Source organism: Glaciibacter kafniensis (assembly GCF_039538945.1).
Lineage (GTDB): Bacteria > Actinomycetota > Actinomycetes > Actinomycetales > Microbacteriaceae > Cryobacterium > Cryobacterium kafniensis.
This window is the reverse complement of the sequence record NZ_BAABCN010000007.1, coordinates 1-57,671: the sequence shown is the minus strand read 5'-3', so window position 1 is coordinate 57,671 and position 57,671 is coordinate 1. Positions and strand designations below refer to the sequence as shown.

At 64.6% G+C, this 57,671-nt stretch carries 52 protein-coding genes and 1 pseudogene (1 of these 53 running past the window's edge); 22 read left to right on the top strand and 31 right to left on the bottom strand.

The annotated features are described in order from the left end of the window. The 7 genes from ABD791_RS11910 to ABD791_RS11880 all read right to left on the bottom strand — a co-directional run. On the bottom strand, positions 1 to 889 hold the 5' portion of the coding sequence (locus ABD791_RS11910; RefSeq protein WP_345066740.1) for an AraC family transcriptional regulator. 74 nt of this gene lie to the left of the window's left edge; only the first 889 of its 963 coding nucleotides appear in the window; it begins with the start codon at positions 887 to 889; its stop codon lies beyond the left edge, outside the window. Between the two features lie 110 nt (positions 890 to 999). Then, positions 1,000 to 1,410, bottom strand: a complete 411-nt coding sequence (locus tag ABD791_RS11905) for a RidA family protein (RefSeq protein WP_345066737.1) — start codon at positions 1,408 to 1,410, stop codon at positions 1,000 to 1,002. 3 nt (positions 1,411 to 1,413) lie between these two features. Then, positions 1,414 to 2,268, bottom strand: coding sequence for a fumarylacetoacetate hydrolase family protein (locus ABD791_RS11900; protein ID WP_345066734.1), 855 nt, complete (start codon positions 2,266 to 2,268; stop codon positions 1,414 to 1,416). Between the two features lie 8 nt (positions 2,269 to 2,276). Continuing rightward, a complete protein-coding gene (locus ABD791_RS11895) occupies positions 2,277 to 2,753 on the bottom strand; it encodes a YybH family protein (protein ID WP_345066731.1) in 477 nt (158 codons plus the stop codon). Next, the gene (locus ABD791_RS11890) at positions 2,750 to 3,532 is read right to left on the bottom strand and encodes an SDR family oxidoreductase (protein ID WP_345066728.1); all 783 of its coding nucleotides are present in this window, start codon (positions 3,530 to 3,532) and stop codon (positions 2,750 to 2,752) included. Before ABD791_RS11890 ends, ABD791_RS11895 begins: the two co-directional genes overlap by 4 nt. Then, a complete protein-coding gene (locus ABD791_RS11885; protein ID WP_345066724.1) occupies positions 3,532 to 4,815 on the bottom strand; it encodes an FAD-dependent monooxygenase in 1,284 nt (427 codons plus the stop codon). Before ABD791_RS11885 ends, ABD791_RS11890 begins: the two co-directional genes overlap by 1 nt. A gap of 72 nt (positions 4,816 to 4,887) precedes the next feature. Next, positions 4,888 to 5,634, bottom strand: coding sequence for a dienelactone hydrolase family protein (locus tag ABD791_RS11880; protein ID WP_345066721.1), 747 nt, complete (start codon positions 5,632 to 5,634; stop codon positions 4,888 to 4,890). A 349-nt stretch (positions 5,635 to 5,983) separates the two neighbouring features. Here ABD791_RS11880 and ABD791_RS11875 point away from each other — a divergent pair, with 349 nt between their 5' ends. From ABD791_RS11875 to ABD791_RS11835, 9 genes are all read left to right on the top strand, one after another. Next, positions 5,984 to 7,006 (top strand): ABC transporter permease, encoded by a 1,023-nt coding sequence (locus ABD791_RS11875; RefSeq protein ID WP_345066718.1) that lies wholly within the window; start codon positions 5,984 to 5,986, stop codon positions 7,004 to 7,006. Positions 7,007 to 7,059: 53 nt separating this feature from the next. Continuing rightward, positions 7,060 to 8,241, top strand: coding sequence for a sugar ABC transporter substrate-binding protein (locus ABD791_RS11870; protein WP_345066716.1), 1,182 nt, complete (start codon positions 7,060 to 7,062; stop codon positions 8,239 to 8,241). Then, positions 8,238 to 9,875: a sugar ABC transporter ATP-binding protein gene (locus ABD791_RS11865; RefSeq protein WP_345066713.1), complete on the top strand. Its 1,638-nt coding sequence runs from the start codon at positions 8,238 to 8,240 to the stop codon at positions 9,873 to 9,875. Before ABD791_RS11870 ends, ABD791_RS11865 begins: the two co-directional genes overlap by 4 nt. Beyond that, positions 9,872 to 10,921: an amidohydrolase family protein gene (locus tag ABD791_RS11860; RefSeq protein WP_345066710.1), complete on the top strand. Its 1,050-nt coding sequence runs from the start codon at positions 9,872 to 9,874 to the stop codon at positions 10,919 to 10,921. The genes ABD791_RS11865 and ABD791_RS11860 overlap by 4 nt, the downstream gene beginning before the upstream one ends. Before the next feature lie 47 nt (positions 10,922 to 10,968). Next, entirely contained in the window at positions 10,969 to 12,300 is a 1,332-nt protein-coding gene (locus ABD791_RS11855; protein ID WP_345066708.1) for a DUF3500 domain-containing protein, read from the top strand. Between the two features lie 9 nt (positions 12,301 to 12,309). Beyond that, positions 12,310 to 14,067, top strand: a complete 1,758-nt coding sequence (locus tag ABD791_RS11850) for an FAD-dependent monooxygenase (protein ID WP_345066706.1) — start codon at positions 12,310 to 12,312, stop codon at positions 14,065 to 14,067. Between the two features lie 83 nt (positions 14,068 to 14,150). Then, positions 14,151 to 15,395 carry a multidrug effflux MFS transporter gene (locus tag ABD791_RS11845; RefSeq protein ID WP_345066704.1) on the top strand — a complete coding sequence of 415 codons (1,245 nt, stop codon included), beginning with the start codon at positions 14,151 to 14,153 and terminating at the stop codon, positions 15,393 to 15,395. A 59-nt stretch (positions 15,396 to 15,454) separates the two neighbouring features. Continuing rightward, on the top strand, positions 15,455 to 15,940 hold the full coding sequence (locus tag ABD791_RS11840) for a MarR family winged helix-turn-helix transcriptional regulator (protein ID WP_345066702.1): 486 nt from the start codon (positions 15,455 to 15,457) through the stop codon (positions 15,938 to 15,940). A 194-nt stretch (positions 15,941 to 16,134) separates the two neighbouring features. Continuing rightward, entirely contained in the window at positions 16,135 to 16,965 is an 831-nt protein-coding gene (locus ABD791_RS11835; protein WP_345066699.1) for a siderophore-interacting protein, read from the top strand. Positions 16,966 to 16,978: 13 nt separating this feature from the next. On the opposite strand, the gene ABD791_RS11830 is transcribed toward ABD791_RS11835, so the two are convergent. Continuing rightward, positions 16,979 to 17,452 carry a MarR family winged helix-turn-helix transcriptional regulator gene (locus tag ABD791_RS11830; RefSeq protein ID WP_345066696.1) on the bottom strand — a complete coding sequence of 158 codons (474 nt, stop codon included), beginning with the start codon at positions 17,450 to 17,452 and terminating at the stop codon, positions 16,979 to 16,981. Positions 17,453 to 17,690: 238 nt separating this feature from the next. On the opposite strand from ABD791_RS11830, the gene ABD791_RS11825 reads away from it, so the two are divergent. The 3 genes from ABD791_RS11825 to ABD791_RS11815 all read left to right on the top strand — a co-directional run bounded on the left by ABD791_RS11825 (position 17,691) and on the right by ABD791_RS11815 (position 21,370). Further along, positions 17,691 to 18,824, top strand: coding sequence for an FAD-dependent oxidoreductase (locus ABD791_RS11825; protein ID WP_345066693.1), 1,134 nt, complete (start codon positions 17,691 to 17,693; stop codon positions 18,822 to 18,824). A 124-nt stretch (positions 18,825 to 18,948) separates the two neighbouring features. Beyond that, positions 18,949 to 20,079, top strand: coding sequence for an FAD-dependent oxidoreductase (locus ABD791_RS11820; protein ID WP_345066691.1), 1,131 nt, complete (start codon positions 18,949 to 18,951; stop codon positions 20,077 to 20,079). Positions 20,080 to 20,236: 157 nt separating this feature from the next. Continuing rightward, the gene (locus ABD791_RS11815) at positions 20,237 to 21,370 is read left to right on the top strand and encodes an FAD-dependent monooxygenase (RefSeq protein ID WP_345066689.1); all 1,134 of its coding nucleotides are present in this window, start codon (positions 20,237 to 20,239) and stop codon (positions 21,368 to 21,370) included. A gap of 263 nt (positions 21,371 to 21,633) precedes the next feature. Here ABD791_RS11815 and ABD791_RS11810 read toward each other — a convergent pair whose 3' ends face one another. The 3 genes from ABD791_RS11810 to ABD791_RS11800 form a co-directional block, all read right to left on the bottom strand. Beyond that, on the bottom strand, positions 21,634 to 23,472 hold the full coding sequence (locus tag ABD791_RS11810; protein WP_345066686.1) for an HNH endonuclease signature motif containing protein: 1,839 nt from the start codon (positions 23,470 to 23,472) through the stop codon (positions 21,634 to 21,636). Positions 23,473 to 23,771: 299 nt separating this feature from the next. After that, positions 23,772 to 24,458, bottom strand: coding sequence for a GntR family transcriptional regulator (locus ABD791_RS11805; protein WP_345066683.1), 687 nt, complete (start codon positions 24,456 to 24,458; stop codon positions 23,772 to 23,774). A 48-nt stretch (positions 24,459 to 24,506) separates the two neighbouring features. Then, entirely contained in the window at positions 24,507 to 25,427 is a 921-nt protein-coding gene (locus tag ABD791_RS11800; RefSeq protein ID WP_345066680.1) for a LysR family transcriptional regulator, read from the bottom strand. Between the two features lie 129 nt (positions 25,428 to 25,556). Between ABD791_RS11800 and hpaD the strand changes: the two genes are divergently transcribed. From hpaD to ABD791_RS11780, 4 genes and pseudogenes are all read left to right on the top strand, one after another. Continuing rightward, positions 25,557 to 26,552, top strand: a complete 996-nt coding sequence (hpaD, locus tag ABD791_RS11795) for a 3,4-dihydroxyphenylacetate 2,3-dioxygenase (protein WP_345066677.1) — start codon at positions 25,557 to 25,559, stop codon at positions 26,550 to 26,552. Between the two features lie 145 nt (positions 26,553 to 26,697). Further along, positions 26,698 to 27,390 (top strand): annotated as a pseudogene (locus ABD791_RS11790) (RraA family protein); the annotation flags it as partial. Continuing rightward, on the top strand, positions 27,387 to 28,181 hold the full coding sequence (gene hpaH, locus ABD791_RS11785) for a 2-oxo-hept-4-ene-1,7-dioate hydratase (RefSeq protein WP_345066673.1): 795 nt from the start codon (positions 27,387 to 27,389) through the stop codon (positions 28,179 to 28,181). The pseudogene ABD791_RS11790 and the gene hpaH, both read left to right, overlap by 4 nt. After that, positions 28,166 to 28,969 (top strand): HpcH/HpaI aldolase family protein, encoded by an 804-nt coding sequence (locus tag ABD791_RS11780; RefSeq protein WP_345066670.1) that lies wholly within the window; start codon positions 28,166 to 28,168, stop codon positions 28,967 to 28,969. Before hpaH ends, ABD791_RS11780 begins: the two co-directional genes overlap by 16 nt. A gap of 59 nt (positions 28,970 to 29,028) precedes the next feature. Here the strand turns inward: ABD791_RS11780 and purU are convergent, their stop codons facing one another. The 3 genes from purU to ABD791_RS11765 are packed head-to-tail and all read right to left on the bottom strand — an operon-like array spanning position 29,029 to position 32,142. Further along, positions 29,029 to 29,934, bottom strand: a complete 906-nt coding sequence (purU, locus tag ABD791_RS11775) for a formyltetrahydrofolate deformylase (RefSeq protein ID WP_345066667.1) — start codon at positions 29,932 to 29,934, stop codon at positions 29,029 to 29,031. A gap of 1 nt (position 29,935) precedes the next feature. Then, on the bottom strand, positions 29,936 to 30,787 hold the full coding sequence (locus tag ABD791_RS11770) for a methylenetetrahydrofolate reductase (RefSeq protein WP_345066664.1): 852 nt from the start codon (positions 30,785 to 30,787) through the stop codon (positions 29,936 to 29,938). A gap of 14 nt (positions 30,788 to 30,801) precedes the next feature. Then, positions 30,802 to 32,142, bottom strand: coding sequence for an aminomethyl transferase family protein (locus ABD791_RS11765; RefSeq protein WP_345066661.1), 1,341 nt, complete (start codon positions 32,140 to 32,142; stop codon positions 30,802 to 30,804). Between the two features lie 115 nt (positions 32,143 to 32,257). Here ABD791_RS11765 and ABD791_RS11760 point away from each other — a divergent pair, with 115 nt between their 5' ends. Continuing rightward, on the top strand, positions 32,258 to 32,701 hold the full coding sequence (locus ABD791_RS11760; protein WP_345066659.1) for a MarR family winged helix-turn-helix transcriptional regulator: 444 nt from the start codon (positions 32,258 to 32,260) through the stop codon (positions 32,699 to 32,701). Between the two features lie 155 nt (positions 32,702 to 32,856). Here the strand turns inward: ABD791_RS11760 and ABD791_RS11755 are convergent, their stop codons facing one another. Beyond that, positions 32,857 to 33,777, bottom strand: coding sequence for a helix-turn-helix domain-containing protein (locus ABD791_RS11755; protein WP_345066657.1), 921 nt, complete (start codon positions 33,775 to 33,777; stop codon positions 32,857 to 32,859). Positions 33,778 to 33,877: 100 nt separating this feature from the next. Between ABD791_RS11755 and ABD791_RS11750 the strand changes: the two genes are divergently transcribed. Both ABD791_RS11750 and ABD791_RS11745 read left to right on the top strand, forming a co-directional pair. Then, positions 33,878 to 35,359 carry an MFS transporter gene (locus ABD791_RS11750; RefSeq protein WP_345066655.1) on the top strand — a complete coding sequence of 494 codons (1,482 nt, stop codon included), beginning with the start codon at positions 33,878 to 33,880 and terminating at the stop codon, positions 35,357 to 35,359. After that, complete coding sequence (locus tag ABD791_RS11745) at positions 35,356 to 35,754, top strand: DUF2255 family protein (RefSeq protein ID WP_345066652.1); 399 nt, start codon at positions 35,356 to 35,358, stop codon at positions 35,752 to 35,754. The genes ABD791_RS11750 and ABD791_RS11745 overlap by 4 nt, the downstream gene beginning before the upstream one ends. 110 nt (positions 35,755 to 35,864) lie before the next feature. Here ABD791_RS11745 and ABD791_RS11740 read toward each other — a convergent pair whose 3' ends face one another. The 16 genes from ABD791_RS11740 to ABD791_RS11665 form a co-directional block, all read right to left on the bottom strand. Next, positions 35,865 to 37,598, bottom strand: coding sequence for a CocE/NonD family hydrolase (locus tag ABD791_RS11740; protein ID WP_345066649.1), 1,734 nt, complete (start codon positions 37,596 to 37,598; stop codon positions 35,865 to 35,867). 10 nt (positions 37,599 to 37,608) lie between these two features. Further along, complete coding sequence (locus tag ABD791_RS11735) at positions 37,609 to 38,538, bottom strand: MBL fold metallo-hydrolase (protein WP_345066646.1); 930 nt, start codon at positions 38,536 to 38,538, stop codon at positions 37,609 to 37,611. 13 nt (positions 38,539 to 38,551) lie between these two features. Further along, positions 38,552 to 39,295 (bottom strand): GntR family transcriptional regulator, encoded by a 744-nt coding sequence (locus tag ABD791_RS11730; protein WP_345066643.1) that lies wholly within the window; start codon positions 39,293 to 39,295, stop codon positions 38,552 to 38,554. A gap of 12 nt (positions 39,296 to 39,307) precedes the next feature. After that, entirely contained in the window at positions 39,308 to 40,054 is a 747-nt protein-coding gene (locus ABD791_RS11725) for a methyltransferase domain-containing protein (protein WP_345066640.1), read from the bottom strand. Positions 40,055 to 40,056: 2 nt separating this feature from the next. Further along, a complete protein-coding gene (locus ABD791_RS11720) occupies positions 40,057 to 41,007 on the bottom strand; it encodes a phosphotriesterase family protein (protein ID WP_345066638.1) in 951 nt (316 codons plus the stop codon). A 1-nt stretch (position 41,008) separates the two neighbouring features. Then, positions 41,009 to 42,019 carry a phosphotriesterase family protein gene (locus ABD791_RS11715; RefSeq protein ID WP_345066635.1) on the bottom strand — a complete coding sequence of 337 codons (1,011 nt, stop codon included), beginning with the start codon at positions 42,017 to 42,019 and terminating at the stop codon, positions 41,009 to 41,011. Next, entirely contained in the window at positions 42,009 to 43,130 is a 1,122-nt protein-coding gene (locus ABD791_RS11710; RefSeq protein WP_345066632.1) for an ABC transporter substrate-binding protein, read from the bottom strand. Before ABD791_RS11710 ends, ABD791_RS11715 begins: the two co-directional genes overlap by 11 nt. 48 nt (positions 43,131 to 43,178) lie before the next feature. Then, entirely contained in the window at positions 43,179 to 44,042 is an 864-nt protein-coding gene (locus ABD791_RS11705) for an ABC transporter permease (RefSeq protein ID WP_345066629.1), read from the bottom strand. Positions 44,043 to 44,044: 2 nt separating this feature from the next. Then, entirely contained in the window at positions 44,045 to 44,848 is an 804-nt protein-coding gene (locus tag ABD791_RS11700; protein WP_345066626.1) for an ABC transporter ATP-binding protein, read from the bottom strand. A gap of 260 nt (positions 44,849 to 45,108) precedes the next feature. After that, positions 45,109 to 46,842 (bottom strand): CocE/NonD family hydrolase, encoded by a 1,734-nt coding sequence (locus tag ABD791_RS11695; RefSeq protein ID WP_345066623.1) that lies wholly within the window; start codon positions 46,840 to 46,842, stop codon positions 45,109 to 45,111. A gap of 24 nt (positions 46,843 to 46,866) precedes the next feature. Continuing rightward, entirely contained in the window at positions 46,867 to 47,838 is a 972-nt protein-coding gene (locus ABD791_RS11690; protein WP_345066620.1) for an MBL fold metallo-hydrolase, read from the bottom strand. Next, a complete protein-coding gene (locus ABD791_RS11685) occupies positions 47,835 to 48,776 on the bottom strand; it encodes an alpha/beta hydrolase (RefSeq protein WP_345066617.1) in 942 nt (313 codons plus the stop codon). The genes ABD791_RS11690 and ABD791_RS11685 overlap by 4 nt, the downstream gene beginning before the upstream one ends. Positions 48,777 to 48,790: 14 nt before the next feature. Beyond that, positions 48,791 to 49,900, bottom strand: a complete 1,110-nt coding sequence (locus ABD791_RS11680; protein WP_345066615.1) for an FAD-dependent oxidoreductase — start codon at positions 49,898 to 49,900, stop codon at positions 48,791 to 48,793. A 12-nt stretch (positions 49,901 to 49,912) separates the two neighbouring features. Then, positions 49,913 to 50,866 carry a phosphotriesterase family protein gene (locus ABD791_RS11675; RefSeq protein WP_345066612.1) on the bottom strand — a complete coding sequence of 318 codons (954 nt, stop codon included), beginning with the start codon at positions 50,864 to 50,866 and terminating at the stop codon, positions 49,913 to 49,915. Positions 50,867 to 50,873: 7 nt separating this feature from the next. Continuing rightward, on the bottom strand, positions 50,874 to 51,866 hold the full coding sequence (locus ABD791_RS11670) for a phosphotriesterase family protein (RefSeq protein WP_345066609.1): 993 nt from the start codon (positions 51,864 to 51,866) through the stop codon (positions 50,874 to 50,876). Between the two features lie 707 nt (positions 51,867 to 52,573). Then, positions 52,574 to 54,298: an MFS transporter gene (locus ABD791_RS11665; protein WP_345066606.1), complete on the bottom strand. Its 1,725-nt coding sequence runs from the start codon at positions 54,296 to 54,298 to the stop codon at positions 52,574 to 52,576. A 187-nt stretch (positions 54,299 to 54,485) separates the two neighbouring features. Between ABD791_RS11665 and ABD791_RS11660 the strand changes: the two genes are divergently transcribed. The 3 genes from ABD791_RS11660 (at position 54,486) to ABD791_RS11650 (ending at position 57,498) form a co-directional block, all read left to right on the top strand. Further along, a complete protein-coding gene (locus ABD791_RS11660; RefSeq protein WP_345066603.1) occupies positions 54,486 to 55,094 on the top strand; it encodes a TetR/AcrR family transcriptional regulator in 609 nt (202 codons plus the stop codon). 68 nt (positions 55,095 to 55,162) lie between these two features. Beyond that, the gene (locus tag ABD791_RS11655; RefSeq protein ID WP_345066601.1) at positions 55,163 to 57,040 is read left to right on the top strand and encodes an FAD-dependent monooxygenase; all 1,878 of its coding nucleotides are present in this window, start codon (positions 55,163 to 55,165) and stop codon (positions 57,038 to 57,040) included. Then, a complete protein-coding gene (locus ABD791_RS11650; protein ID WP_345066599.1) occupies positions 57,040 to 57,498 on the top strand; it encodes a MarR family winged helix-turn-helix transcriptional regulator in 459 nt (152 codons plus the stop codon). Before ABD791_RS11655 ends, ABD791_RS11650 begins: the two co-directional genes overlap by 1 nt. The last annotated feature ends 173 nt before the right edge of the window (positions 57,499 to 57,671 follow it).

Here is a 57,671-nt window from a genome sequence, read left to right as displayed (position 1 = left end):
TTCGGCTGAAGTGGGCGTGATCGGCGAAACCGTTCTCCGCCGCAATCTGGCTGACACTGGCCGATGCGAGCGCGGGGTCGGCGAGCGCTTGCCGTGCGGACTCCAGACGGCGAAGCCGGATCCAGTGCGAGACCGAGGTGCCACGTTCCTGAAAAAGCGACTGCAGATAGCGCGTCGACATATCGTTGTCGTCGGCGATGCGTCGCAGGTCGAGGCTCTCGTTCACATTCCGCGCGATGTATTCGACGACCCGTCGGTATGCGGGCCCCGAGCGGTCACGGCCCGCAGCGAGGTCGAGCTGGCCGACAAGCATCGTCGTGAAGAGCGACACGATGTTCTGCACAATCCGAGTTCCGCTCTGGCCGGCAAGAAGCGATGGATCGTTCAATACGTCTTCGGCGAAGGGCACGACCAGCTTCGCAAAACCGACATCCGAGGCAAAGCTCCGTCCGACCAGCGGGCGCAGTGCCGCAGGTGCAAGGTCGAGCGCCGCGAACGGCGCGCGCAGCATGAGCAAGGTGAACGGACCGGTGAACTCCCAGCGGTAGGGCAGGTCGGATGTCCAATAGCCGACATCGCCCGCATCGAGCGAGACAGCGGGGCTGCCATCTGTGGGCCGCAGGATGCTGCGGCCACGCACCTGCACTGGAATGACGTGCAGAGGACCGGGCCTGCGCTCGATATGCGCGGGAGTTCGGCTGACGACGTGGCGTTCTGCTTCGATCGTGATGAGATCGAGCTGCGTGCGATCAAGTTCGCCGCGAATCAGGTCGCCTGTTGCGCGCACCCAGGTGCCGTTCTGGCCGAGTACCGACTCAGATTCGACGACGAGACCCCAATCGTTCAGAGAGTCCCCCAAATCCTGGGAGTGGACTCGTCGCTCAGCCATGCTGCTCCGTCGTTGCTTCAGTACCCGCTTGGCCGATACGTTCGCCTGCACCGAGCTTGACACTTCCGGTCGAGTTTGACCGGCGCACCGGGGAGTCTCGACCGCAACGGTCAAACTCGGCGGGGTGGGCCGGACGGGACATCGAGCACCGCCACCAGGTCACACTGAATCAGCGAGCCGCCGTCGAGCAGCGCGGCCATGGCCTGGCGTGCCGGACGGCTCGCCGGGTCGGGAAACTGGGCGAGCCATTCGCGGTTGAGGGCGTCACGGTCACGGTAGTCGGCGAGCCAGAACGTCATCTTGGCGATGTCGTCGGTCGTGCCGCCGGCCGCCTCGAGGAGCGCACGCACGTGGGTGAAGACGTTGGCGCATTGCTCGTCCAGGCTCGCGGGCATCTGGCGCGTATGCGGGTCGCGCCCGGTGAGCACCCCGGAGAACAGGAACGGTCCGATTCTGCTCGCGGCCGGAATCGGGTTAGCGTGGCCGAACCCCGGCACATCGATGCTGACTCGGCGCTGCACGGCTCAGCCCTCGGCGACGACGCGGTTTTCGATGGCGCCGAGCCCATCGATCTCGGCGCGAACGACATCCCCGACGCGCAGAAAGTTGCCCGTCGGCGCCCCGATTCCCGATGGTGTGCCTGTGGCGAGGATGTCGCCGGGCATGAGTGTCATCACCTGGCTGAGGTACGCGATCTGCTCGTAGATGTTGTAGATCATGTCGTCAGTCGACCAATCCTGGCGCACTTCACCGTTGACGGTGAGACGCATGCGCAGGTCAAGCGGGTCGGCGATCTCATCGTCGGTGGTCAGCCACGGCCCGATCGGCCCATGCGTATCGAAGGACTTGCCCAGCGTGAAGGTGGGCGACAACTTCTGCAGCCAATCCCGCACCGACACATCGTTGGCGACGAGGTAGCCGGCGATCACCGAGCGCGCATCCTCCACCGACACGTGCTTGCACTTCTGCCCGATCACAACGCCGAGCTCGATCTCGTAGTCGAGTGCGTCGGAGACCCGGGGCTTTGCGATCTCGCCGAACGGTGCATTGATGCACGACACCTGCTTGTTGAACCACAGCTGGCTCGTCGGGATGGGGATCCCCGCCGCGCGGGCTTCCTCGGCATGCTCGGCGTAGTTCATTCCGATGCCCAGGTACTTCTGCGGGTCGTCAATGGGGGCTTCGAGAACGACGGAGTCGAGCGGGAGGCTCGGCCCGTCTGCGGCAAGGATGACGCCCTCCAGCGAGTCGAGCTCTGGCAGGATCGCACGCAGCGAGGTTCCGACGCCGGGCAGATCGGAGATATCGGTGATGCGGTCGTCGTCCACTCGGCCGAGGCGGGTGGGGCCGTCACCGACGTGGTAGCGAGCAATTTTCATGGGAGTTCCTACTTCTCGTTCGGCGCGGGGGTTCCCGCGATCGGTTCTGCGGATGTCCACTGCTCGCCCGGCAGGGTGGGCCAGACATGTTCTCCGGTCGGGGTCATCTGAAAGCTCAGAAACCGCCAGGTTCCGGCGTTGTCGCGGCGCAGCACTTGGGTGACGACCCCGCCGATCGTGCGCTCCCCGCCTTCCGGCGAACGCAGCCGGTTGGTCAGCGGGCCGGTCACGATCAGCACGTCGCCAATGACCCGTATGGTCAGTTCGCCCCGCCTCGTTTCGAGGTAGGGACGGCGCTTGTCGACATGTTCCAGCAGCTGGGTCTTGTTGTGCGTCAGCCCGGGAGCGTGGATGTGCACCAAGTCCTCGTCGAACATGGCGTCGAGCGCGGCGAGGTCCACCGCGATCAACGCCTGGTGGCGTCGATTCTCCAGATCGAGCACCAGTGCGGTGAGTTGCGCATCGGCCTGTGTGACCTCACTCATACGAGACCTCCATACGATCCGCCGTCAAGTTGAAGATTCTGTCCCGAGATGTAGCCGGCCTGGGCGCTGCACAGAAACGCGCAGGCGTCGCCGAACTCCTCGGGGCGACCGAGGCGTTTGGCGGCGATCGTTGACGCGATGCGGCGCCGAGCCTCGTCTCTGTCGATGCCCTGCGCCGCCATCATCCGCTGTGCCATGAATTCCTGTCGTGGAGTGTCGAATCGTTCCGGCAGCAGGTTGTTGACCGTCACGTTGTCTGACGCGACGTCGTTGCTGATGGCCTTGCTGATCGCGGTGAGTGCGGCTCGAGCGGATGTCGACAGCCCCATTTCATAGGCGGGGCTCTTCACCATCGCGGAGGTGATATTGACGATCCGCCCGAACCGGCGCGCACGCATGCCGGGAATGTAGGCGCGCATCAGCTGCACAGCGGGCACCATATTCGCCCGCAGTGCTTCGACGAGCGCGAGCTCGTCCCAATCGTCGAGCCGTCCGGGCGGCGGGCCGGCATTGTTCGTGACCAGGATGTCGACGTCGGGCACCGCTGCGATGATCGTCTCGCGCCCCTCGCCTGTCGTGAGGTCAGCGGCAACCCAGGTGACGCGGGCGCCGGGAACGTCGTGACGCAGCAGCTCCCCAGCCGCGGCGAGCTTGTCCGCACCGCGGCCGTTGAGGGTGACGGCCACGCCTTCGCGCGCCAGTGAGCGCGCGCAGGCGAAGCCGAGTCCTTGCGATGATGCAGCGACGAACGCAGTGCGATCGGTGAGCCCGAGATCCATTAGGCGATCGGCTTGGCGCCGACGACTTCCCAGGTGCGGAAACCCGTCGTCTCGCCCGCGTCGCGTCCGGGGCGCTCCTGGCCGACGAGCGCGTGGTACTTGCTGAAGATCGCGTTCACTTCGGCGATGGGCATCACGGCCTCGATATCGTCGAAGCGTTCTCCCCCTGTGCGCTCCTCGATCATGCGGCGGATCACCTCGTAGCCCTCGCCGCGGTGCGCCATCACAATGTTGTTGACCATGGTGAGCCGCGCGGCTTCGAACGCCTTGAGGGCTGCATTCGGGTCGTCAATGGTCGCGAGCTTCTTGGCGAGCACATTGCCGTCGACAATCGACTGGCAGGCGCCGTTTCCGCCGCGCGGGTACATCGCGTGCGCCGCATCGCCGATGAGCACGACCCGGCCGTCCACCCAGCTCTCCAGCGGTTCGTGCCGGATCAGCGGGAACAGATACACCTCGCGGGCGTTGCGAAGCATCTTCTGCACATCGACGAGGTCGACGTCGCAGTCGTCATAGTAGGGAAGGATCTCAGCGACGGAGCCGGTCTGATTCCAGTCTTCGACAGACTCGTCGCGGGTCGCCTCGACAACCCAGTTGACCAGGGTGAGGCCAGAACCTTCGAAGTCATTCGCGATCGGGTAGACGATCATGCTCGACAGCTGCGGCGCACCAATGTGAAGGATGGTGCCGCCGCTGCCGAATGGCTTCATCAGCGTGGTGCCGCGCCACATCGTGATGCCCGAGTACACCGGTTCGGAATTGTTCGGGTGCATCTGGCGGCGCGCGGCCGACTTGATGCCGTCTGCAGCGATCAACACATCGGCGCGAGCCTGGCTCGTGGTGCCGTCCGCGTTCTCGAGGAACAGTGTGACCGAATCGGCATCCTGCTCGTAGCGCTCGAAACGGGCTCCTTGCACGATGGCATCAGCGCCGAGTCGCTCGACGACCGTGCGGTAGAGCAGCATCTGCAGGATGCCGCGGTGCACGAACCGCTGCTCGTACAGGTAGCCAGCGTGCACGCCGCATCGCTCCGCGTAGATCTCCTGGCCGTACTTGTTGTAGAAGATGGACTCCTCCGCGTCGACCGAGATCGCGCGGAACTCCTCGAGCAGGCCGAGCTCATCGAACTCCTGGCTGCCGTACGTCTTGACGTCGAGTCCGACACCGAGTGGCTTGAGCTCGGGGACGGCTTCGTAGATCGTCGGGCTGAAGCCCTGCTGGTGAAGGCGGAGCGCGGCGGCCAGGCCGGCCGGGCCAGCTCCGATGATGGCGATGTCAAGCATGTTGTGCTCCATTTCTTTCGCGTCGCGACCGCCTTGGTCGCGACACGGGTGATCAGTGTTCGACGCGATGTGCTACGCAGCTGGGCGCGCGTCAGGAAAAAGCTCGCCGAGAAACCGTTTCGTCGACTCCCAGCTGCGTGCCGCGCTCTGGGGGTTGTACGCGACGACATCTGGCATCGGCGAAAAGGCAGATTTCGGGTTGGTGTATGCGTGCTTGGTGTCGCTGTAGAGGTTCAGTTCCCAGTCGATGGCCGCGCCGCTGAGTGCCACCTGGAGTTCGGATCGCATCTGGGCAGTCGCCATGGGGTCGTCCGCGCCGGTGCACACCAGTACTCGTGCCGGGGTCGTGGCCGCAGCCCAGTTCGGTCGGAGAAGGTCGAGTCCAGCGTGAATGCTGACGACTCCGCGCGTGTTGCCTCCGGTACGCAGGTACTCGAGTGCGGAGGAGGCACCGAAACAGTACCCGGCGGTGATGATCGCCTCGGCGTCGACTTCTGGCTGGGCGGCCAGGGTCAGATGTGCCGCTTCAATCCGGCCCATCCAGCGCGCGTGGTCACTGACCATGCCGCCGATGAGCGGGCCGATTTGCGACTCAGCCGTCGCCGTCGTGCGGTCACCCCAGACGTCCGCCGCGAATACCGCGAACCCGAGCGCTGCATAACGCTCAGCTGTCTGGATCGTGTCGTCATTCAGGCCAAAAGCATCGTGAACGAGCACGATGCCCGGCAATTCGTGCGCCCCTGTCGGAGCGCACAGGTAGCCCAGCATTCGGCTTCCTCCATGCACGTACTCGATGTCGCGTGAGGTCAACTCGCCCATGTGTCGCTTTCTGTCGTCGATGTGACGAAAGCGTATGAGTAATCGCACACGATTTCAAGTGTGATTCGCAACTTTACGCACTCGGAAGTGTGTGGTCAAAATACTCTGCGGGCCAATTTAATAGAGCTGACCTGCGTTTTTATGCAACTCGCGCCGCTTTCCGAAATCCACACTTGCCCAACGCGCGTGGTGCCGCATATGATTTCGCACACGATATCTATTCGGATTACGACGGTATCGGGAACCGTCCTTAACGAAGCTGCGTGCGCTGAGCTCAAACGCACTATCTCGGTGCACGCAGCCGTACGCAGAGATCGCAACGTAGCGAGAACCGGGAGCTAGTAGCAATATGTCTAAGACCTCGAGCGTCACCGACGATTACACGGGAGCGGTGAGCACCCCGGTCCCTCACAGATTCTCGCGGAGCGGGAGCCTGGGCCGGTTCAGCGCCCGTTTCGCGGTCATCGGGGTGTGGCTTCTTCTCGCCGTGCTGTTCGCGCTTCTCGTGCCCGACACGTTCCTCACCGTCGGAGCCGCGCGAACCATCTTCGGCAGCCAGCAGGCGCTCGTCTTCCTCACGGCCGCACTCCTGTGCACCATCATCGTGGGCGAATTCGTTGACATGTCAGTGGCGTCGAACTTCGGCCTCGCAGCAACGCTGGTGACAGTGCTCAATGTCAGTGACGGCGTCAACCCCTGGGTCGCCGCGATCATCGCCATCGCGGCCGCCACCCTCGTTGGAGTCATCAATGCGCTGCTCATCGTCAAGGTGGGCGTCAACACCATCGTCGTCACGCTCGGCATGGGAACATTCCTGCTGGGCATCGCACTGTGGCAAACCAACCTCATGCCCGTGAGCGGACTTCCGAGGGACTTCGGTCAAATCGCTCTCTTTGATATCGCCGGACTGCCGATCAGTTTCTTCCTGGGTCTGATTCTCATGGCCGGATTCGCGTATGTCCTCAGCTTCACGCCGCTGGGTCGCAACATGCGATTCGTCGGTGAGAACCGCGAAGTCAGCCGACTGGCCGGCGTTCGAGTTACACGAGTGCGATTCGGCGCCTTCATCTCCGCCGGCGTCATCGCGGGGGTGGGGGGCGTGATCTCTGCTGCCGGCACTGGCGGCTTCGATGCGGCCAGCTCGCAGACCTATCTGCTGCCGATGTTTGCGGCGACATTCCTGGGCACTGCCGTGCTGATGCCCGGGCGATTCAATCCCATCGGCACCCTCATCGCCATCTACTTTCTCGCAACGGGCGTGCTGGGTCTCCAGCTCCTCGGCGCGACCTCATGGGTCTCCAGCGTGTTCTACGGAGGCGTGCTCGTGATCGCTGTGACGATTTCGACCGTCCTCAATAGGCGCTCCAGGTAACCCTTTTCAAGTCTCGAAATCCCTTGCCAAAGCAGCCAAGAAGGAGAAGCAAGATGATCACTGAAAATGCAACGCGCCACCACCGTGGGCGCATTCTGACCGGAATCGGTGCGGCGGCCGCACTCGCGGTCGTTCTCGCCGGCTGTAGCGGCGATGGCAGTACGCCTGCAGAAGCCGGTTCGTCATCGAACCCGAGCGACAGCGCGACTTCGCAACTCTCGCAGGAGGTTGACACGCTCTCCCAGCCGCTGGACGCCTATCCGGTGCCGACCGAAGCGGTCACCGGGGTATCCGATCTCGCCGGTGGAACCGTGTACTACGTTCCGATCACTCTGCGGGCGCCGCAGTTCGCTGTCACCCAATCCGGGATCGAGGCCGCGGCGAAGGCGGCGGGTCTGAAAGTGCAGGTCTGCGACGGGCAGGGGAATCCCACCGGTGTCAGTTCGTGTGTGGATCAGGCAACCCAGGCTCACGCCACCGGAATCGTGCTCGACGGTGCCCCGTACGACCTGGCCGCGAACTCGCTCGATGCGGCGCAGGCCGCGGGAATACCCGTCATCCTCAGCAACCAGATCGTGGACGAGAGGCACCCCGTCTCGAAGACCTTCGCGTACGTTCCGCCGGCCGGATCAGAGCAATTGATCGCACTGAGCAAGTGGATCGCCGTCGACTCTGACGGAACTGCAAACATCCTCTTCAACCGGTCCACCGACGGCCCCGGTCAGATCGCCTATGTCGAGGCGGCCACCACCGCTCTCCCGGACTTCTGCCCCGGGTGCACAGCCACTGTCTATGATGTTTCTTCTGCCAACTTCGCTCAGATTCCGCCGTCGACCAGCTCCGCGCTGTTGAAGAACCCGGACGTCAATTACCTCGTTTCGGAATTCGCTGAATACCTCCACCCGGCTTCCGACGGCGTGCAGCAGGCTGGCATGACCGGCAAGGTGCAGATGCTTGCGGCGGCGGCCGCTCTCAGCAACATCGAGGAGGTGTCCAAGGGTGGCCTGGCCGCCGTGGCCGCTCAGGCAGCTGCTTACCAGGGTTGGGTGGACCTCGACGCCGTCCTGCGCCTGGTTGCCGACCAGGAAGTGCCGGAGTACACCATCCCGTTCCGCCTGTTCACCCCGGAATCCGCCAAAGATGTGACGCTGACCCCGGAAGCCGAGCAGTCGGGTGAGTGGTTCGGTCCGACCACTTTCACGGACCAGTTCAAGAAGCTGTGGGCAGTTGCGTGATCATTGAACACAGCTCGGCACCGGGTGCTGCGGCGGCGGTCGCCGCCGCAGCACCCCGGCTCGAGGTGCGTGACCTGGGCATGACGTTCGTGAACAATCGGGTACTGCGAGACGTCTCGCTCGAAGTAAGGGCCGGAGAGATCCACGGCTTGATCGGGCAGAACGGGTCAGGAAAATCAACACTCGCGAAGGTTCTGACGGGTCTCTACACCCCCGATGCCGGCACGCGAGTGAGTGTGGACGGCGTCGACCTTCGGCTTCCGGTACAGCCTCAGGAGTCTCGCCAACGCGGCGTCGCCGTCGTACACCAGAACCTCGGCCTGCTTGACAATGAAACTGTGCTCGAGAACATGCGGATCGGGCGGCTTCGCGGAAGCCGCTTCCTGCGTCGCATCAACTGGGACCAGGAACGTTCGGCGGCCGGTGCCGTGTTCGAACGTCTCGGCCGCTCGGTGCAGTTGGACGCCAAAGTAGGTTCACTGCACGAGGAGGAACGTGCGACGGTAGCTATCGCACGGGCGCTGCAAGACGCCCACCCCGGCACGGGCCTCATCATCTTCGACGAGTCGACCCGTGCACTCGGCCGGCGTTCGCTCGAACATTTCTTCAAGATCCTCGACGAGATCGTCGCCACGGGTACAGCCGTGCTGATGATCACGCACCGGCTTGAAGAAATCGTTGATGCGGCCGACCGGGTGACCGTGCTGCGCGACGGACGAGTCGTCGAATCCGGTCGCGAGGTCGCCGGCATGAGCGAGGCAGACCTCACGGCGCTGATGCTCGGCCGCAACCTCCGCGATCTCGATCGGCGTGGTGTCGCAGAGATCGCAACGGATGCCGTCCCCGTGCGCGCCACGGGGGTCACTGGCCTCGCGGTGCGGGATCTCTCTCTCCAGGTGTTTCCCGGCGAGGTGCTGGGTTTGACGGGGCTCGCCGGCTCCGGATACGACGACGTTCCCTACCTGTTAAGCGGCGTCACTGCTGCGGAGGCCGGAACGCTGAGAGTAACCGAGGGCATCACCGTGGAACTGCCTGGGTTGAACCCAGCGAAGGCCATCGCCGCCGGCATCGCGTTGGTACCGGAAGGCCGGGAACACGCCGGCTTGGCGATGACGATGTCGGTCGGCGAGAACATTGGTTTTCCACAGACCTGCCGTGCCCCTCGCCAGCTTCGCCCCATCGCGATCGCACCAGAGCGCGAACTCGTGACAGACCTGCTCTACAGCCTCGACGTGCGACCGCCAAACCCCAAGGCGTTGGTGAGTTCGTTCAGCGGCGGAAACCAGCAGAAGGTGCTGCTCGCCAAGTGGATCGCCACGGAGCCAACGCTGTTCCTCCTGCATGAGCCCACCCAGGCGGTTGACGTGGGAGCGCGCCACACCCTCGTCGCCGCGATTCGCAAGGCGGCCACAGACGGCTGCGCTGTGATCGTCGCAGGGTCAGACGAGAACGAGCTCGCCTTGCTCTGCGACCGGATACTTGTCTTCAGCGAGGGCGTGGTTCGTGAGGAACTGACAGAGGACCTCACCCCAGACAGGATCGTCGCTGCCATTTATGCCAATGGCTCGCGATCACGGTTGCGGCAACGCAACCAGACGAATGTTCAAGATGATGAAAAGGAAGCAATCGTATGACCGTTGTAGATATCAATATCCACCACCTCCCCGAGGACCTGTTCACAAACGAGAAGATACTGAACGGCTTCTTGGACAGTGCTCCGCGCGGTTTCGGCGAGATCGCCAGCGTCATCACGATGGAGAACGGCAAGAAACAGCTCATCCTGGAGAAGCCGAAGGGCTACCAGAACCTCAACTACGTCGAGGGCGACTATTCCGTCGAGGCGAAGCTTGCCGCGATGGACGAAGCCGGAGTCGACTACGGCATCATGCGGGTGCCGGTGTGGCAGGAATGGCTGGGTCTCGAGACCTGCAAGGCAGTCAACGACAACGCCGCTGAGATCGTCACAAAGGCGAACGGGCGCCTCTTCGCCACCGCGTGCGTTCCGCCGTGGGGCGGCAAGGAGAACATCTACGAGCTCGAGCGCGCCGTGGGCGACCTCGGGGCCGTCGGCGTGCAGCTCGCCTGCCACTACGGTCAGCTTTACCTCGATGACGAGGTCTTCGAGCCCTACCTCAAGGTGATCGAGAAGCTCGACATCCCCGTCATCGTGCACCACACGCCGCTTCCGGTGGAGTACAAGTCCGTGCTCGACTACACGAACCTGCGTCGCGAGTTCGGCCGCATCACTGATCAAGCCACGGCCGTTGGTCGCGAACTCTTCAGCGGAATGTTCGATCGGATGCCGGGCTTGCGCTTCGTGCACACCATGCTGGGCGGCAACTGGTTCGCCAACACCGAGCTGCTCACCCCCCACGCGCCCCGCAAGGCCGAGGCGATGCAGCGCCTCGACCCGACTGGCGGCGAGAAGATCAAGCAGTATCTCGACGAGAACATCTACTTCGACCTCACGCACCCACACTCCTGGGGCAAGGTTCAGGTTGAGGCCGCGCTCAAGATCAACGGCGCCGACCACTACATGTTCGGCTCGTCCTTCCCGGTCTTCTACAGCTGGATGGGCCAGGGCGTCGAATTCGTCAAGAACGAGCTCGAGATCAGCGACGCAGACCGCGAGGCGATCTTCTACGGCAACGCCAAGCGCCTGTTCAACCTCCCCATCTAGTCAGCATCCGGTCGCACGAGTCCCGTCAGAAACGAAAGCGTCAGAGCATGGAAAACACCGAAAACGACCACATCGATGAGTACTTCTCGACCGCACGGGTAACCGGGCGAGAGGATGCGGTCGCGCTTCCCACTGACGGCTACCTCAACTATCTGTACGATCTCGACGACCCGGTGCTGGCCGGAAGTCGCGGAATGAACTATCAGGAGTTCGCCGAGGACCGCTACTCCGCCCCGTTCCTGAAGGAGCTGCTCGACTACTGGGACGGGCTCTACCGAGAGCCGTTCGTCGGAATCACCTCCGACGGCGTCGTGCGGGAAGGGCTCTACGACCTTCCCGCCGACGCCGCTGCACCGACCGATCCGGCGCTTGTCGCCGCAGCCGAGCAGGTGCTCGCGCTGCTGAGCGCCGAGGAACGCGAGCATGTCGTTCATCCCCTCAACGCTCCCGAATGGCGCGCGTGGAGCAATCCAGAGTTCGTGATCTACCGGGTCGGCCTGCGCCTCGAAGATCTCAGCAGCGACAAGGTGGATGCCATCCTGCAGGTCGTGCGCGCATCGCTCAGTCCAGAAGGCTTCGAACGGGTGCGCGAGGCCATGGCGCTGAACGGATTTCTCGGCGAGTTGGTCGATCTTCCTTCCATCATGAACGAGCGCAGCTACTGGTTCTCGCTGTTCGGCACCCCCTCGGCGACCGAGCCATGGGGCTGGCAGCTGTTCGGCCACCACGTCGCACTCAACTTCGTCACCGTCGGCGGCCGACAGGTCGTCGCCCCGGTGTTCATCGGCGCGGAGCCGGCACTGTCAGACGGTGAACGCCCGCCACTCTTCGACGCCCGCGAACAGATCGCGATCGAACTCGCAGAGTCGCTCTCCGATGAGCAGCGCGCACAGGCGGTCGTCTACGACTCGGTATTGGACCCCGCCATGCCAGAGGGCCGTCTGCACCCGGCAGACGAGCGCCACGTCGCCGGCGCATTCCGCGACAACCGAGTGGTTCCCTACGAAGGCATCCCTGCATCGAAACTGACCGACCCGCAGCGCGCACTGTTGCGCGCCATCGCCGAGGACTTCTTTCTCCTGCTGACGGCGCCACAACGCGAGGCCACCCTGCGTGATTTCGACGCCCACCTCGATGAGACCTGGTTCTCCTGGTACGGCGCGACCGATGGCTCGCAGCCCTTTTACTTTCGTATCCAGAGCCCGGTCATCCTTGCAGAGCTCGACCACCATGCCGGTGTCTGGCTGAACAACAGGCTGCCCGCGCGTTTTCATGTTCACACCACGCTGCGGCTGCCGAACGGCAACGACTATGGTCGGGCCTATATCGCCCAGTCGAAGACGCACGTCGAAGACGCACGTCGAGTCACCGCGCGGTGAAGGACCCCTGTGAGAACCCTAGAATTTGACGTTTTCGTCGTCGGCGCCGGCCCGACCGGGCTGGCCTGCGCGGCCCTGCTCGCGCGGGACGGCGTGAACGTGGCAGCTATCACCCGGTACTACTCCGGCCTGGCCAACTCGCCACGTGCCCACATCATCAACCAGCGCACGATGGAGGTCTTCAGAGACCTCGGCATCGAGGACAGGGTGATCGACGCGGCAATGCCCGCAAGCCTGATGGGTCAGGTTGTCTGGGCAGAGAGTTTCGCCGGCCCTGAGATCGCACGCCGAAAGGGCTGGGGAGCCGGCGCCGATCGTCGCTCCGACTATGAGGCGGCGAGCCCGAGCAGCCTGACCAACATCGCACAGCACATCCTGGAGCCCATCCTCTGTGACGCCGCTCGGGAACTCGGAGCGCAGGTGATCTTCAGCCTCGAGCTGGTCTCGATGCGGCAAGAAAACGACCAGGTCATCTCGCTCTGCCGCGACCGTGTCACCGGCGAGGATATCGAGGTGGTGTCTGCCTATGCCGTCGGCGCCGACGGCGACAACAGCATCGTCTGCCGCGAACTCGGCTTCGAGGTCGAGGGAATGATGGGCCTCGGGCACATGCTCAACTACTGGGTCGAGGCCGACCTGACGACGTATACCGCGCATCGGCCCGGCGCCCTCTATCAGATCCTTCGGCCAGGCGGCCGAAGCCACATCGACAACGCCGTGTTCGTCAATGTGCGTCCCTGGAACGAATGGGTGGTGTCCCTGCCCTACGATCCGGCCGAAGGCGACCCCGATTTCACCGCCGAAGAGGCAACGCGACTCACCCGTCTGTACGTCGGCGACCCCGACCTCGAGGTGCGCCTGATCGGCACCTCCACCTGGACGATCAATCAGGTGCACGCCGAGGTGCTGCACCAGGGACGCGTGGTCATCGCCGGAAACGCGGCGCACCGGCATCCACCAGCCGGCGGCCTCGGCGCGAACACCTGCGTTCAAGACGCATTCAACCTCGCCTGGAAGCTGCGCATGCTGCTGAACGGCACCGCCGACGAAGGACTGCTCGAGACCTACACCGCGGAGCGTGCTCCCGTCGCACGTCAGATCGTGCACGGGGCGAACACGTCGCTCGCGGCGCTGATGGCGATTCCGGGAGCGTTGGGACTTCGCCCCGGACAGCCGATTGAGGAGGGTCGTCAGCAATTGCGCATCCGTTTCGACGCCACTCCTGAAGGAGCCGAGCGCCGCCGGGCTCTCGCGGCGGCCGTTCGAATGCAGGACTACAACTTCAATGCACTCGGCGTCGAGCTGGGCCAGCGATACGTCTCTTCGGCCATCGTCCCCGACGGAAGCAGCCCGCAGCCCGAGCTGGACCCGGAGTTGTTCTACGAGGCGACCACTGCTCCTGGCGCTCCGGTGCCGCACGCCTGGCTCGTGCAGGGCAGCGAGCAGGTCTCGACGCGAGACCTCGTCGGCAAGGGGCGGTTCACCGTGCTGACCGGGCTCGGCGGTGCGGAATGGCGCGTTGCCGCGCGCACCCTCTCTGACGAGTTGGGCATTCCCGTCGACGCCGTGACAATCGGGCCAGGACAAGACGCGGAAGACGCATACGGCGACTGGGCGGCGTTGCGCGAGATCGACGAAGACGGATGCCTGTTGGTGCGCCCCGACCACCACATCGCGTTCCGCGCGTCACGTGCGACAGGTGATGAGCTGGCGGTTCTTCGAGACGCGCTGCGCCGGGTGCTCGCGCGTCACAGCCTCGTGGGCTGACCTCCGGCATGCACGGTTCGCCGCTGGTTCCTCGGCCGTCACGCGCACGGGGGACCCAGCGGCGCAGCGGCCCTCGCACCGCCATGACCGTGCAGGTTCTCGCGGTGCTCGCCGTGCTCTCGGCACTGGCGCCGCTGTCGATGGATATCTACACTCCGTCGCTGCCGCTCATCCAGAAGGAGCTGGGCGCAAGCGAATGGCTGGCCCAGGCCAGCATCACGGCGTGCCTGCTCGGAATCGGTATCGGGCAGCTCATCTGGGGGCCGCTCAGCGACCGGCTCGGGCGGCGTCCTGTCATCATCGCTGGAGTCATCGGTTGGGCCCTCGCCTCAGTGCTCAGCGCACTCTCCACGACGCCGGAAATGCTCGTCGCGGTCAGGGGAATCGCGGGTCTCTGCGGAGCCGCGGGCATCGTCGTGTCCCGCAGCATCGTGCGCGACCTGTCCCCCGACACCCGATCCGTGGCTTCCCGCATCGGGATCCTCTCGCTGACCACCGCATTCGCGCCCATCCTCGCGCCAGTGGTGGGCCTGGTGATCGCGCACGCCTGGGGCTGGCGCGCGGACTTCGTCGCTCTTGCGGCGCTCGGCGGTGGCATCTCCTTGGTATTCGCCTTCGTCGTACCAGAGACGTTGTCACCCGAACGGCGAACAGGCGCTGGACGAGGCGGGGTGCTCGGGGCGCTGGCTGCTGCCGCGCGCGACCGGGAGCTGGCCTGCGTAGCCATCGCCATCGGCGCCCATGCCTTCGGGTTCTACGCCTATATCGCAACGGCGTCCTTCATCGTCGAGCGCCAGTTCGGTTACCCGCCTGTCGCCTTCGCCCTCGTCTTCGCAACCAACGCCGCAGCCATGCTCTGCGCCAATGTCGTGTTCCGACGCATCGTGCGCCATCGGCATCCTGCGTTCGCGCTCGGCATCGGGCTCGCGGTGAGCATCGTGGCCGGCGCCCTGCTCGTGGCGACCTCGAGTGCACGGGGGCCGGAGTGGTTGCTGTGGACGGCATCGACGCTCTTCGCGGGGGCGGCCGGCATCGTTCTTCCCGGCGCACACAGCTGGGGTCAGACCACTCGGGTGGCCAGCGGAGCGGCATCCGCTCTCACCGGCTCTGCGCAGTTCCTGGGCGGAGTGCTCGGCTCGCCGCTCACCGGCATGATCGGCCCCACTGCGGCGAACCTCGGAGTCATCGTCTTGCTCAGCTCCAGCATCGGCCTGTGCGCGTGGCTTGTCGCACGCCGACGCGTCGAACGTCCACGGATCGATCCCGTCGATGAGCGCGGTGGGACGGCGTCCGCCGACGGCACTCCGAGAGATGACAGACATCTGTAATCATGGAATATCCCTACTATGCTGGGTGAACTACAGCCCCGGGAGGAACAGTGTCGGTGATGCCCCATGATTCAGCGGAGTTCTCCTGGTGGAATGGCCTGCCCTACACGTTGTGGCGAGCGCACAACGCGGTGAACCGCGTGCTCCATGACGCGATCAAGGACCTCGGCGTCACGGTGACCCAACTCGGCCTGGCCGTGCATCTGGACCAGCTCGGTGCGCTGTCCGCCTCCGACCTGGCGCGCGGGATCCATGTCACCCCGCAGAGCGTGGCCACTGCGCTTGCTCGACTCGACAAACTCGGCTGGGTCAATCACCAGCCCCACCCCGTTCACGGCAGGGTCGTGCTGTTCACTCTGACCGAGCGCGGCAGGGAGGGAGTGCGTGACGGCTCTGCACGGATGGCCGAGGTCACAGATCGGATGACCTCCGTACTCTCCGACGGCGGCGCAGAGACCGTTGTTCGCGAGCTTCGTCGCATCCTGGTGGAACTCGAGGGCAGTGATCGACCGACGGAGACTCTGTGGCCGATCCGCAATCCCTGAGCACCACCGCAATCCTCGAGCACCACCCACAACTGTGAGCGCCATCCACGACCCCGAGCAGCGACGGCGTAATCCATAGCCGCTGCACACAATTTGCTGTTACCGTCATGCTTGCAGTCGTCTGTAACAATGCATGACGCCTGTCACCCGTGTCCCTGGATCCTCCGGAAAGACACGTCAGGAAGGGACCACCCATGCCGACCACCCACTTCACCGTGACCGCGACCTCGTGGGTCACCCCGTCGCTTCGGCGGATTCACCTGCACACCGAAGACCTCTCCGCCTTCGCCGAGAGCGGCTATACCGACCGCTACGTCAAGCTCGTCTTCCCCCAGCCCGGCGTGAGCTACCCCGATCAGATTGACGTGCGAGCCCTCCGCGGCACCATGGCGCCCGAAGACCTGCCCGATGTGCGCACCTATACGGCCCTCCACCCCGACGCGGAGGCCGGAACCATCGATATCGACTTCGTGGTGCACGGCGACGAGGGCATCGCCGGTCCCTGGGCCGCGAACGCCCAGGTCGGCGACACCCTGATTGCCAACGGACCCGGCGGTGCATACACACCGGCGCCGGCCGCTGACTGGCACCTGCTGGTGGGTGACGAGTCAGCTCTTCCCGCTGTCGCCGCAGCTCTCGAGGCATTGCCGAGCGACGCTGTGGTGCGGGTTGTCGCGCTCGTCGAATCAGCTGACCACGAGCCGCAGTTGACGCTCCCCGCCGACGGCTCCGTCACGTTCGTGCACCGCAACGGCGGCGCGGCCGGCGAGCAACTCGAAGAGGCCGTGCGGGCGGTGGACTGGCTGAGCGGGCGGGTGCACGCCTTCGTGCACGGCGAGGCCGAGGAGATCATGCACGGCGTGCGCCCATACCTGCGCACCGAGCGCGGTCTCGCACGCGACCAGCTCTCGATTTCGGGGTACTGGCGCCGTGGCCGTACCGAAGAGGGCTTCCGTGAGTGGAAGTCAGAGCTCGCTCGTACCGAGGGCGACGAGCCCCGACGGGGCGAACGCACAACCCGCTAGCGGCAGCTCCAGCTCACTGCCGTGCCGTGCCGGGGACTCCCGCCAAGAGGAGGTGGCTGATCTCTTCAATCGCCTCGAGGGCCGCGTGCAGCGTTGCTCGGCGTTCCTCCGAGAGCGCGGCGAGGGCCTCATCAAGTGATCCGGCCCACGCCTCGGAGACCGCACGCTGCTCCTGTGTACCGAGTTCTGTCGGCATAATTCGCACGATGCGACGATCGTCCAGCCCTGGCTCGCGCGTCACGTAGCCGTGCTGCAGGAGCACGCGCAGTGTGGCGCTCGCATTGGGCTGCTGGAGACCCAGTTCATGCGCGAGGTCGCCGACGGTCGAGCCGGGCGCGTCCACAACCTGTTTGAGCATCGCAATCGCGGTCGTGGGCATCGGCCTGACGCTGGCGCGCTCGGGTGGACGCCGGTGCACCGCCCAGGAGAATTCCCGCAACGCGACGGTCAGGGCACGATCGACCGATGCCTGAGACGAATCGTTCAACCGCCGCACCTCTCCCCGGAGTGCCTGCTTGCCATGTGGACCGCAGCACTCACGGTTCAGGCTACTGGATCAGGCGACCCTGCCGGCGAGCGCCTGGACGACCGCCGAGGCTGCGTTTCGGCCAGCCGTCAGGTTTCTTATGCGTCAACGCGCTCGATCAGCCATTGGCACTAGACGCCATGCACATATGAAGCTATATATATAAGTACATATCAAGGATGTTCAAAGGAGAACCTCAATGACTGAAGACCGGATACTCGTTGTGGGCGCCGGCATCGGCGGCTTGTCGACCGCGATCGCTTTGCGCCAGCGAGGCTTCGACGTGCACGTGGTCGAGCGCCAGCCGAGTCTGGATGCCTCGGTGTACGGCGTGGGCATCATCCAGCCCATCAACGCATTGCGCGCTCTCGATGCCATCGGGTGCGCCGACGCCTGCCTTGAACAGGGGTTTGCTACGGCGGCCTGGGGCAGAAAATTCAATCAAGAGGGCGACGTACTGGGCGAGGTGCCGGGTGGCTCGATTCCAGGCTCCCGATTCCCCCCGATGAATGGCATCACCCGACCCAAGCTGCACCACATCCTGTCCGACAGAGCCATTGCCCTGGGAACGACGATTGCGTACAGCACGACCTTTACCCGATTGACGCCCAACCCCGATGGGGTCGATGTCGACTTCGACGACAGCACAACCTCGACGTTCAGCCTGGTGATCGGCGCAGACGGGGTCCGCTCCTCCGTGCGGCGCTACGTGCTCGACGAAGGCATTGAACCGACGCCGATGGGGCAGAGCGCGTTCCGCATGAACATTCCGAGAGAGCCGGACATGGATCGCATCATCCTGCAGGAGGGTGAAACCGGCATGGCGGGCATCGTGCGCATCGGGCCCGATCTCGCCTACCTGTTTATGAACGTCGCGGCGGGCAAATCGTACCGAGTGCCAGAGGACCAGCTGCGCACCGTACTGAAAGAGAAGCTGGCTTGCTTCGGGGGCATCATCGGGCGCGTGCGTGATCGCTATGTCGATGAGGCCGAGGACATCGTCTTGCGCCCGGAGGAGTATCTGATCGCCCCCGCGCCCTGGCATCGCGGCCGCATCGTGCTCATGGGCGATGCCGTGCACGCGATCACACCGCACCTCGGACAAGGTGCCGCGCAAGCGATCGAGGACGCCGTCGTGTTGGCCGAATGCCTCGCGACCATCGATTCCGTCGAGCACGCATTCGAGGCATATACCGAGCGCCGCTATGAGCGCTGCAAACTGGTTGTCGAGTCGTCGGCCGCGGTCGGCCTCTGGGAGCTGAACCCGACAGCAGACTTCGATCATGTCGCGCTGACTCAACGAGTGATGGAAACGATGGCTGCACCGATTTGATCGGTGCAGCGCCGGGCATCGGTGCTCGGCGCTGGCCCGTCGCTACCGCGGCGTCCGGCATCCCGTCGCTGATGGCGAAAGCATCACCGACGCACCATGTGAAGCGAACCCTATGGAGGACACAGTGGCCGTTCAATTGAACCGAGCGCTCGTCATTGGCGGAGGCTTTTCCGGCTTGTCCGCCGCGATCATGCTCGCCCGTGCGGGCATGGCCGTCGATCTGATCGAGAAGAGCCAGAACTGGACGATGGACGGCGCCGGGATCAGCTTGGGCAGCGCGACATTGCGGGCTTTGAGCACGCTCGGCGTGCTCGATCGGTTTCTCGCTGACGGCTATGGCGGCGATGGCACCGACGTGCGGGCCCCTTCCGGGGCACCGATCACCCAGTTTCCGACCCCGCGCTTGGTGGCGCCAGACATCCCTGGCAATGGCGCGATCATGCGCCCGACCCTTGGTCGCATCCTCGCCGGCGCAATGGCCGCCGCCGGAGTGAAGTCCCGGCTCGGCGTGACGGCCCACAATCTCGACGACGACGGCGAAGGTGTGAACGTGACATTCTCGAACGGCGGTCGTGATCGCTATGATCTCGTCGTCGGCGCAGACGGCATCCACTCCACGACCCGGCGGCAGCTCTTCCCCGACTCCCCCGTTCCGCGCTTCAGCGGACAGGGCGCCTGGCGTGCTGTGGTGCCGCGCCCAGCGGATGTCGTGCGCACCACGGTGTGGATCGGCGCACCGGCGAAGGTCGGGGTCAATCCGATTTCTCAGCACGAGATGTACCTCTTCGTCAACGAGGCCAAGACGTTCAGCGACCGGGTCCCCGACGCGGAACTCCTCCCTCGACTGCGTGCGCTCATCGAGCCGTTCACCGACCCCCTTCTGAAGAGCGTGCGATCGGCACTGGGCGAGAGGTCGCTCGTGTTTTACCGCCCGATGGACAATCTGCTCGTACCCCGGCCGTGGCATCGTGGTCGCGTCGTGCTCATCGGCGACGCCGTCCACGCGACGACTCCGCACCTGGCCGCCGGCGCCGGAATTGGGATCGAGGATGCCATCGTGCTCGCGGAGGAACTTGCAACAGCATCGACGCTCGACTCCGGGCTGACCGCGTTCGAAGACCGGCGATGGGAACGCTGCCGGATGGTCGTCGAGAACTCAGCCCGGCTCGGGGAGCTCGAGGCAGCTCCGGGCACCGAGGAGGCGTTCACGCAGCTCCAGGCCGAGTCGATGCGGGCACTCGCACAGCCGATCTAGCGTTCACGGAGTCGCAGTGCGCCGCCGCGGGGCCTTTCCCTTGTGAACAAACTACGTCTTCCCAAAGTTGCCAGACGTCTGGCATACTCACAGATGGATGCAATCCCGGTGCGCAAGGATGCGTGGCCGAACTCTCACGAAGACGTAGGGAAATGTAATGATCCATGGAAAAGTGCTCATCGTCGGCGGCGGCATCGGGGGGCTGTCCACGGCAATCGCCGTGCGGAACGCCGGATTCGACGTCAAGGTAATCGAACGCCATCCCGATCTTCATTCATCGGTCTACGGCGTCGGCATCATCCAGCCGATCAACGCCCTCCGCGCGCTCGACGCGATCGGATGCGCCGAGGCGTGCATGGCGGTCGGCTTTCCGGCAACGGCCTGGGGCAGCATGTACGACGTGGACGGGAACTTTCTCTTCGCCATGCCGGGTGCTCGCATCGAGGGATCCACTCTCCCGCCCCTCAACGGCCTGACCCGTCCGCAGCTTCACGAGATTCTCACGAACAAGGCCAACGAAGTCGGCGTGGACATTCACTATTCGACAACCTTCGAAAGCCTCGTCGACGACGGCGATGGGGTCGAACTCACCTATACCGACGGCACCTCTGAGCGCGTCGATTTCGTTGTGGGTGCCGACGGCGTGCGCTCGCAGGTTCGCCGCTACGTGCTCGATGCCGAACTGCAGCCGCGCTACATCGGCCAGTCCGCCTTTCGTGTGAACATCCCGCGCGAACCAGAAATCGACCGCATCATCCTGCAGGAAGGACCGCACGGAATGGCCGGCTTCGTGCCGATCGGACCCGACCTTGCATACCTCTTCTATAACGCCCAGATGGAGAAGGCCGATCGTCCGAACGACGCCGACTTGGCGGACGTGCTCAAGGAGCACCTCGCTCCGTTCGGCGGGCTGACCGGCCGAGTTCGAGACACGTACATCAATGACCCGAGCGCAGTGGTACTGCGACCGGAAGAATCTCTCATCGCGGAAGGCCCGTGGCACAAGGGGCGGATCGTGCTGCTTGGCGATGCCGTTCACGCCATCACGCCGCACATGGGTCAAGGTGCTGCTCAGGCGATCGAAGACGGCGTGGTGCTGGCTGACTGTCTGACGAAGCACGTCGAGCTGGAGTCGGCCTTTGTCGAGTACAGGGAGCGACGTTTCGAGCGCTGCAAGCTCATCGTTGAGACGTCGCTCGCGATCGGCGAGTGGGAGATGGGCAGGCTGCCGAACTTCGACAACGTCGGCGCCACCAATCACGTCATGGATGTCATGGCGCAGCCCATCTAATCCCTGTAACTGAAGTACTCGTTGAGGGGGTATTCGGTGCCGTCTGGTGCCGGGTGCCCCTATTTTTTCGCCATCTCAAGCGGCTGCGGAACGGGCGCCGCACAGCGGGTCTCGGGTCGAGCAGTCGCATCTCGGACCTCTCGGTGATCGAGCCTGTTGAGACCGGGTGAGCAGTTTTGTGCACCGGTGGTGGTTGCGTCCGGAGATCGGATTGCGGAGTTTCGCTGGCGTTCGCTGGCGCCGCTCCTCAACCACCGAGATGGTCACCCGACCCGTCTCGACGGTTGCACCGTGGGTTGCTTTGGCGGGAACCGTTCCAGCATGAGTGCGCTCTTGCTCGGCATCAGGATCGGCGCCTGGTCGGCATCGACGGTGACGGGTGGGAGGAGCCAGTAGTCGGCGCCGGTGCGGAACACATGCCAGTGGTTGTCGTGGAGTAGCAGGTGGTGGGCTTTGCAGAGCAGGATGCCGTCGGCCATATCGGTTTTGCCCTGTTCGGCTTTCCAATGCTCGATGTGGTGTGCTTCACACCAGGAGGCGGGTCGGTCGCAGCCGGGCCAGCGGCAGCCGCCGTCGCGGGCGGCGAGACCGGTGCGTTGCCGTTGGGTGAAGAGGCGTTGGTCGCGTCCGACGTTGATGCATTGGCCGTCGTCGTCGAACTCAATGCCGGTGTACCCGGAACAGAGCAGCCGTTTCACGGTGTCCATCGAGACCGGGTCGGGGTGTCCCTCGATCTGGCCGTGCCCGGGCGGGGCCAGGCAGGTGGGGGCTGGTCCGGTCGACGCTCCGGTCGAGCCGGTTTGTGACGATCCGACCAGTGACACTTGGGTCGGTGTCGATCCGGTCGGTGGCGATCCGGTCGGTGACGACTCGGGCTGAGGCAACCCGGGAAGCGTGGCCAGGGCCGATGATCCGGTCGGCGACGCTCCGGTCGGTGACGATCCGGTCACGGCTAGTGCCGGTCTGGCTGGCGACCTTCCGTTCAGTGCAGAGCCGGCCGATGTCGGACGAGTCAGCGCCTGACCGACCGGTGTCTGACCCGCCAAGTCCTGACCGGCCGGGTTCTGACCGGCCGGGTTATGACCGGCCGGGTTCTGACCGGCCGGGTTCTGAAAGGCCGGATCCGGGATGGTGTGCGCGAGGTCGTGTTCGGTGACGAGGATCCGTACGGTGGGCCGGCGGCCGAAGAACACCGTGTTCGGGTCCGCCTCCGCACCGAGTTGCAAGAGCGCCAGGATCGCGTCGGCGGCGATCTGCTCGGTCGAGCGTTCATCATCGCGCAACGCGTCGGCGCGGGCCTGCGTCGCCGGGTCCACGAACCGGGGGCCGCCGCGTCGCGGCGAGGTGGCGCCGTCGACGATCAGTTCGACGAGGCGGCCGTCTTCGGGTGGCAGCAGCGCCGATACCCGGTACATCCCGTCGTCCTGACGCCAGATCCGGAAGCTGCGGGCGTCGCGCTGGGTCTTCTCCCGCCGGGCGATGCCGTCCGCGTCGAGCTCGTCGCGCAGCCGGCGGGCCCGGCGGAGCAACTGGTCCGCATTCAACGTGGCGGCCTCTTCGAGCAGGAACTGTGCGGCGGCGGCGAGCTTCTCGGCGGGCACGCCCGGATCGATGTCGCCGAGACCCTTGCGGATCGCCTCCGCCGCATCGATCGACAGGGTGCCGGCGCGCACCGCGCCGGCGACGACGGCCAGCCAGGGGGCGGCGAGCTCCGGCAGCTCGGTAAGCGGCGCATCGGGGTCGGCTTGGCGACGTTCTGCGGCGCCCTCGGCAGCCTCGGTGTCGACCATTAGCGTGCCGACCGCGACGAGTTTCGCGGCCTCCGCCCGGGTGCCCCCGGTATCCGACTGAATCAACGCTTCCGGGGTGAGGAAGCCGTGGCGTTGGGCGAGACCGGAGAAACCGAACTCGCGAGAGGAACGCCGGGCGATCTCCCCGGCCACCCACGCCGCATGCGTGTCGTAGTTCCGACGTATCCGCGCGAGCTGCTTCTGAGACTCCAGCAGATCCGCTTCGCCGAGGGCCGCATAGCCGGCCGCTCCGTCACCGATCTCGGCGGACGCGACGGCGGCCTGCCGGAGCTGATCGGTGAGATTCTGCATACTTCAAGACTAGAAAAAAGGGAAGACGCACACCCGAGATTGCACGCATCCGTGAGTAACTTCTCGACCACTCGCCTGTGGAGTACAGCGGTGGCGGCCATCTAACGTCGGTGAACGCCGATGTCGAGACCGGTGTGTGCGGTCTCGGCACGCTCGACCAACGGGATCGGGAGGAGTCGAGGTTGGCTTGCGCGGTCCTGACAAGCTCGACCAACGAGAGGAAGAGATAGGGCGAGACGGATGAGACGGACGAGAGCGACGAGAAGGAGAGAACTCGAGGACGACCGAGCAGTCGATCGCTAGTTGAGTACGCGGGCCGCGGCAGACGATTCGGAGCCCGACACGCTTGCCTTGTCGCGGGCGACCGCCTCGATCGTGTTGATCTCGTGACGCCGCGTGGCCGTCTCGATCATCTCTTGAGTGGCACCGCCCTCGATGAGGTCGAGAATCGCGTCGTGCTCAGCGAGTGAGGCGAGTGCCCGCCCCGGTGCGTACCAGAACGCGGAACGGCGGATGAGTTCCAGGCGCGCCCACTCTGACTCCACCAAATCGTTGAGTCGGGCATCATCGCACTTGGACCAGAGCAGCTCATGGAACTGTCGATTGAGCACACCGAACCGATTGGGATCGAAATTCGCCAGCGCGTCACCCATATCGCGATTCAGCGCCCTGGCGTGCGCAATATCCTCAGGTGTCAGATGCTCGGACGAGAGCGCCGTCGCGAGAGCACCGAGCCGCGCGAGCAACCGCATCGTGCGCTCCCAAGACTCAGTGTCGAACGTCTTGACCACAGCTCCGGCGTTTTGAACGAAGTCAACCCAGCCCTCGGCCTCGAGACGGCGCAGCGATTCACGCCACGGAACGGAGCTGATGTTGTACTCGCGAGTCAACTGGTCGATCACCAAGCGCTTACCCGGCCCGTAGGTGCCGTCCATGACCCGCTCTTTCAGGATCTGGTAGGCCTGCTCGGCTTTGCTGACGACCATCCACGTGCCCCTTTCGACGCGTCCCCGAGGGCGCACAGATCCTACACATTATCGCATATGATCCGGCCGATTCCCAGATATTCGCTCAAGCAATCGCGCGATTGCCGCGTTGCCTGTCGCGCCGCTGCGAGCAAGCACGAACGCTTGGAGCGGCTCCGGCTCCGGCGCGAGACGCCTCACGGTCAGATTGAATCGACTGAGACTGGCGCGGTCGGGATCGGGCAGGATGGCGACCGCGACGCCCGCTTCGATCAGTGGGATGCAGGTCTGGATGGTCTCAACAGTGCGTATCGACGCCGGCGTCACACCGTAGCGGCGGAATGCGTTCTCGACCGCCTCCGGCAGGCTGGGCACGGCTGCCGTCCGGCGCGGAAGCAGCACGACCTTCCCGCTGAACGCCTCGAGCGGCAGGGGGTCAGGAGCGTCGGATGCATCAGGCGGAAGCGCCGCGACCAGCGGGATCTCCCCCCAGTCGACGATGTCCAGAGATCCGCGATGCCGCTGCGCGAACCGTTTCGGATCGGCGACCATGATCGCGGCAAGGTCTGCGGTGCGCTGCTGAAGCATGTCAATCGCAGCCCAGGGCGGCGGATCCACAAGACGGATTTCCACATCGGGCGCATGAGTCGCGTACGCACGCAGCAGTTGCGGCACCCGATGCCACATGAGCACCGGAACCGCCGCCATCGTCAGCGACCCCGCTGTGCCGGCACCGAACCTGCCGAGCGCCGACACGACGTCATCGATCTCGCCCAGAATCCGCGACGAGGCGTCGAGCAGATAGCGGCCGGCGCCGGTGGGCTCGACTCCACGTGGCGTGCGCACGAGGAGCGGCACACCGACTTCGGACTCGAGCTTCGCGATCGCAACGCTCAGCGGCGGCTGCGAGATGTGCAACTGGATGGCGGCAGCCGTGAAAGAACCGGCCTCGACAACGGCGTTGAAGTAGCGGAGATGACGGAGCTCCATGTCGCAAAGTATACCGAGCTGAACGCTATAGCTTTTGGCTATGGCCCTCAGAGCGAAACGATAGTTCTGCTCCGAGCTTCCGGCTGCGATGCTGACAGCGTCAGTCACCCATCCAGTCAGGAGCCGTCGATGCTGCCGAAGACCAACTTCACCCCACCGTTCGCCATCACCCGCGCCAGCCATGTTTCGCTCGCGGTCACCGATCTTGAACGGAGCCGAGACTTTTACCGCGACGTCATCGGCCTCGTCGTGACCGAGGAGACCGACGACGCGATCTACTTGCGCGGCCTCGAAGAGGCGGCGCACCACAGTCTCGTTCTCGGGCGCGGCGCCGAGGCGAAAGCCCTCCGTGTCGGCCTGCGCGTGCGCACCGACGAAGACATCCTCGCCGCCGAAAAGCACTTCGCTGAGGTTGGCATCGAACACCAACGGGTTGAGAAACCCCATCAGGGCCCAACCCTGCAGTTTCGCGACCCCGTCGGAACACACATGGAACTCACCTCGTCGATGGATGTCGTGCCGCGCAAGATGCAAAACTTCAACGAGTTCGTCGGAGGAGCTCCGCAGCGCCTCGACCACTACCAGGTCGTCACCTACGACGTTCAGGCCGCGACCGACTTCTGGACCGGCCTGGGCATGCGCATGTCGGAGTACACCGCGACCGACGGAACCGACGAGCTCTGGGGCTCCTGGATGGAAGTCAAGGGAAACACCCACGACCTGGTCTTCACCAACGGCCGCGGCCCCCGCCTTCACCACTTCGCCTATGCAGTTCCCGATGGATCCTCCCTCCTCCACGCCGCTGACGTCGCCGGCGCTCTCGGTTTCGGCGACGAGATCGACAGAGGCCCCGGTCGTCACGGGATCAGCAATGCGCTGTTCCTCTATCTGCGTGATCCAGACCAGCACCGTGTCGAGCTGTTCAACACCCACTACCAGTTCATCGACTTGGAGACCCCACCCATCCGTTGGGATACCAGCAACGCGCGGCGCGCTCAGCTCTGGGGTATGCCGGCCTCTCGTCGTTGGTTCTATGAAGCCAGCGAATTTCCCGGCGAGCCGGTCAACGAACCACAGTTGATGGCCGGCCCTGGCACCCTCGAGGACTACCTCGGACTGCACTGATTTCGGCAGCCGGCCGCGCATGCGCAGCCGCCCGTCAGATCTCGCACAACTCCAGAACCGCATCGTCAGGTGCAGAACACGATCAAGGAATCTCGCAATGAGTATTGAAACCCCCGCACCCGAACAGACAAACACCCATACCGGCGCACTCACCGCGGAACTGCACGCGAAGCTCCTGGCCACACCGGTGGCCGGTCTGTCTGCTCAACTCCGTAAGCGCGGCTTGAACACGATGACGATCGACGGCGTGCGTCCGCTGCATCCGACGGCGAAACTGGTCGGCATTGCCGCGACCCTGCGATTCGTTCCGGGTCGCGAAGACCTGTTCATCAGCCACGGCGGCGGCTACAACGCGCAGAAGCGCGCGTTCGACGCGGTGAAGAACGGCGAAGTCATCGTCATTGAGGCGCGCGGCGAGGCGGGCTCTGGCACGCTCGGCGACATTCTCGCAATTCGGGCCCACGCACGCGGGGCGGCCGGCATCGTGACCGACGGCGGCATTCGCGACTGCGACGCGATCGCTGCGGTGGGAATCCCCGTGTATTCCAAAGGGGCGCATCCCGCTGTGCTCGGCCGCAAGCACGTGCCGTGGGATGCCGGCATCACGATCGCCTGTGGCGGCACGACGGTGCAACCCGGCGACATCATCGTCGGCGACGCCGATGGGGTCATCGTCATCCCTCCCGCCATCGCGGATGAGATCGTTGATGCCGCTCTCGCCCAAGAAGAGGAGGATGCGTGGGTCGCCGCCCGGGTCGGCGAGGGCAACCCCATCGAGGGATTGTTCCCGATGAACGCCGACTGGCGAGCGCGTTTCAAGCAGGAGCGCGAGCGATGACGGCGACGCTTGACCCGGCGACCATCACCGCCATCGCTGATGAGCTCGCCGCCGCCGAGCGCGACCGCACGACAGTGCCGCTCCTGACCGCGCGCCATCCCTGCATGACGGTCGACGACTCGTATGCCGTTCAGAACGAGTGGCGCCGTCGCGGCGTCGCGGCCGGGCGACGTCTCGTCGGGCGCAAAATCGGCCTGACCTCGAAGGTCATGCAGGTGGCGACGGGGATCAGCGAGCCCGACTACGGAGCGATCTTCGCTGATTCCGTGTTCGAGAACGGCGCCGTCATCGACCACGACCGGTTTTCGAACGTGCGCATCGAGGTCGAGCTCGCGTTCGTGCTGGCCGAGCCGCTGGAAGGCCCGAATGTCACGGTATTCGATGTGCTGAAGGCGACCGAGTATGTCGTGCCGGCACTGGAGATTCTGTCGTCACGAATCGAGCTGGCCGGGCGCACGATCGTCGACACGATCAGTGACAATGCGGCATTCGGTGGCCTCATTTACGGTGGCAACCCGATGAGGGCCGACGCACTCGACCTGCGCTGGGTTTCTGCGCTGCTGTACCGCAACGAGGTGATTGAGGAGTCGGGGGTCGCCGCCGCTGTGCTGAATCATCCGGCCACCGGTGTGGCGTGGCTCGCGAACAAGCTCGCGCAGCACGGCGACCGACTCGAAGCCGGCGAGATCGTGCTCGCCGGCTCGTTCACCCGGCCGATGTGGGTGGAGAAGGGTGACACCGTGTTCGCCGACTACCGAGAAATGGGGACCATCACATGCCGGTTCATCTGACTCCCACACTCCGGGATGCCCTCGGTGCGGCATCCCGGCCGCTGGCCGGCATCTGGGTCTGTTCTGGCAGCTCTCTCGTCGCTGAGATCGTGGCGGGGTCTGGCATCGACTGGTTGCTGATCGACCAGGAGCATGGCCCCAATGATCTCCAGTCCACTCTTCTCCAGCTGCAGGCGGTAGCCGCCTATCCCGTCACTCCGGTCGTTCGCGTGCCGTCCGACGATTTTGTCGCTATCAAACAGGTTCTCGACCTCGGGGCACAAAACCTCCTCGTGCCCATGGTCTCCTCCGCCGCACAAGCGGAGGATATTGTGCGCGCCATCCGCTACCCGCCGCTGGGCATTCGTGGAGTGGGATCCGCGCTGGCCAGGAGCGCACGCTGGAACCGCATCGACGACTATTTGCTCGATGCTGACCGGCATGTGTCGCTTTTCGTGCAGATCGAAACGGCGGCCGGCGTCGACGCCGCGGCCGAAATCGCCGCCGTGGACGGCGTCGACGGAGTGTTCGTCGGGCCATCCGACCTCGCCGCGTCCATGGGCCTACTCGGTCAGCAAACGCATCCCGACGTGATCGCCGCCGTGCTGCGCGCGTTCGAGGCGGTGCTTCAAGCCGGCAAGCCGGTCGGTGTCAACGCCTTCGACCCGGCCATGGCGCAGCGCTACCTCGACGCCGGGGCCAGCTTCGTGCTCGTCGGAGCAGATGTCGCGATGCTGGCTCGGGGCTCGGAAACGCTCGCGGCCCGATTCGGGTCGACCGCAGAGCAGCGCGAGACGGATTCGTATTAGAACGGATTCGTGTGAGTACGACGCTCGAGTTGCCAGGCTTCATCGCACTGATGCCCCGCTTAGGAGAACACGACAGTGTGGTTGCCGGTGCGGATGATGCGATCCTCGATGTGCCACTGAATGGCGCGGGCGAGAACCGAGCGTTCGACATCCGCTCCCCGACGCTGGAGGTCCGCCACGGTTTCTCCGTGTGTGACGCGCACCACATCTTGTTCGATGATCGGCCCCTCGTCCAAGTCCTCTGTCACGTAGTGCGCGGTCGCTCCGATGAGCTTGACGCCGCGCTCCTTTGCCTTGGCATAGGGGCCGGCGCCGATGAAGGCGGGCAGGAACGAGTGGTGGATGTTGATGATGGGCACGCCCACCTCGCGAATGAAGTCACCAGAGACGATCTGCATGTACCGCGCCAGCACGATGAGGTCCACGTTGCCGGTGAGGAGTCGCAGATGTTCGGCCTCCGCGGCTGATTTGTCGGGCCCAGCCGATGGCACGAGAAAGAAGGGGATGCCGAAGCTGCGCACATCGTCGGCGGTGTCGGGATGGTTGGAGATCACCATGGAAATCGTGATGGGCAGCTCCCCGCGCCGCTGGCGCCAGAGAAGCTCGAGCAAGCAGTGATCCGATTTCGAGACGAAGATCGCGACGCGTTTCAGCGCGGACAGCGCCCGCAGCGTGAAGTCGAGTTCGAAGTCACTCCTGAGCACTTGTGCCAGGTCTGCCTCGACCTTCTCGAGGGCGACTTTCATCGGCTCGAGCGTAAAAACGGTGCGCTGAAAGAACTCTCCACCCTCTGGGTTGTCGGAGTACTGGTCCAACGAAACGATGTTCGCGTTGTGCCTTGACAGCACCGCGCCGACGGCCGCCACGATTCCGGGACGATCCTTGCCGTGAATGATGAGGGTGGCCTGCTCCTCTGTCGACGGTGTCGTCGATGGGACATACCTCGTCTCCTGGGTGATCGTCATCTCAGCGCTCCAATCGAAAATCGGCGATCCAGTCGGAGGTCGCCTTCAGCCCGCCAAATGTGTAGAAGTGCAGTTGCAATTCACCGTGCATCTCGCGGTCATAGCGCTCCGCAAGTGCGCGCAGAAACGTGTCCGGCCCGGCGGTGCCGAGGAGGTTCGTGAGCGAAAACCCATACTTCTTCGCAATCCCCGCGCTCGCTCCGACACCGAATCGCGCGGCATAGCTGAGGAGTCGCTTGACACCGGCGACGCCGGGAACGCCGATTCGGATGGGAAGATCGATGCCTCGCGCACGAACGGCTTCAACCCATGCGATGACGGCATCGACGTCGAACCCGAACTGGGTCAGGATGACGCCGGGCAGGTTCTGCGCCTGCAGCGCCGCAGATTTTGCTTCGAGTGCCGTCCAGAGGGCCCGGTTCGAGATGTCGGGATGCCCCTCCGGGTATCCGGAGATGCCGACATGCTCCACGCCGAACCGCTCGAGGATGCCCGAACGGATCACCGCAAGCGATTCCCCATAGGGGCCGACGGGAATCGCCGGATCACCGCCGACGACGAAGACGTCGCGACTGGCCCCCTCGGCCTGCAGCGCACCGAGGAACTCCTCAAGCATGGCCGGGGAGTGGAGGCGACGCGCGGAGATATGGGGCACGGGGGTGAATCCGAGCCGGAGCACGGCGCGGGCCGCGTTGAGGCGCATCTCGAGATCTTCGTTGCCGAGAAACGTCACGTTGATGCGGGTGCCAGGGGGAATGCTGTCTCGCGCCGCTTCGAGCTTCTCGACGTCCTTCCCCGTCATCTCGAGCGAGAAATCCTGCAGGAGGCCGGCTGCCGTGGGGTGTGCATTCACGAATCTGACCGGCATCAGACGGTCACGTTGCTGCGGTACTGCGTGCGGGCAAAATCGTCGAGTGGTGACGCCTGTACTGTCGCTCGGATCCTCGGGAATCCGAGATCGGCGTCGGTGTCGGTGCCCTCACCGGGGTGCTCTCCCCAGACAACCGTCACCTCGGACCCCGGCTCTGCGAACTTCTTGTCGACGAGAGCGAGCGACATGATGGTGCCCATCGGGGCGATCGATGAGGTCCAGAATGTCATGCCGGCCAGCTCGCCGTGATTCTCGATGCGGTGCCTGGCATAGGTGAGGTGATAGTCGAGGCCGTCTCCGAACACGCTGCGCACGTCGTCGAGGTTGAACACGAGCGTGACGCGGGTTCTGGTCACGGTGTCTTTCGCCGCCAGCAGTGCGTCGCGACCGATGAAGTCGTGGTTGAACGAGAGCGAGCGACCGTAGCCGAGTTCCCACGGGGACAGGTAGTAGTCCTCAATGTTCGGAGAGAAATAGCTTCCGTTGAGCGGCTTCTGACCTTCGTAGGAGAAGAGGGAGAGCCAGGTGCGGTAGTGCGCCAACGACGGGTCCGTGTAGATCGCAGGGGTCGGCGTCGGTATCCAGCCGCTCTCGATGCCGTTGGTGAAATAGGCAAGACCGCCGACAAGGGTGAGGCCGAATGGCTCTCCCGCGTTCATGAGCGCCTCCTTCACGACGCCGGAGTCGCGGTAGTCGCCGATGAACTCATAGCCGGCTTGGCCGGCCATCCCGTGTCGAAGGGCTCGAACCTGCTTTCCCGCAAGCGTGACGATCGTGGAGTGGAAGAACTTCGTCGTCGGCAGGGGGCCGCCGAATGCACGCTCGACGAGGTCCATCGCGAGCGGCCCTTGGATCTGGTACCGGAAGAGTGCCGGATCAGAGTCCGTGCGAACGGATGAGTCGGGATCAGTGCTGAACTGCACGTTGTATCCACCGGTCTCGGCGTGGTACTTCACCCAGCTCTGTGCCGCAGGAACACCGCTCAGTGTGTACCGGTGTTCTGCCTCACGCAGAAGGATGCCGTCGACGATGATGTTGCCATCCGGGGCGACGGGAATGAACTGCTTCGCCTGGTCAACGGCGAAATTCTCGTAATTATTGGCGCTGACGGCCTGCAGCAGTCGCGTGCTGTCCGGGCCCTCGAACACCGTATCGGACATGTGATACGAGAGATCGAACAGTGCGACACCGGACCGCCACGCTTCCTGCTCGTCGCCCCAGCCCGTGTACTCAGGCTTCACGACCGGCACGGACCAGGGCGCAGCGCCTGGCTTCCACAGAAGATTCATGGCCGATCCTGCTTTGTCGATTCCGTCTTGAACGCTGGGCGTTGTCATCGGATAAGTCCTCTCGTCATTGAGACACGTGGTGCGAATGGATGTCGCGCGTCGAGTTGCCGACGCGCTATCTAGTTATGAAAACATACATTGATTGCCCTCGTAGACTACACAGGTGAGCGAAGATCGCGCGATAGCTGATGACGAGATGGCCGATCTCGCCGATACGATCCTGATGATCGCCAAGAAGCTGGCGCTCCGCGGGCAAGACCAACGGGTGATCGTTCCGCTCACGGGAACCGAAGTCCAGGTCGTTCGAGAAGTCGAACGTCACCCTCGATCGACCCCGACCGAAATCGCCGCGGCGACCGGGCTCCGCCGCAGCAACGTGAGCGCAGCCATCCGCACGCTCGAGGCCCAGGGCATGGTGACGCGCGTGCAGGCCGCCGATGATGCGAGGTCAGTGGAACTGATCGCCACCGATTTTGCCGTCGAGAACATGGAACGCATTCGCGCACTCTGGGTCTCGCGACTTCGTGCAGTTCCCGAGGCGGATCTGGCCGCGGCGACCGCTGCTCTCGGAGCGCTCCAAGCCGTCGAACGTCATCTCGCCCACTAGCATTTCACGGGCGTTGGAGCGTTTCGAGGATCGCTCTGCCGCCATCCACTGGTAGCGGCAGCGCATCTGTTCGGTGTTCGCGCACGACTCAGAATTTTCGGCCGCTCACTGCAGCATTCGACTGCGACCGTTTCCGGGATCGCAGTCGGGCGCAGTCATGCCGTGAGCGAAGCGGATGCCTCGGTCGGTGCGTGTCCCGGCCACCCCGGGGCATCTGTGGTCGCCGCCCAACTGGCGAGCAGTCGAAGCCGCTCGGCACTTCTCGAGCCAGGTTCGGCCGTGTACGCGAACAGCGTCAGCCCTGGGTCAGCCGGCAGCTCCATCGCCTCGTAGGCGAGCTCGAGGTCGCCGACCACCGGGTGGTGCAGGCGTTTCACGCCCGTGCGGTGAAAACGCACATGGTGGTCGGCCCAGCGGATGCGGAACTCCTCACTCTGCGTCGACAGCTCCTCAATCAGAGCGGCCAAAGCGCGGTCGCTTGGGTTGCGGCCCGCCGTGCTGCGCAAGATAGCACCGAGGTCGTTCGCTCCGTGCTCCCAGTCAGGATAGAACTCGCGCGAGGCCGGATCAAGAAACACGAACCGCGCATTGTTCGCCGCGTTCGCGGGGTTGGCGAACAGCGCGGAGTAGAGCGCCGAGCCCAGCTCGTTAGCGGCCAGAAAATCCATTCGCTCGTTACGGATCCACGCCGGGGCACCGACCCAGGCGTCGAGGAGCCGCTGCACGCTTGGGCGCACATGCTGCGGTTGGGGCCTCGGCTCTGGCGCCACCGCCCGGCGGAGCGCGGGGCTCTCACGGGCAGCGCGGGCGAGATCGAAGAGGTACGCGATCTCCGCATCGTCGAGCTGCAGCGCTCGGGCAATCGCAGCGAGCACCTCATCGGACACCCCGTTGAGGGTGCCGCGCTCGAGTCGCGCGTAATAGTCGACGCTCACCCCTGCGATGATCGCGACCTCTTCGCGGCGGAGGCCTGGCACTCGACGCTGCCCACCGTACGCATAGAGATCTGCCTGATCGGGGCTGATCCTCGCCCGACGGGTGCGCAGAAAGTCGCTGATCTCGGCGCTGTTGTCCATGCATCAACCGTACGTCTGCGCTGGCCGCTGTGGGAGGCACTGGCAGTACGTGGATCAACGAGAACTCCCGCGGCCGACGCATTCGGCGTTGCATGGATGCATGCGACAAGAACGAACAGCGGGTCTCCCCCACCCGAGCGCGATCCTGGCAATCATCCTGGTCAGCTACTTCATGATCCTTCTCGACAACTCGATCATCTTCACCGGGCTTCCCCACATTCAGAAAGAGATGGGGCTCTCGGCGACCGGGCTGGCCTGGGTTCAGGATGCCTACACTCTCGTTTTCGGCGGATTCCTCCTGCTCGGCGCCCGCGCGGGCGATCTCCTCGGCCGACGTCGGGTCTTCGTCGTCGGGCTCGCGGTGTTTTCCGCCGCGTCGCTGCTGATCGTGGTGGCGCCCGCCGGCTGGTGGCTGATCGCCGCCCGCGCCCTCCAGGGAATCGGGGCGGCAATCGTCGCTCCCTCGTCGTTGTCGCTTCTCACCGCAAGTTTTCCCGAGGGTCGAGAGCGCACCCGCGCCGTCGCCTGGTACGGCGCCACCGCGGGCATCGGCGCCAGTCTCGGCTTGGTCATCGGCGGAGCACTTGCGAACTGGATCTCGTGGCGCGCCGGCTTCTTCATCAACGTGCCCATCGGCATCCTGATGATCGTGCTCGCTCCCCGTTTCGTGCCGGAAACCCCGCGAGCCACCGGACGCTTCGATCTGATCGGCGCGATCACCGCGACGCTCGGCATGGGCGCGCTGGTCTTCGGCGTCATCTCATCGGCCGATCTGGGCTGGGGCTCCCCCGAGACGATCGTCTCCCTCGCCGCCGGCGTGATTCTGCTCGCTCTCTTCGTGTTCACAGAGTGGCGCGCACAGCAGCCGATCATGCCGCTGCGACTCTTCGCCAGCCGCGAGCGCTCCGGCGCCTACCTTGCACGCCTGCTGTATCTCGGCGCGATGATCGGGTTCTTCTACTTCACCACCCAGTTTCTGCAGGGAGTACTCGGCTACAACCCGATGCAGGCCGGTCTGGCATTCTTGCCGATGACGGTCGTGAACTTCGCCATCGCCCTGCTGATTCCGCGCTTGCGGTCGCGGTTCAGCAACGCGGCGCTACTCACCGTCGGCGTCGCCCTGACCCTCGCCGGAATGGTGCTGCTGAGCCGAGTCGGCGTCGACAGTTCGTACCTCAGCGCGGTCGCACTGCCCATGGTGCTGCTCGGAGTCGGGCAGGGCCTGGCATTCGCGCCCCTCACCTCGGCCGGAATCGCGGGTGTCACCGCAACGGATGCCGGCGCCGCGTCAGGACTCGTCAACACCGCCCACCAGCTCGGGAGCGCTCTCGGAATCGCGGTGCTCGTCACGGTGTCCGCCAACGCGGGTTCCGGGAGTGGGGCCGTCGCCTCCCTCGCCGCCCAGGTCAGCAGCGCCTTAACCGCCGGCAGCGTCTTGCTCGCGCTCTGCCTGCTCACCGCGCTCGCGTTGATCGTTCCCGCCGAGATCGCTGCCCGTCGTGCTAACGTCCCGCACGTCAGCGCCACTCGCGACCCGCGGCATCCGCCCCTCACACTCGCTCACCGAAAGGACACCCCATGACGGCCTGGACCCCCGACGAACTCACCCGCATTGGCCGCGCCGAAGAACTTCAGGTCGCCTCCCGCCGAACCGACGGCACGCTACGCCCCTTCGTGACGATCTGGGTCGTTCGCGTAGGCGACGACATCTGTGTGCGTTCGGCCTACGGGCCGGGTAACCCGTGGTTCGTGCGCGCGCAGGCCAGTGGAACCGGGCGAATCCGTGCGGGCGGTGTCGAGCGCGATGTTGCTTTCGTCACTCTCAACGCACGGGCGGATGCGGCGGATGCCGACGCGCACGCGGCCATCGACGCCGCGTACCACGCCAAGTACGACCGCTACGGGCCCACGATCGTGAACACCGTCGTCGGACCTCTGGTCACAGCGACGACGCTGCGCCTGATTCCCACCGACTGACGGGTCGCCCCGGCGTGGCGGAGGCACCGAGCATCGCCGCTGATGCTCAGAATCGCCGTTCCACCCTTACATCTCGGCAGAAACGGCGATTCTCGGCGGGCGGCAGCGGGTTACTGCTCCGTCGCCACGTTGGTCGTCGTGAACGGCAGCACCAGTCGGGACTGGTGGGCCGAGTCACGGTAGACCTTGTGCGTGACCGGGCGTCCCACCGGCAGGTGGAAGGCATCCGGTGGCAACAGCGCATTGTGCTCGTCGGCCAGCGGCTCGTTGTTCGAGAGCTCGACCACCATCCGGTGACCGGGCAGGAAGGTGTTCGCGAACGGGTACAAGCGCAGCACATACTCCTCGATCACGCCCGGCTCCACCGGAACTACGCGGTTGTGCGGGTGATACGGGCTGCCCTCGGTCGTGCGCTCGTCAAGCTCGCGATGCGACGCCTTGAGGTACCCGGTGGTGATCAGCTGACGCTTGCCATTCGGCGCCGCATCCCAGATGCGCATGATCAAGTTCGTGTCTGGCTGGTCGATCTCCACGAACAGGTGCGCGGCACCGGTTCCGATCATCTCGCACGCCTGCTCGAACGGCTCCGTGCTCCAGTCGATGATCTCCACCTTGTCGGTCACCGTCAACGGCGCCTGATAGAAACCATCCGGAGCGGCATACTCCGACCCCATCAGCTCCGGCTCGAACGAGAGCTTGCGACGCGGGCGCAGATAGAGAGCCTTGTACTCGATCGGCTTCGGCGGCCACTGATCCGCCGTCACGGTCTCCCGCGAACCCTCGACGAACACCGACACGGCCGGTTCGTCCATGACGCCGTTGTCGATGCCCTTGATCCAGTAGTCGTACCAGCGGAACATCTTCTCGTGTTCCTCGATGAAGGGGCGCGACTGCATCGGCGGGTACGGACCAATATCAAGCTTCTTTGGGCCCTTCAGGCTCTCGAAGAGCTCGATCGTGCCATCCAGGGTCCAGCCGCGGCCCTGATCGAGCTGCACCCAGACCGGGATGTCGATGTTCGGCGCGAGCGTGATCGGGTTGCGCTCTTTGTACCACTCACCGTCGAGCTCGTTCATGGCGATGTCGAACCAGGCCTCATGGTTCTTCGGGTAGTTCAACACATGGAACAGGTTCGGCCAGGCCGCGACATCGGGGTCCTGGAGACGCCGGTCGACCAGTACCTTCAGCTCCTCTGGCGAATACTTCTCAATCATCCGCGACTTCACACCATCGGTGAACGCCCAACCGGAGTCGCCACCCCGCCCCTCACGCGCGGCACGCGGCATCAGCCACATGATCCCACCGTGATAGGTCGTCTCGTAGAAGTCGTAGTGACCGCCCGAGACGAAGATCGCCTTCAGCGATGGCGGGCGCTCGGCCGCGGCCAGCACCTGCATCGAACCGAAGTAGGAGATGCCGATCATGCCGACGTTGCCGTCACACCACGGCTGCGCCGCCACCCACTCAATGAAATCGTAGGCGTCTTGCCCGAGCGACACCCCGCCGGCGTTGTAATTGCCGATGTGCTCGCCCTCTGAGGCGCCTGACCCGCGCAGGTCACCGATGACGTGCACGTAGTCTTCCTGCACGACCCGGGCGATGTCGCCGGCCTCGATGCAGCCATCCCACATCGGGCTGGGCCGGCGCTGCGGCGGCATCGTCAAAGCGAGGGCTTGCAGCTCTTTGCCGTAGGGGCTGAGCGCGACCAGCGCGGGCCGCGGCTTATCAACGGTGCCTTGATAGGCATCCGCCGCGAGCTCGATGCCGTCGCGCATCGGCACGCGCAGGTTCTTGCGCACGGCGATGTCCTGCTCGCCCGCCCGGATGGTGTGAAAGTCAGCCATGTCGGATCGCTCAGTTCTTCTGGTCAAAGTGGGTGACGTATGCGTTCATAGTTGTGAAGAAGGGCGCGGGCTCGAGCGTCGGGTCTCCGACGTAGCCCAGTTGGCTCGCGACGCTCTCGAACGGCGAAAAGGGTGAATCTGTCTCTTTCAGACCCGCCTGCAGAGACGGAAGTACGACGTCGCGAATCCTCGCCTCATTGTCGAGGCTGCCCTGAATGGCCTCAAGCGCGTCGGCCGCGTCGAGAACTTCGGGAAACGGGCTGCCGTCGGCCCGTCGGTATGGATGCCCGAGGTAGAGCCGCTCAGGACGAACGACATCGCGCAGGTTTTCGAGGCTCGCACGGTATCGGTCGGGATCCTCGTAACCCGGAAAACCGCTCGCCGCCCCGTAGGCCTGCACTGCGTCGCCGACGAACACATCGCCCGTGCCTTCAACGACGTAGGCGAGAGCCCCTTCCGTGTGCCCCGGGATGGAATGAACGCCAATGCGCACACCATTGCCCAGATCGAGGGTCTCACCGCCGTCAACCACCACTGTCGGCTCCATCTCACCGCCGATGGCCTCGTGAAGCAGCGCACGTTCCTTCGCTTCACCATCCGGGTCACTCAGCCAACGACCGCGACCCTCACGCCACTCCTGCACATGGGCCTCGCGCGAACGCAAGAACGGAACATCCGATCGGTGGATGACGACTTCGGCCTGACGCCCGGTCAGCTCCCAGAGCCCGAAAGCGCCGCCCATGTGGTCGATGTGCCCGTGCGTGAGAAGGATCCAGCGCACGTCCTCAATGCGACGACCGATCGCCTCGAGCCCTGCACGCATACCCTCGGGAGACTCGGTTACACCGGTATCGATGATCGCCGGCTCTGGGCCATCAATGTAGAAGCTGCGCAGGCTGAATCGCCCCCACGGCGCGACCAGCGGATGGATGGCGGTCATCGAGTTCTCCTTGCTAGATATCGGAAATAAAGGTGTGCTTGATGGTGTCGGCATGATCGGCGAGACGCCGCCAAATGACCGGACGCCCCTCGCGGGTGCGCATCACCGTCTCCAAGACGAGCACCGGGTCGCCCTCCGCTATTGCAAGCGCCGAGGCCTCCTGCGCCGACGCCGCGCTCGCCCACACCCGATGCTCGCTGCGCGCCACACGAACGCCGTGTGCCCGTTCGAGCAACTCGATCGCCGATCCTGCCGACTCGAGCTCCGTGGGCGTTGGAAGAAAGTCGCTAGGACTACGCAGATAAACGCGGGCTAGGGACAGCGGCTGTCCGTTGGCAAATATGCGCCGGGTGAAGATGAGAACCGTTTCCTCCGCTTCGAGCCCGAGGCCGTCGGCGACTTCCCGGGGCGGAACGGCGCGGTGCACATCGGACACTTCCGACGACGGATTCATCCCCAGGTCGGCGAGGTAGCCGACGAGTCCACCGACCTGCAGCGTTGCTGGTCGCTCAAAATCCATTCGCTGTACGGGGAACGTGCCCTTGGACCGTTCGCGATAGACAAGGCCGTCCTGCACGAGTTCGTGGAGCGCCTGCCGCACCGTTGCCCGGCTCACATGAAACCGCTCGGTGAGCGTCTGTTCGGTCATCGCCCCCGCACCGGCACCCTCGGCTTCGATCTCGGTCGCGAGTATCTGCTTGATCTGCAGATACAGGGGAACCCCCGACCTGCGGTCGATCTGCGATGCTTCCGTCACGACGTGCTCCGTTCACTCTTGCGCGGTATGCGGCTTGCGCCCCCAGAACATTTCAATGCCCCGCCACTCCAACGACTGCGGGCTCTCGACGCGATCGCCGAAAGCGGCTCGAATCTGTTCGCGCGACCAATACGGGATGATCGACGGATCGAGCTGTTCGAACAGTTTGTCGAACCACGAGCGCAGATGCACATCGCTGTTGACGCGACTGAAGAACGTGTCGCCGGCCATGACCGCCTCCGCCAGCACGATCCGCCGTCCGGGCTTGACCACCCGCAACAGCTCGCCGGCCGTTTCAGGCCAGTCGTCGGAGTGCTGCGTCGCCTGCAAAACCGCTACCGCGTCGTAGTGTCCATCGGCGATTCCGTCGGTGTACGTCCACTGCCAGCATCCGATCTGGCCGTTTCGGCCGACCTTGCGACTGTGCACGGCCTCTCGTCCATCCCGGATGATTTCAACGGTGTCAATAGTGCCATTCTCACCGATGATCGCGCGCATGTCCTGCTCCCAACCAGCCGGTTCAATGCCTTCCCCGATCAGCAGCACTCGGTCGCCCGGGCGCAGCTCGAGCAGTCCGTATGCGATCTCCGAGATCGGTCGAGCGAGCTCGCGCCAAATGTAGGGAAGTCCCCCAGCTAGCCGCAGAGTCATCTCCCACGAGCGGCGTTGGTCGCTGTCCAGAATGTCTGGACCCATGCGCTCAAGGTCCCACTCCTGAATGTGGTCGAATGGGTTTCCTCCGCCCCAGTTCTCCGCCATCGTCAGACCTCCTGCATCGTGAGCAGACGCGCCGGGTTGGCAACGAGCAATGTGTTGATGATTGCCTCGTCAATGCCTTCGGCACGCAAATCGGGCACAAACTGGTTCAGGAGTTCCGCGACCGAGTGAGGTGGGGAGACCCATCCCAGGGGCTGAACGTCGGCGTCGGCCGACACCGCGACGCGGTCTGCGAAACCCGCATCGAGGAGATCGAGGAGCTGCCGGAGGCGGTCGCGCCTGGCCTGTGCCCACGGCACCCGCGGCGTCTTCTCAGTTTCATAGCCGATGTTGTCGATGCCGACATAGGCGCCGCGTCTGGCCACTTCGAGGTCGCGTCGCCGGTCGACGTCGACGCCCGCGTCGGCGTGTCCGATCACAACGCGATCGGGCGAGAGCCCTTGCGCTTCGAGAATGTCGAGTTGTGTCATGGCGTCGGTCGACAGGTGCGTCAAAATTGGCACTCCTGTTGCGACCGCTGCACGCCCCGCTGCGGTGTAGATCTTGCGGTCCATGTCGCTCAGACCGCGATGGCTGACACCCACCTTGATGACGCCCGCTTTTGCGGCAGTGTCGTCGATGCCGACCGTGATCTCTTTGATGAACAGCTCGGTGAGGTATTCCACGGGCTTGTCCCAAAAGAACGGACGTGTTCCCATCCCTGTCCAGAAACCGGTGCAGGCGACGAAGTTGATGCCAGTGGCTCGGGCGATGACGCGGTAAAGCTCGACGCTGCGGAAGTTGCCGATCCCTGTGAGGTCCACGTAGGTGCGCCCACCGAGCGCACGAAAGTCAGCGAGCTGGCTCTCGGCCCGAGCGATGGTGCCCGAAATGGGGTGCCAGGAATCGGATTCGAGATACCAGCCGTTCTGACCGAAATTGATGTGTTCGTGCACAGCGGTGATGCCGAGCTGCTCGGTCGGGATCGGGCCGAGAACCGTGTTGACGGTACCCATTTCAGGCCTCCGGGTTCGTGCGCGTCAGGAGCAGACGCGGCGTTGTTTCGAGGAGTGTGCGCAGCTGTTCGTCGGCGCCGCCGGCCGCGCGGAAGGCGGGAACGAACTCGCGAAGCACCGCGCCGAAGTCGGCCGAGACCGGCGCAGGCAGTTCGACGGCGACGCCGATCGCGCTGCTGGAGACAATAACGCGCTCGCCGAGGCCGGCCTCGAAGAGATCGAGCACGAGCCGCACCCTGGCATCCGCGTCGAGGTAACCCGCATCCGCCGGCCACGCGACATGGTCGAGGCCGACGAGATAGCCCTCGGCAGCGAGCGCCTGCGGCAGGCCAGCCACAACATGGTCGGCACGGTCAAGGCCCAGCACCAGAGTGCGCTCCGCCGGTAGACCCTCCTCGGCGAGGAGTGCGAGCACAGCGCGTGGGTCATCGGCGATCTTCACGGCCACAGCCGCGCCTGCGGCCAGGGCCGCGCGGGCCGAGGCCCGCGCCGTGTCGGCTTCGATGTTCGATTGTCCCCGAGTGAACGGCAGCTCGGGGTCGCCAGCAGCGGTCTGAGTGATGCTGACGATGCCCGCGTTCGAGTTCAAACGTGCGCGGGTCGGCACGAGCAGACCTTCGGTGAGTTCGCGGCGGAAGATGTCGGCGATCCGGTCGACCGTCATCCCCGCTTCTGAGATGTTGTTCGTGAAGTGGGAGCCGATTGTCCACGCGGGCCCGAATCCGGTCGATGCGACAATTTCCACCCCGGTCACCTGTGAGAGCAGCTCAAGCAACTCGGCGTCACGCCCGGTGGTCAGACCGCCCATGTCGACGATCGTCGCGCCGCCGAGCTCGCGGAAGTCGTTCAAAGCGTGACGAAGTCGTTCAAAGGTTTCAGCGCGGTCGATTCGGATCTCGGGGACGAGATCCGCTCCCGGCAGCACCGCATAGATTGACTCGGAGAGGAGCACCGCGCCTCCCCCGGCCCGAAATACCGGGCCGGGGTGGGCGCTGCCCTGACTACTTGTCATGCGCTGCAGCCTGCTTCTCCACGGCGGCCGCGTCGAAGTCGCCGATCGTTTCCAGCAGGGAGTTGTCAAAGAGCACGGACGGGTCTGCGATTTTGTCGGTCAGGCCGAGACCTGCAATTGCCGCATCCCAACGCTCCGGCGAGATGTATCCCCACGTCCCGTCCGAGGCAGGTACGAATAGCTTGAGCGTTGCTTCGAGGTTTGCGAGCGCTGCCTTCTCCTGGGCTGCATCCGCCGGCTTTGCCGCGGGATAGAGCTGGAAGTTCATCGCCAGTGCCGCTTCGGGGTTTGTCTTCGCAAAGATGGCCGACTTGAGGTAGGCGCGTAGGTAGCGGGCGTACACGTCCTTCTCCGCATCCGTCGAGTCGCTGCGCATCAAGAATCCTGCGCCGATATCATTCGCGACGTTGTCGGAAAGGGGGAGCATGCGGAGTTCGGTGCCGGTGGCGGCGGCGGCCTGCGCGATGTCCCCTGGGTTCATGACGATCGCATCGACGCTGCCCTGGCGGAGTTGCTCGACGGCGGCGGCTCCCGCGACGGCGACCACCTGCACGCCGGATGGGTCACCACCCTCACCGGTGATGTTGGCTTTCATGAACGGCTCGAACGGAGCACCGGTCGATGGCATCGCCACGGTCTTGCCCTCGAGGTCGCCGGCATCCTTGATCTTGCTGTCGTCGAGCACAGCGATCGCGAAGGTCGGCGCCTGGTAGGGAGTGAAGATCCAGGTCAGGCCCTGTGGGCCCTGGTTCGCCGTCGGAACGATGAGTGCGGCAGGTGCAGAGATGACGAGGTCGGCCTGGCCGGCGATGACGGTCGCGACCGCATTCGCAGGCTGTCCCGGGAACGTCACGACATCGACGGTGAGGTTCTCTTCTGCGAAGAAACCGTTCAATTCGCCGGTCCAGATCGGCACGCCGGCCGGGGTGCCCGCCGGGGTGGGCGTGGCGATCGTGATGTGCGCGGGCGCTGCAGTCGAGCCGCCGCCTGTCGCGGCGGTCGAGGCAGCTTCCGGGGTGGATGCCGAGCAGCCGGCCGAGGCTGCGAGCAATCCGCCAGCCAGGAGCGTTGCGGTGATGGTACGGGTCATCCGCTTGGTGATGCAGATCATCTTTGACCTTTCTGTGGGGGTAGTGAGACAGACCGCCGGCGGCGGGTGTCAGATTCCGGGGCGACGTGTGTCGATCGACCAGAAGAGCATGCGACGCCTGATGGCGGCGAGGATCAGCACGAGTACCCATCCGATGACGCCCAGGATGATGGTCACGGCAAACACACCGGCGGTGTTGAGCACCTGTCCCATCTGGACGATGACAACGCCAAGCCCGGCCGTGCCGGAGAGGAACTCCGCGACGATCGTCGTCGTGATTGCTTGGACGAGAGAGATCTCGAGCCCGGTGAACACGAACGGCAGCGAGGCGGGCAGGATCAGTTTGGAGAACGTGCTCCACTTCGATGCGCCGAACGACTGCATCACCTCGAGTCGCTCCTGATCGACCGACTTGAACCCGGCAAGGGCAGCGACCAAAACGGGGAAGAAGACGACCACGACGACCAGTGCGATTTTCGATACTGAGCCGAAGCCGAACCAGATGATGAAGAGCGGGGCGATGGCGATCTTCGGCATGGACTGGAACGCGTCGATGATGGGCTTGGTGATCCGTTCGACAATTCGGAACTGGACGAGAATCAGGGCGAGCACGAGGCCCAGCAGCGAGCCAAGCAGAAAGCCGACAATGATCTCGTAGAGGGTGACCCTGATGTCTCCATACAGGTTGGCCGGGTTCGAGGGATCGAGCGCTTGGACGAGTGCTTGCCAGACGTCGACCGGGCTGGGCATGACGACGGCACGGACTTCGAATACCGACACCGCCGCCCACCAGATGAGGACGATCGCCACAATCGTCAGGGGTGTGCCGATCGTCTCAGGGCGGTGTGCGCGTAGCCAGGCCGTGATCGAACGCTTCTCCCGACCGATCGCGATCGAGGTTGTAGCTGTCGTTGTCGCTGAAGTCGTAGTCATCGTTATTCTCCCGTCCGAGCACCGAGCAGGTGTCGCAGATACTTCGCGGTCTCGCCGAATTCCGGCGTGCTCATGACGTCGAGGTCCCGCGGGCGAGGAAGGTTTACCTCGATGAGTTCGTTGATGCGTCCCGGCCTTGCAGCCATGACGAGCACGCGGTCAGCGAGGAAGAGTGCCTCATCCACGTCGTGGGTGATGAATACCACCGTCTTGCGACTCTGATCCCAGATGCGCAACAGCTCGAGGCCCATCGTCTCCCGGGTGAGAGCGTCCAGCGCGCCGAATGGTTCGTCCATAAGCAGCAATGACGGGTCATGAAGCAGTGCGCGCGCGATGCTCGCGCGCTGTTGCATCCCACCGGAAAGCTCGTACGGATAGAGGTTCGCCGCGTGACCGAGCCCGACCATCTCGAGCAGATGGTCAGCGCGCTCCTCTGCGAGCTCTTTCGGCAGACCGAGCATCTCGGCGCTGAGCAACACGTTTTTCTTGACGCTGCGCCACGGAAAGAGTGCAGCCTGCTGGAATACCACGCCGACGTCACGACCCGGCTTCTCAACCTTTTTGCCGTTCATGAGCACGTCGCCAGACGACGGCTTCACGAGCCCGGCGATGATCCGCATGAGGGTGCTCTTGCCGCACCCCGAGGGGCCGAGAACGGAGAGGAACTCGCCCTCCCGGATAGTGAGGTCGATGTCTGTGAGGGCGGTGACCTCACCCCGTGTGGTCGTTCGGAAAACTTGGCCGACATTTCGCACTTCGATGAACGGGCGAGTCGCCACGTCAGCATGCTGTCTTGCAATCGTCATTGATCGTCCTCATATATTTCGGATGCGCGATCGCATTCGGCAATCGACATCCACGACGCACCTTTAGGTCGTTTTGGTAGATTATTCGTTTGTACGGTCAAAGGCAAGCATTTGACCAGATTCGTCTTAAACCCGCGCGGAATGCTGGCTGGCGTGGGTGCACCGCGGCGTGACAAAAGCCCCGGCTTCCTGGTTCAGGAAGCCGGGGCTTTTCTCATGCGGGCGGGGCCCGTTACTTCGCGTGCGATACTTCGTGCCCGTTACTGCTCCGTCGCCACACTGGTCGTCGTGAACGGCAGCACCAGTCGAGACTGGTGAGCTGCGTCGCGGTAGACCTTGTGCGTGACCGGGCGGCCGACCGGCAGGTGGAAGGCATCCGGCGGCAGCAATGCGTTGTGTTCGTCGGCCATCGGCTCGTTGTTGGAGAGCTCGACCACCATGCGGTGACCGGGCAGGAAGGTGTTCGCGAACGGGTACAAGCGCAGCACATACTCCTCAATCACGCCCGGCTCCACCGGCACGACCCGGTTGTGCGGGTGGCGGGGGCTACCCTCGGTCGTGCGTTCATCGAGCTCACGGTGCGACGCCTTGAGATAGCCAGTGGTGATCAGCTGGCGCTTGCCGTTCGGCGCCTGATCCCAGATGCGCATGATGAGGTTCGTGTCCGGCTGGTCGATCTCGATGAACAGGTGCGCAGCACCGGTGCCGATCATCTCCGTGGCCTGCTCGAACGGCTCCGTGCTCCAGTCGATGATCTCCACCTTGTCGGTCACCGTCAACGGCGCCTGATAGAACCCATCGGGCGCGGCATGCTCGGCCCCCATCAGCTCGGGCTCGAAGGAGAGTTTGCGCCGCGGGCGCAGATAGAGAGGCTTGTATTCAATGTCCTTGGGCGGCCACTGATCCGCCGTCACGGTCTCCCGTGAGCCCTCGACGAACACGCTCACGGCCGGCTCGTCCATGACGCCGTTGTCGATGCCCTTGATCCAGTAGTCGTACCAGTGGAACATCTTCTCGTGTTCCTCGATGAAGGGGCGCGACTGCATCGGCGGGTACGGACCAATATCAAGCTTCTTTGGGCCCTTCAGGCTCTCGAAGAGCTCGATCGTGCCATCCAGGGTCCAGCCGCGGCCCTGATCGAGCTGCACCCAGACCGGGATGTCGATGTTCGGCGCGAGCGTGATCGGGTTGCGCTCTTTGTACCACTCGCCGTCGAGCTCGTTCATCACGATGTCGAACCAAGCCTCGTGATTCTTCGGATAGTTCATCACGTGGAACAGGTTCGGCCACGCCGCAACATCGGGGTCCTGCAACCGCTTCGCCACGCGTGCTTTGATTTCCTCCGGCGAGTAGGTCTCGAGCATGCGCGACTTCACACCATCGGTGAACGCCCAACCGGAGTCGCCGCCGCGCCCCTCGCGCGCGGCACGTGGCATCAGCCACATGATCCCGCCGTGATAGGTCGTCTCGTAGAAGTCGTAGTGGCCACCGGAGACGAAGATCGCCTTGAGTGACGGCGGGCGTTCGGCTGCGGCCAGCACCTGCATCGAACCGAAGTAGGAGATACCGATCATGCCGACGTTGCCGTCACACCAGGGCTGCGCCGCCACCCACTCGATGAAGTCATAGGCGTCTTGCCCGAGCGACACCCCGCCGGCGTTGTAATTGCCGATGTGCTCGCCCTCTGACGCCCCGGAACCACGCAGGTCACCGATGACGTGCACGTAGTCTTCCTGCACGACCCGCGCGATATCGCCGGCCTCAATGCAGCCATCCCACATCGGGCTGGGCCGGCGCTGCGGCGGCATCGTCAGCGCGAGGGCCTGCAACTCTTTGCCGTAGGGGCTGAGCGCGACCAGCGCGGGCCGCGGCTTGTCCACCGCGCCCTGGTAGGCGTCGGCGGCGAGCTCGACGCCGTCGCGCATCGGCACGCGCAGATCTTTGCGCACGGCGATCGTCTGCTCGCCCGCCTTGATGGTGTGAAAGTCAGCCATGGTGAAAGGCTCCCTATATAGAGGTCAAGAAGTGTATGTGAACGCTGTGTGATCGGTCGCGGTGTGGTCGAACTGCCTGCGATAACCATGCATCGAGGTGAAGAACGGCGACGGCTCCAGCGTAGGATCGCCGGCGTACCCGACGGCATCCGCCACCGAGGCGAACGGTGAGAACGGCGAAATCGAATCGTGCAGTCCGTGCGCCAGGCAGTCGTGGGCGGCGGCGTTGACCCGACCCTCGACATCCAGACTCTCCTGCAGCGCCTGCTTCGCCTGCACGCTGTCGAGCTCGACGCCATACGGCTCGCCGTTTGCTGCACGGTACGGATGTCCGAGGTAGAGGTGAGAGGGACGGATGTCGTCACGCAGGTATTCGAGGCTCGCCCGGTAGGCAGCCGGGTCGACGAAGCCGGGAAAGCCGTTGGCTGCGCCGTGAATCTGCACGGCGTCGCCGACGAACACATCGTTCTGGCCGTCGATCACATAGGCGACAGATCCGGGCGTGTGCCCGGGAATGGAGTGGACCGAGACCGTCACGTCGCCCCCGAGCGAGAAGGTTTCGCCGCCCGTGACGAGCACGGTCGGCTCCATCTCCCCGGAGATCACGGCGTTGGTTGCCCAGATCTGTTTGGCTTCGCCCTCTGGGTCATTGATGTACGGCCCCCGACCGGTGAGGTACTCGTCGACGTGGGCGCGGCGCGAGCGCAACAGAGGCGCATCCGCCTCGTGAATCACCACCTGGGCGCGTCGGCCGGTGAGCTCCCACAGGGCGTGCGCTCCACCGACGTGGTCGATGTGGCCGTGGGTCAGGAAGATCCAGCGCACATCTTCAATACGACGCCCGATCGCCTCCAGCGCCGGAGCCATTCCCTCCGCCGGTGACGAGGCGATGCCCGTGTCAACGATGGCCAGCTCGGGCGCGTCGATGAGGAAGCTGTACAGGCCGAACCGGCCCCACGGCGAGACCAGGGGGTGAACCTTCACGCCCTGCGTCACGAGCGCTCTTCGGGTGGGAGCTGATTCAGAAACTCTGCGGTCTCGGCGAAGGCCCGGAAGTACTCCGGGATCCAGGAGAAGTTCTGCACGAACCCGTGGTTGGCACCAGCGTACCGACTGACGGTCGCGTCGACCCCCGCGTCGCGCAGTCGCTGGCCGTAGAGCTCGCCCTCGTCACGCAGCGGATCGAACTCCGCCGTGAGAATGAGCGCGGGCGGCAGTCCGGTGAGGTCACTCCTTTTAACAGGAGAGACAAGGGGATCCGCCGGATCAGCGCCACCGTCGATGTAGAAGGAGTTCCACGGCTTGAGGCCAATCGTCTCGAGGCCGTACCCACGCGCATTCTCCCGCAAGGATTCGTAGCGCTCGAGATCGAAGTCGAGGTCGACGGACGGGTAGAAGAGCACCTGATGCGTGATGCGGTCGAACCCGTCGTCGTGCGCCATCGCGGCAACAGCCGCGACGAAGTTTGCGCCAGAGCTGTCGCCCGCAATCGCCAGGTTCGTGCCATCCCAGTTGAGCGATTCACCGTTCTCGGCCACCCACCTGACCACGCCGTAGCAGTCCTGCAGTCCGGCCGGGTAGGCGGCCTCTGGAGCTCGCCGATAGTCGACCGAAACGACCCGATAGCCCGTCTCCTTCGCCAGCGCGCGGGCGACACCGTCGTGGGTGTCGAGGTTGCCAGAGAAGAACGCCCCGCCGTGAAAATAGATGATGACGCCGTACGAGTCGGCCTCGACCGGGGTGTAGATCCGGATGGGGACGTCGCCCGTCGCTGCCCTGGCCGTCGTGTCTTCGACGGATGCGAGCGGGAGGCGGTCCTCCATCGGGGTCACTCGCTGCTGATCGGCGGCGCGCATTGCGGCCGGGTCAGGGCGCGACCCGTCGGCGGGCGGGATGTGGCTGAGGATCTCGGCGATCTGGGGGTGAATGGGCATCGTGAGATCTCCGGTTACTGGTTGGCGGGGAATGCGGAGTCGACCGCGTTCGAGTTCCAGCCGAGGCGCGAAATACGCTGCAGCTCATCCGTCAGCAGCTTGCGCGTTGCCTCGTAGATCGCCAACGCGTGCTTCACCGAGTCGCCCTCGAGGAGCGCGTCGGCGAAGCCGCCCGCGTCGAGGATGGCGGAGTTCGCACCCTGGCCCTGGTGGTGCAGCATCGCGTGGGCGGCATCGCCGAGCAGCGCGACGGAGTCGGTGTGCCAGGTGTCGATGGAATCGATGTCGAACACTGAGCGGCTCGTCACCTGGCTCATGTCGAGCTCGCGGGCGACCTGCACGATGCGCTCGTCGAAGCCATCGAGAATCTTCACCAGGTACTCGGTCGTGATCTCCGGCGCCCACGAGTCGTCGTCAGACGGCGCCGTGATGTCGTAGGAGAGCTGTCCGCGGTGACGCAGCGGCAGGTTGTAGGCGATCGTGCCGTTCTGGCCCATGTAGAAGCGCGGGTTGTCGTCAGTGACGAGACCATGAGCGTCGTCGATCGAAATGACCGCACGGTAGGCGTGCTCGCCGGAGAACACCGGCTCCTTCTGCGAGAACAGCTGATTGCGCACGACCGATTTGATGCCATCGGCACCGATGACGAGGTCGGCAGTGACGGTCTCACCGTTCTCGAAGGTCAGCGTCGAGTGGTCGCCATGATCTTCGATGGTGCTCAGCTTGCGACCGATGTGAACCATCCCGGCTGGCAGCACGCTGAGCAGGGCGTCGATGAAGTCACCGCGGTGGATGATGCGGTTGTGGTTGATCTGTTTGTAGGCCCGCAGGCCCGGCCACTCCTCTTTCGCGAGGATGTGCTTGCCGTCCCCCGAGATGATCTCGAGGTGGTCGCTGGGCGAGCTCACCGCGGCGATCGCATCGAACATGCCCCACTGGCGGAACAGTTCGACCGACGGCGGACGCAATCCGATGCCGGCGCCGACCTGAGCGAGGGCGGACGCCTGCTCGTAGACGTGCACGTTCTCTGCGCCGATGTTCTGCAAGGCCTTGGCCACTGAGGCCCCACCGTAGCCGCCGCCGACGATGGCGATCCTCAGGTTCTTAATGTCGGTGATGTCCATGGTTTTTCCCTCTTACTTCTGCATTGCCAGAAAGCTGGCGGGGTTGTCGACGAAGATCGTCGTGATCGTGGCCTCGTCGACGCCGGCGGCGCGGAGGTCAGGGACCAGGTCTTCGAAGATGTAGTTGACGGTGTGGCCCTTCACGCCCGGCCAGCCCAACGGGCTGCAATTGGCGTCGGCCGAAGCGAGTACCTTGCCCAGGTGACCCTGGCCGATGAAGCGCAGGAAGTGGTCGAGGCGGTCCTTGCGCGGGCGGGCCCAGAACGGCGGGTCAGGCAGCTCGGTCTCGTACCCGAAGGTGTCGAAGCCGATCCGGCCACCCTGGTCGGCGATCCAGGTGTCGCGCGTCTTGTCGAAGTTCACGCCGTCGTCGACGTGTCCGAATAGCACGCGATCGAGGTCGAGGCCCTCTTCGTTGAAGATGGCGATCGCGTTCTCGGCGTCGATTGCGAGGTGGGTGAGCACCGGAACGCCGGTGGCCAGAGAGGCGCGGGCGGCAGCACGATAAATGCGCTTGTCCAGATCGGTCATTCGACCACCGCGACTCACGCCGACCTTGATGATTCCGGCGCGGCCGCCGCTCGTGCCGATGCCGACGGTGATCTCATGCACGAACTGTGCGGTGAGGTACTCGACAGTCGCGTTGGCAAAGAACGGCAGCGCGGTGTCTCCGCCGACGAAGCCGGTGCTGGCGACGATGTGCACGCCCGTCTTCGCGGACAGCGAGCGGTAGTAGTCGATGTCGCGACCGTTGCAGATGCCGGTCGCGTCGACGAAGGTGCCGCCGCCGAGCTCGTGGAACCGGCGCAGCTTCGGCACGGTTTCTTCGTATGCCTGCTCGGGGGTCTTCCACCACTTCGTGTCCAGCTCGCTACCGGGCATCCCGTACCCGATGTGCTCGTGGATGGCCACGAAACCGAGCTCTTCGACGGGGATCGAGCCCAGAACAGTGTTTACTCTCGACATTGTCTTGCTACCTCACTGTGAGAAGTTCGCGCGGGTTGTCCACAAGGATCCGCTGGATGGCTGCCTCGTCGAGTCCCTCGGCCCGGAGGGCGGAGGCGAACTCGGTGAGGATGTAGCTGAAGGGCACCTCAGAGTCGAGCTGGCCCTTGGCCACGCCGATCGCGTTGCTCGAGAGCAGGATCTGGCCGCCGAAGCCCGCCGTGACGAGCTCGGCCACCAGGGTTGCCCGCTCGGTGTCGCTCAGGTGCTCTGCGTCGTTGCTACCAGCGGCGCTGCCGACGTTGTCGATGGCGACGTAGGCGCCCAGACGGGCGATTGCGAGGGGCCAGCCGGCGGCGACGGCATCCGTTCGGTCACACCCACCGATGACGACACGGTTGGCAGGCAGATTCTCGCCGAGCACGATGGTGAGGTCGCTCACCGCATCGTTGCCGGAGCGGATGGAGACCGGCACTCCGGTGCGGATGGCGGCACGCGCCGCGCCGCGTAGCAGGCTCTCGTCGGTCGCCGTCGTGCCCTCGCGGGTCGTCGCTGTGCAGACGATGCCTGCGGCTCCGCGACGCTCGACGCGGGGAACTGCCATGCCCTCCGAAACCTCCTGGGCGAAGAGGTCGGCGAACTTCTCAGCCGGCCACGGGGTCGGCGGGTTTGTCTGCGGCGTCAGGAAGTAGCCGCCGAGCATCTCCTCGGGGCCCTGACCCGTCGAGGCGACGATGTGCACGCCGGTTGCGCGCGACAAGGCTTCGTACAGTTTCACGTCACGGCCGTGGAACATGCCGGTACTGTCGACGATCGTGCCGCCGCCGTTGCTGCGGAAGTCGGTCAGCTTGGCCGCCAGCGTGTCGAAGATCTCGGCACGGTCGATCGTGATGTCGAACGCAAACTGAGCGCCCGGCACCACCGAGAGCAGCGCTTCGTGTACGGAGATCACCCCGAGCTGATCAGCAGGTACGGGGCCGAGGACGGTATTGACGATGCCGTTCACGATATTCCTCTCCATTGAGTGTCAGTCCCGCGCTCGTCGAGTGCGGCGGATGCCATCCTGACATTCGCTTTACAGCATGTCAAGTTAAGTGTTTCGTTGGCCGAGGAGGCCGCGCGTTGATCGAGGAGCGGCCGACGCAGGAGGCCGCGTCTATGAGGCATATGGGCCTTTTCGTTGATCGAGGAGCGCGCGAGCTTGCGAGCACGCGTCTCGAGATCTCGCGAGCCAATCCTTGAACTGGGGTTGCGTTTGAACATTCGCTCGCGAGGTCTCGAGACACTCGCTGGCGCTCGCTCCTCGACCACCGAAATGGTCAAATTCGTCCACCACAATGCCGCACAGCGGCCCCGAAGCTATTAGGCATATGACCGTTTCGTTGATCGAGGAGCGCGCGAGCTTGCGAGCACGCGTCTCGAGATCTCGCGAGCCAATCCTTGAACTCGGGTTGCGTTTGAACATTCGCTCGCGAGGTCTCGAGACACTCGCTGGCGCTCGCTCCTCGACCTCCGAAATGGTGATACTCGTCCACCACCATGCCGCACAGCGGCACAGCGTCTATTAGGTATGTGGCCGTTTCGTTGATCGAGGAGCGCGCGAGCTTGCGAGCACGCGTCTCGAGATCTCGCGAGCCAATCCTTGAACTCGGGTTGCGTTCAAACATTGGCTCAGGGGGTCTCGAGACGGGCGGCCTCCTCGACCAACGAGATTATTAGATGCGCGGCTTAGACGACCGAGCCATCCGAGACTGCGGCCGCGGTCAGGTTCTCGAGTTCGATGTCGCTTACCGAGACAGTCTTCTTACCACTGATGAACAGGGTGAGCACCGCCGACACGGTTGCCGCGATGCCCGCAACCAGGTAGACGGACTGGAAGCCCGAGCCGAGCGAGGCGCCGGCCGAACCCTGGATGGCGCCCTGCGCATCCGTCAGCGACGCCACGGCGCCGTCGACAGCCGACTGAGGCGCGCCACTGGCCAGCATCTCGCCGGAGAACTGGGCGAGAACACTATCCCAGCCCGAGAGGAAGCCGAGCGCCGGAACGTGTGACAGCCCAGCGATAGCTTCGGCGGGCAGGCCGGCACCGGTGAGAATGCCACCAAGACTCGTAGCGAAAAGAGCGGCGCCGATGCTGAATGCGATGGCGGAGCCGACGGTCGGGCCGAGGGCGAAACCCAGGTCGCGCAGCAGGTTCGTCGTGGCCGAGGCCATGCCCATGTAGTTCGGTTCGACTGTGTTGATGGCGACAGCCGTGACCGAGCCCATCGTCAGCGCGAAGCCGACGCCGAGCAGGAAAAGCGGAGCGATGAACGCGGTCCACGGCGTGCCACCGAATGCCTCAGGCGTGCCGAGGGGGAGGTTCGAGATCCAGTACCCGCACACGGCCATCAGGGCGAAGCCCACCGTGAGCACCCAGCGCGGCGAGTACCGGTGGATGAGCCAGCCCACGACCGGAATGAGCAAGAAGGCCGGTCCCTGAATGAAGACGAAGAGCACGCCCATCTTCCAGGTCTCGACGCCGCTGAGGGCGCCGACCGCCACGCTTGTCGAGAAGCAGATCGCGAGGAAGGCGAACATGCCGGTGACCGCGACGATGCTGGTGATCGCGTATGACGGGTTCTTGAAGAGCGAAAGGTCAACCAGAGGCACCTTCGCCCGCAGCTCGATAATGACGAAGGCCACCAGAAGCACCGCACCGATGACGTATCCGGCGATCACCACCGGTGCACCGAATCCGGCGTCGACCGCCATGACTGTCGCACTCAGCGCCGCGATGAGGCCGAGGGCGATCGTGATCTGGCCGGGGATGTCGAGCTTGCGTCCTTCCGGCGCCGCGGAGTCCTTCGAGCGGAGGGCCAGCAGGAAGACAACCACGGCGACGACCGCAGCGAGGTAGTAGGCAACCCGCCAGCCGCTGAAGACGTTCGGGGCACCAGCCTCGGCGCCTGCGACCGTGAAGATCTGCGCGGTGATACCGGCGAGCACGGGCGAGATCACAGCGCCGAGCGAGAGAAACCCAGCCCAGGTCGCGATGACACGGGCACGCGATCGCGCGTCGGGCGAAATCGCCACGATCATCGACAGCGAGATCGGAAAAATGATACCCGCACCGATGCCGCCGAGCGCCTGACCCAAGATCATCGTGCCCGTCGTCGTGGCCGCCGCGGAGACGAGCGTGCCGGCGAACACGAAGGCCGCTCCCCCGAACAACAGCTTCTTGCGACCAAACAGGTCGCCGAGCACCCCGAAGGTCAGTTCGAAGACAACGATTGCGATGACGAAGACCGACGTGATCCAGGTCAGGCCGGCACCCGAGGCCTGGAACTCGGTCGCGAACTGGCCATTGAGCGCGCCAGGCAACGCATTCGCGATCTGCGCGAGAGTGACCGCGACATAGGCGGCAGCGAAGGTCGCTTTGGCCGATCCGGCCGTGATAGTGGGACTGCTCATGGCAGCGAACTCCTTTGTTCTGAGGTGGTACATGTCGGTGCGGTGGGGTGTCTACCCGGCCCCGAGGGGCACGCTCGCCGTGCCAGGCACGGCGGAGCGGTATTGGAACAGAGTGGACCTTGATTTACACAATGTCAAGTGATCGTACAACCTGTACGCTTACCACTCGCCTCGATAGTATGAGCGCATGGCGAATCTCCGGGTGCTACAGAAGGAACAAACGCGCAAGCGCCTGCTCGACACCGCGCTCGACCTCTTTGAATCTCAGGGCTATGCGGCGACGACGATCGACGACATCGCGGCCGCGGCCGGCACCACCCGCGTGACGTTTTATGCGCACTTCCCGTCGCGACGCGCGATCATGGCCACGCTCATCGAAGAGCTCAACGTCATCCTCGAGCGCGACGAGCTGCCGAACGGGTCAACGGCGACCGCTCTCGTCGACGTCATGCAGGCCGGCTCCGCCGAGGGGATCGAGACCTGGCTCCGGGAACAGTGCGCGCGTTGGCCCATCATCCGCCCGTACATCACGTCTGCGCACGCCGCCGCCGCCGTTGAGCCGGAGCTCAGCGAGCTGTTGGACGGATGGTCGGAGGATGTCGTCGGCGACATTGAGAAGGGCCTCAACCTCGCCGACCGCTTCGAGCCGGCGACGAGGCATTTTCGTGGCGTGCTCGCCTTCGAAATGCTCGATCGAGCGAACGTGCATTGGATTCGCCATCAGTGGGATATCGACACGGATCCCGCCCTCGATGTGCTTGCCGAGGCGTGGGTGAAGCTGCTCGGGGAAAGCTGAGCGCACCAGTTCTTGACATCGTTGGGGTACTGACAATATCGTTGGAGCACTGAGCAAAGGAGCCCCACGTGCAGTTTTACCTCGACGGCTATCGCCCTGGCGATCCGGAACTACTCCCGGCCGCACGTGATGCGTACACGCCGGGCACCGCCTTCCCCGACGAACTGGACGTGCTCATCGTCGGCACCGGGCCGGCGGGATGCGTGCTCGCCGCACAGCTAGCCGCGTTCCCTGGCATCCGAACGCGTATCGTCGAGCGCCGCGAGGGGCCGCTGTCGACCGGACGAGCCGACGGTGTCGCGTGTCGAACTGTCGAAATGTTCCAGGCCTTCGGTCTCGCCAACAGAATGCTCGCCGAGTCGTATTGGGTGAACGAAAGCGTGTTCTGGAGCCCCGACGAGACCGATCCGTCGCGGATCGTGCGCACCGGGCGCATTCAGGACACCGAGGAGGGGCTCTCGGAGATGCCGCACCTCATCGTCAACCAAGCGCGCTTGCAGGACTACCTCCTGGAGAAGGCGCGCAAGTCACCCAGCCGCCTCGAACCCGATTTCGGGGTCGAATTCGTCACCCTCGAGGTCCTGTCGACGGGCGACCACCCCGTGCTGGTGACCCTGCGACAGAACGGCACCGAATTTAAGGTGCGGGCCAAATACGTGGTGGGCTGCGACGGCGCGCGCAGCGCCGTGCGCAAGGCCATCGGCGGTGAACTGCGCGGCGATGCGGCCAACCACGCCTGGGGGGTGCTCGACGTTTTCGCGGTGACCGACTATCCCGATTGGCGTTTCAAGTCGCTCATCCAATCGAAGAGCGCCGGCAACATTCTGCTTATCCCGCGCGAAGGCGGAAACATGGTGCGGCTCTATGTCGATCTCGGCGAGGTGACCGATCGAGAGAAGGTCAAGCAGATCACTGCGGATGAGGTCATCGCGGCAGCACAGCGCGTGCTCAGCCCCTACGTTCTCGACGTGCGCGAGGTCGCCTGGTTCTCGGTCTACGAGGTGGGCCAACGCCTCACCGACGCCTTCGATGACGTGCCCGTTGCCGAGCTCGACACGCGGCTGCCGCACGTGTTCATCGCCGGCGACGCCTGCCACACGCACAGCGCGAAGGCCGGTCAGGGCATGAACGTGTCGATGCAGGACGGCTTCAATCTCGGCTGGAAACTCGCCGCCGTGCTCGAAGGACGCAGCGCTCCCGAGCTGCTGCGCAGCTACTCGACCGAGCGTCGGGCGATCGCGCAGGATCTGATCGACTTCGACAAGGCGTGGTCGGCGACCATCGCCCGACCGCCGCTCGACCCCGCGAATCCCGAGCTCGGCGGTATCGAACCCGGCGAGCTGCAGGCTGCATTCGTGGAGTCGGGTCGCTACACGGCCGGCTTCTCGACGCAGTACACGCCCTCCTCGCTGACCGGCGAAGCGACCCACCAGTCACTGGCGACCGGTTTTCCGATCGGAATGCGCTTCCACTCCGCGCCGGTCGTGCGCATCGGAGACGCCAAGGAGCTGCAGCTCGGGCACACGCACGAAGCAGACGGCCGCTGGCGTCTCTACGCCTTCGCGGATGCAGCCGGCTCGCGCGCCGCTGCGCTGTTCGAGCACCTGCAGAGCGTCGTGGTGCCGCGGTTCACGCCGACGGGTGCCGATCCGGATGCAGTGCTGGATCTGCGGGCCATCTTCCCGGTGGGACACCGCGAGCTCAACCTCATCGCCCTGCCCGAGGTACTCCGACCACTGAAGGGCCGGTTGGGCCTCCGCGACTATGAGAAGGCCTTCGCGTCAGACGCCACGCTCGGCGGCGACATCTTCGATGAGCGCGGTATCGACCGCACGACAGGCGCGCTGGTCGTCGTACGCCCAGACCAGTACGTTGCGCAGGTGCTGCCGCTCGACGCGCTCGACGAGCTGGATGCGTTCCTCGGCGGGTTTCTGCTGGAGGCATAATGACAGACACGATGACGAACGAACTCAGGGACGAATCAACGAACGAGCCCGAACCCCTGCAGCACACCGGGCACCTCATCCGGCGCGCGCAGCAGCGGCATGCCGCACTCTGGCAGGAGCTGGTCTCGGCGGATGTCTCGAGCGTGCAATACGCCGCGCTCGCAGTTCTGGAGCGGATGCCCGGTGCCAGCCAGAGCGAACTGGGCGCCGAGCTCGACCTCGACCGCTCGACGATCGCCGACATCGTCGCGCGCCTCGAACGGCGCGGCGTCATCGAGCGCTCGCCGCACGAGAGCGATCGGCGCCGGTATGCGCTGCGTCTCACCGCGGCCGGCCTCGCCGATTTCAGCCGGCTCCGGCCACTTGTCACCGAGGCCAACGCGACACTCACCGAGGGACTGGACGCGGGCGAACTGGCGACGCTGAGAACGTTGCTCAAGCGGATACTGGGGGCGTGACCATTTCGTTGGTCGAGGAGCGTGCGAGCGCCAGCGAGCCCGCGTCTCGAGACCTGGCAGGCCGATCCTCAAACGCGACCAACGTTCAGAGATCGGCTCGCCGGGTCTCGAGCTATGGCGCCGCTGCGCGGCATTGTGGGACACGTAAATACCTTGTGGTCGGGTTGGTCAGC

Coding starts and splice junctions, on each gene's coding strand:
- ABD791_RS11810 (WP_345066686.1), bottom strand. CDS start 23,472: ATGCAGAATCTCACCGATCAGCTCCGGCAGGCCGCCGTCGCGTCCGCC.
- ABD791_RS11765 (WP_345066661.1), bottom strand. CDS start 32,142: ATGACAACGCCCAGCGTTCAAGACGGAATCGACAAAGCAGGATCGGCC.
- ABD791_RS11860 (WP_345066710.1), top strand. CDS start 9,872: ATGACCGTTGTAGATATCAATATCCACCACCTCCCCGAGGACCTGTTC.
- ABD791_RS11840 (WP_345066702.1), top strand. CDS start 15,455: ATGCCCCATGATTCAGCGGAGTTCTCCTGGTGGAATGGCCTGCCCTAC.
- ABD791_RS11710 (WP_345066632.1), bottom strand. CDS start 43,130: ATGATCTGCATCACCAAGCGGATGACCCGTACCATCACCGCAACGCTC.
- ABD791_RS11900 (WP_345066734.1), bottom strand. CDS start 2,268: ATGAAAATTGCTCGCTACCACGTCGGTGACGGCCCCACCCGCCTCGGC.
- ABD791_RS11755 (WP_345066657.1), bottom strand. CDS start 33,777: ATGGACAACAGCGCCGAGATCAGCGACTTTCTGCGCACCCGTCGGGCG.
- ABD791_RS11650 (WP_345066599.1), top strand. CDS start 57,040: ATGACAGACACGATGACGAACGAACTCAGGGACGAATCAACGAACGAG.
- ABD791_RS11740 (WP_345066649.1), bottom strand. CDS start 37,598: ATGGCTGACTTTCACACCATCCGGGCGGGCGAGCAGGACATCGCCGTG.
- ABD791_RS11800 (WP_345066680.1), bottom strand. CDS start 25,427: ATGGAGCTCCGTCATCTCCGCTACTTCAACGCCGTTGTCGAGGCCGGT.
- ABD791_RS11815 (WP_345066689.1), top strand. CDS start 20,237: ATGATCCATGGAAAAGTGCTCATCGTCGGCGGCGGCATCGGGGGGCTG.
- ABD791_RS11835 (WP_345066699.1), top strand. CDS start 16,135: ATGCCGACCACCCACTTCACCGTGACCGCGACCTCGTGGGTCACCCCG.
- ABD791_RS11885 (WP_345066724.1), bottom strand. CDS start 4,815: ATGCTTGACATCGCCATCATCGGAGCTGGCCCGGCCGGCCTGGCCGCC.
- ABD791_RS11890 (WP_345066728.1), bottom strand. CDS start 3,532: ATGGATCTCGGGCTCACCGATCGCACTGCGTTCGTCGCTGCATCATCG.
- ABD791_RS11870 (WP_345066716.1), top strand. CDS start 7,060: ATGATCACTGAAAATGCAACGCGCCACCACCGTGGGCGCATTCTGACC.
- hpaD (WP_345066677.1), top strand. CDS start 25,557: ATGCTGCCGAAGACCAACTTCACCCCACCGTTCGCCATCACCCGCGCC.
- purU (WP_345066667.1), bottom strand. CDS start 29,934: ATGACGATCACCCAGGAGACGAGGTATGTCCCATCGACGACACCGTCG.
- ABD791_RS11705 (WP_345066629.1), bottom strand. CDS start 44,042: ATGACTACGACTTCAGCGACAACGACAGCTACAACCTCGATCGCGATC.
- ABD791_RS11880 (WP_345066721.1), bottom strand. CDS start 5,634: ATGGGCGAGTTGACCTCACGCGACATCGAGTACGTGCATGGAGGAAGC.
- ABD791_RS11670 (WP_345066609.1), bottom strand. CDS start 51,866: ATGGAGAGGAATATCGTGAACGGCATCGTCAATACCGTCCTCGGCCCC.
- ABD791_RS11735 (WP_345066646.1), bottom strand. CDS start 38,538: ATGACCGCCATCCATCCGCTGGTCGCGCCGTGGGGGCGATTCAGCCTG.
- ABD791_RS11845 (WP_345066704.1), top strand. CDS start 14,151: ATGACCGTGCAGGTTCTCGCGGTGCTCGCCGTGCTCTCGGCACTGGCG.
- ABD791_RS11745 (WP_345066652.1), top strand. CDS start 35,356: ATGACGGCCTGGACCCCCGACGAACTCACCCGCATTGGCCGCGCCGAA.
- ABD791_RS11695 (WP_345066623.1), bottom strand. CDS start 46,842: ATGGCTGACTTTCACACCATCAAGGCGGGCGAGCAGACGATCGCCGTG.
- ABD791_RS11685 (WP_345066617.1), bottom strand. CDS start 48,776: ATGCCCATTCACCCCCAGATCGCCGAGATCCTCAGCCACATCCCGCCC.
- hpaH (WP_345066673.1), top strand. CDS start 27,387: ATGACGGCGACGCTTGACCCGGCGACCATCACCGCCATCGCTGATGAG.
- ABD791_RS11895 (WP_345066731.1), bottom strand. CDS start 2,753: ATGAGTGAGGTCACACAGGCCGATGCGCAACTCACCGCACTGGTGCTC.
- ABD791_RS11805 (WP_345066683.1), bottom strand. CDS start 24,458: ATGGTCGTCAGCAAAGCCGAGCAGGCCTACCAGATCCTGAAAGAGCGG.
- ABD791_RS11680 (WP_345066615.1), bottom strand. CDS start 49,900: ATGGACATCACCGACATTAAGAACCTGAGGATCGCCATCGTCGGCGGC.
- ABD791_RS11780 (WP_345066670.1), top strand. CDS start 28,166: ATGCCGGTTCATCTGACTCCCACACTCCGGGATGCCCTCGGTGCGGCA.
- ABD791_RS11875 (WP_345066718.1), top strand. CDS start 5,984: ATGTCTAAGACCTCGAGCGTCACCGACGATTACACGGGAGCGGTGAGC.
- ABD791_RS11700 (WP_345066626.1), bottom strand. CDS start 44,848: ATGACGATTGCAAGACAGCATGCTGACGTGGCGACTCGCCCGTTCATC.
- ABD791_RS11665 (WP_345066606.1), bottom strand. CDS start 54,298: ATGAGCAGTCCCACTATCACGGCCGGATCGGCCAAAGCGACCTTCGCT.
- ABD791_RS11675 (WP_345066612.1), bottom strand. CDS start 50,866: ATGTCGAGAGTAAACACTGTTCTGGGCTCGATCCCCGTCGAAGAGCTC.
- ABD791_RS11660 (WP_345066603.1), top strand. CDS start 54,486: ATGGCGAATCTCCGGGTGCTACAGAAGGAACAAACGCGCAAGCGCCTG.
- ABD791_RS11750 (WP_345066655.1), top strand. CDS start 33,878: ATGCGACAAGAACGAACAGCGGGTCTCCCCCACCCGAGCGCGATCCTG.
- ABD791_RS11715 (WP_345066635.1), bottom strand. CDS start 42,019: ATGACAAGTAGTCAGGGCAGCGCCCACCCCGGCCCGGTATTTCGGGCC.
- ABD791_RS11855 (WP_345066708.1), top strand. CDS start 10,969: ATGGAAAACACCGAAAACGACCACATCGATGAGTACTTCTCGACCGCA.
- ABD791_RS11725 (WP_345066640.1), bottom strand. CDS start 40,054: ATGGCGGAGAACTGGGGCGGAGGAAACCCATTCGACCACATTCAGGAG.
- ABD791_RS11720 (WP_345066638.1), bottom strand. CDS start 41,007: ATGGGTACCGTCAACACGGTTCTCGGCCCGATCCCGACCGAGCAGCTC.
- ABD791_RS11825 (WP_345066693.1), top strand. CDS start 17,691: ATGACTGAAGACCGGATACTCGTTGTGGGCGCCGGCATCGGCGGCTTG.